The 57671-nt window shown below is 62.4% G+C and carries 50 protein-coding genes, 1 tRNA gene and 1 riboswitch (1 of these 52 running past the window's edge); of the genes, 20 read left to right on the top strand and 31 right to left on the bottom strand.

Annotation, left to right across the window (positions count from 1 at the left end; genetic code table 11):
• The first annotated feature begins 238 nt into the window (after positions 1-238).
• From ACFVTG_RS19285 to ACFVTG_RS19275, 3 genes are all read left to right on the top strand, one after another.
• On the top strand, positions 239-364 hold the full coding sequence (locus tag ACFVTG_RS19285; RefSeq protein ID WP_390282473.1) for a hypothetical protein: 126 nt from the start codon (positions 239-241) through the stop codon (positions 362-364).
• A gap of 184 nt (positions 365-548) precedes the next feature.
• Positions 549-1520, top strand: a complete 972-nt coding sequence (locus tag ACFVTG_RS19280; protein WP_390282472.1) for a tetratricopeptide repeat protein — start codon at positions 549-551, stop codon at positions 1518-1520.
• Between the two features lie 254 nt (positions 1521-1774).
• Positions 1775-3436: an ABC transporter substrate-binding protein gene (locus ACFVTG_RS19275; protein ID WP_390282471.1), complete on the top strand. Its 1662-nt coding sequence runs from the start codon at positions 1775-1777 to the stop codon at positions 3434-3436.
• Positions 3437-3877: 441 nt separating this feature from the next.
• On the opposite strand, the gene ACFVTG_RS19270 is transcribed toward ACFVTG_RS19275, so the two are convergent.
• A complete protein-coding gene (locus ACFVTG_RS19270) occupies positions 3878-4261 on the bottom strand; it encodes a hypothetical protein (protein WP_390282470.1) in 384 nt (127 codons plus the stop codon).
• A 26-nt stretch (positions 4262-4287) separates the two neighbouring features.
• On the opposite strand from ACFVTG_RS19270, the gene ACFVTG_RS19265 reads away from it, so the two are divergent.
• Positions 4288-5049: a DUF732 domain-containing protein gene (locus ACFVTG_RS19265; RefSeq protein WP_390282469.1), complete on the top strand. Its 762-nt coding sequence runs from the start codon at positions 4288-4290 to the stop codon at positions 5047-5049.
• 147 nt (positions 5050-5196) lie between these two features.
• On the opposite strand, the gene ACFVTG_RS19260 is transcribed toward ACFVTG_RS19265, so the two are convergent.
• The 5 genes from ACFVTG_RS19260 to ACFVTG_RS19240 form a co-directional block, all read right to left on the bottom strand.
• Complete coding sequence (locus ACFVTG_RS19260) at positions 5197-5859, bottom strand: hypothetical protein (RefSeq protein WP_390282468.1); 663 nt, start codon at positions 5857-5859, stop codon at positions 5197-5199.
• Between the two features lie 74 nt (positions 5860-5933).
• Complete coding sequence (locus ACFVTG_RS19255) at positions 5934-6752, bottom strand: DUF4839 domain-containing protein (RefSeq protein ID WP_390282466.1); 819 nt, start codon at positions 6750-6752, stop codon at positions 5934-5936.
• A gap of 580 nt (positions 6753-7332) precedes the next feature.
• Positions 7333-8082 (bottom strand): serine protease, encoded by a 750-nt coding sequence (locus tag ACFVTG_RS19250; RefSeq protein WP_390282465.1) that lies wholly within the window; start codon positions 8080-8082, stop codon positions 7333-7335.
• Complete coding sequence (locus ACFVTG_RS19245) at positions 8082-8618, bottom strand: hypothetical protein (RefSeq protein ID WP_390282464.1); 537 nt, start codon at positions 8616-8618, stop codon at positions 8082-8084. Before ACFVTG_RS19245 ends, ACFVTG_RS19250 begins: the two co-directional genes overlap by 1 nt.
• Positions 8619-8719: 101 nt before the next feature.
• Positions 8720-8998, bottom strand: coding sequence for a hypothetical protein (locus ACFVTG_RS19240; protein ID WP_390282463.1), 279 nt, complete (start codon positions 8996-8998; stop codon positions 8720-8722).
• 1526 nt (positions 8999-10524) lie between these two features.
• Here ACFVTG_RS19240 and ACFVTG_RS19235 point away from each other — a divergent pair.
• The gene (locus tag ACFVTG_RS19235; RefSeq protein ID WP_390282462.1) at positions 10525-10698 is read left to right on the top strand and encodes a hypothetical protein; all 174 of its coding nucleotides are present in this window, start codon (positions 10525-10527) and stop codon (positions 10696-10698) included.
• A gap of 498 nt (positions 10699-11196) precedes the next feature.
• On the opposite strand, the gene ACFVTG_RS19230 is transcribed toward ACFVTG_RS19235, so the two are convergent.
• Positions 11197-11301, bottom strand: coding sequence for a hypothetical protein (locus ACFVTG_RS19230; RefSeq protein WP_390282479.1), 105 nt, complete (start codon positions 11299-11301; stop codon positions 11197-11199).
• A gap of 389 nt (positions 11302-11690) precedes the next feature.
• Here ACFVTG_RS19230 and ACFVTG_RS19225 point away from each other — a divergent pair, with 389 nt between their 5' ends.
• Both ACFVTG_RS19225 and ACFVTG_RS19220 read left to right on the top strand, forming a co-directional pair.
• Entirely contained in the window at positions 11691-12500 is an 810-nt protein-coding gene (locus ACFVTG_RS19225) for a hypothetical protein (protein WP_390282461.1), read from the top strand.
• Positions 12497-13633 (top strand): cysteine desulfurase family protein, encoded by a 1137-nt coding sequence (locus ACFVTG_RS19220; RefSeq protein ID WP_390282460.1) that lies wholly within the window; start codon positions 12497-12499, stop codon positions 13631-13633. The genes ACFVTG_RS19225 and ACFVTG_RS19220 overlap by 4 nt, the downstream gene beginning before the upstream one ends.
• Before the next feature lie 999 nt (positions 13634-14632).
• Here ACFVTG_RS19220 and ACFVTG_RS19215 read toward each other — a convergent pair.
• On the bottom strand, positions 14633-15442 hold the full coding sequence (locus ACFVTG_RS19215; RefSeq protein ID WP_390282459.1) for a sugar phosphate nucleotidyltransferase: 810 nt from the start codon (positions 15440-15442) through the stop codon (positions 14633-14635).
• A 63-nt stretch (positions 15443-15505) separates the two neighbouring features.
• On the opposite strand from ACFVTG_RS19215, the gene ACFVTG_RS19210 reads away from it, so the two are divergent.
• Together ACFVTG_RS19210 and ACFVTG_RS19205 are read left to right on the top strand one after the other, a co-directional pair.
• Complete coding sequence (locus ACFVTG_RS19210) at positions 15506-16435, top strand: carbohydrate kinase family protein (protein WP_390282458.1); 930 nt, start codon at positions 15506-15508, stop codon at positions 16433-16435.
• Positions 16436-16508: 73 nt separating this feature from the next.
• Complete coding sequence (locus tag ACFVTG_RS19205; protein WP_390282457.1) at positions 16509-17033, top strand: NUDIX hydrolase; 525 nt, start codon at positions 16509-16511, stop codon at positions 17031-17033.
• Here ACFVTG_RS19205 and ACFVTG_RS19200 read toward each other — a convergent pair.
• Complete coding sequence (locus tag ACFVTG_RS19200) at positions 16991-17791, bottom strand: hypothetical protein (protein WP_390282456.1); 801 nt, start codon at positions 17789-17791, stop codon at positions 16991-16993. The genes ACFVTG_RS19205 and ACFVTG_RS19200 overlap by 43 nt on opposite strands.
• A gap of 826 nt (positions 17792-18617) precedes the next feature.
• Here ACFVTG_RS19200 and ACFVTG_RS19195 point away from each other — a divergent pair.
• The 9 genes from ACFVTG_RS19195 to ACFVTG_RS19155 all read left to right on the top strand — a co-directional run bounded on the left by ACFVTG_RS19195 (position 18618) and on the right by ACFVTG_RS19155 (position 31837).
• Positions 18618-19529, top strand: coding sequence for an NYN domain-containing protein (locus ACFVTG_RS19195; RefSeq protein ID WP_390282455.1), 912 nt, complete (start codon positions 18618-18620; stop codon positions 19527-19529).
• A gap of 19 nt (positions 19530-19548) precedes the next feature.
• Positions 19549-20466, top strand: coding sequence for a hypothetical protein (locus ACFVTG_RS19190; protein ID WP_390282454.1), 918 nt, complete (start codon positions 19549-19551; stop codon positions 20464-20466).
• Between the two features lie 5 nt (positions 20467-20471).
• Entirely contained in the window at positions 20472-21731 is a 1260-nt protein-coding gene (locus ACFVTG_RS19185) for a hypothetical protein (protein ID WP_390282453.1), read from the top strand.
• A 22-nt stretch (positions 21732-21753) separates the two neighbouring features.
• The gene (locus ACFVTG_RS19180; protein ID WP_390282452.1) at positions 21754-22503 is read left to right on the top strand and encodes a hypothetical protein; all 750 of its coding nucleotides are present in this window, start codon (positions 21754-21756) and stop codon (positions 22501-22503) included.
• Entirely contained in the window at positions 22500-24230 is a 1731-nt protein-coding gene (locus ACFVTG_RS19175) for an AAA family ATPase (protein WP_390282451.1), read from the top strand. Before ACFVTG_RS19180 ends, ACFVTG_RS19175 begins: the two co-directional genes overlap by 4 nt.
• Positions 24220-25245, top strand: coding sequence for a DegT/DnrJ/EryC1/StrS family aminotransferase (locus ACFVTG_RS19170; protein WP_390282449.1), 1026 nt, complete (start codon positions 24220-24222; stop codon positions 25243-25245). The genes ACFVTG_RS19175 and ACFVTG_RS19170 overlap by 11 nt, the downstream gene beginning before the upstream one ends.
• 374 nt (positions 25246-25619) lie before the next feature.
• Positions 25620-29510, top strand: a complete 3891-nt coding sequence (locus ACFVTG_RS19165; protein ID WP_390282448.1) for a hypothetical protein — start codon at positions 25620-25622, stop codon at positions 29508-29510.
• Positions 29485-30702, top strand: coding sequence for a hypothetical protein (locus ACFVTG_RS19160; protein WP_390282447.1), 1218 nt, complete (start codon positions 29485-29487; stop codon positions 30700-30702). The genes ACFVTG_RS19165 and ACFVTG_RS19160 overlap by 26 nt, the downstream gene beginning before the upstream one ends.
• A 643-nt stretch (positions 30703-31345) precedes the next feature.
• On the top strand, positions 31346-31837 hold the full coding sequence (locus ACFVTG_RS19155) for a hypothetical protein (RefSeq protein ID WP_390282446.1): 492 nt from the start codon (positions 31346-31348) through the stop codon (positions 31835-31837).
• Between the two features lie 922 nt (positions 31838-32759).
• Here the strand turns inward: ACFVTG_RS19155 and ACFVTG_RS19150 are convergent.
• Positions 32760-32841, bottom strand: a tRNA-Leu gene (locus ACFVTG_RS19150).
• Positions 32842-33037: 196 nt separating this feature from the next.
• Between ACFVTG_RS19150 and ACFVTG_RS19145 the strand changes: the two genes are divergently transcribed.
• Positions 33038-33643: an ANTAR domain-containing response regulator gene (locus ACFVTG_RS19145; RefSeq protein ID WP_028266834.1), complete on the top strand. Its 606-nt coding sequence runs from the start codon at positions 33038-33040 to the stop codon at positions 33641-33643.
• A gap of 227 nt (positions 33644-33870) precedes the next feature.
• Here the strand turns inward: ACFVTG_RS19145 and pyk are convergent, their stop codons facing one another.
• The 11 genes from pyk to hisI form a co-directional block, all read right to left on the bottom strand.
• Positions 33871-35373 carry a pyruvate kinase gene (gene pyk, locus ACFVTG_RS19140; protein WP_284752073.1) on the bottom strand — a complete coding sequence of 501 codons (1503 nt, stop codon included), beginning with the start codon at positions 35371-35373 and terminating at the stop codon, positions 33871-33873.
• A gap of 57 nt (positions 35374-35430) precedes the next feature.
• Entirely contained in the window at positions 35431-36888 is a 1458-nt protein-coding gene (locus tag ACFVTG_RS19135; RefSeq protein ID WP_284752072.1) for a glutamate synthase subunit beta, read from the bottom strand.
• Entirely contained in the window at positions 36881-41494 is a 4614-nt protein-coding gene (gene gltB, locus ACFVTG_RS19130; protein ID WP_284752071.1) for a glutamate synthase large subunit, read from the bottom strand. Before gltB ends, ACFVTG_RS19135 begins: the two co-directional genes overlap by 8 nt.
• Before the next feature lie 262 nt (positions 41495-41756).
• Positions 41757-42977 (bottom strand): prolipoprotein diacylglyceryl transferase, encoded by a 1221-nt coding sequence (gene lgt, locus ACFVTG_RS19125; protein ID WP_390282444.1) that lies wholly within the window; start codon positions 42975-42977, stop codon positions 41757-41759.
• A 19-nt stretch (positions 42978-42996) separates the two neighbouring features.
• On the bottom strand, positions 42997-43827 hold the full coding sequence (trpA, locus tag ACFVTG_RS19120; protein WP_390282443.1) for a tryptophan synthase subunit alpha: 831 nt from the start codon (positions 43825-43827) through the stop codon (positions 42997-42999).
• Positions 43827-45209: a tryptophan synthase subunit beta gene (gene trpB, locus ACFVTG_RS19115; protein WP_284752068.1), complete on the bottom strand. Its 1383-nt coding sequence runs from the start codon at positions 45207-45209 to the stop codon at positions 43827-43829. The genes trpA and trpB overlap by 1 nt, the downstream gene beginning before the upstream one ends.
• A gap of 111 nt (positions 45210-45320) precedes the next feature.
• Positions 45321-46139 carry an indole-3-glycerol phosphate synthase TrpC gene (gene trpC, locus ACFVTG_RS19110; RefSeq protein ID WP_390282442.1) on the bottom strand — a complete coding sequence of 273 codons (819 nt, stop codon included), beginning with the start codon at positions 46137-46139 and terminating at the stop codon, positions 45321-45323.
• A 2-nt stretch (positions 46140-46141) separates the two neighbouring features.
• Positions 46142-46414, bottom strand: a complete 273-nt coding sequence (locus ACFVTG_RS19105) for an HGxxPAAW family protein (RefSeq protein WP_284752067.1) — start codon at positions 46412-46414, stop codon at positions 46142-46144.
• 89 nt (positions 46415-46503) lie between these two features.
• Positions 46504-47109, bottom strand: coding sequence for a Trp biosynthesis-associated membrane protein (locus ACFVTG_RS19100; RefSeq protein ID WP_284752066.1), 606 nt, complete (start codon positions 47107-47109; stop codon positions 46504-46506).
• Positions 47106-48686, bottom strand: a complete 1581-nt coding sequence (locus tag ACFVTG_RS19095; RefSeq protein ID WP_284752065.1) for an anthranilate synthase component I — start codon at positions 48684-48686, stop codon at positions 47106-47108. Before ACFVTG_RS19095 ends, ACFVTG_RS19100 begins: the two co-directional genes overlap by 4 nt.
• A gap of 57 nt (positions 48687-48743) precedes the next feature.
• Positions 48744-49172: a phosphoribosyl-AMP cyclohydrolase gene (gene hisI, locus ACFVTG_RS19090; protein WP_390282441.1), complete on the bottom strand. Its 429-nt coding sequence runs from the start codon at positions 49170-49172 to the stop codon at positions 48744-48746.
• 89 nt (positions 49173-49261) lie between these two features.
• On the opposite strand from hisI, the gene ACFVTG_RS19085 reads away from it, so the two are divergent.
• Positions 49262-49906: a TIGR03085 family metal-binding protein gene (locus tag ACFVTG_RS19085; protein WP_269993474.1), complete on the top strand. Its 645-nt coding sequence runs from the start codon at positions 49262-49264 to the stop codon at positions 49904-49906.
• 234 nt (positions 49907-50140) lie between these two features.
• On the opposite strand, the gene hisF is transcribed toward ACFVTG_RS19085, so the two are convergent.
• The 10 genes from hisF to rpe all read right to left on the bottom strand — a co-directional run.
• A complete protein-coding gene (gene hisF / locus ACFVTG_RS19080) occupies positions 50141-50917 on the bottom strand; it encodes an imidazole glycerol phosphate synthase subunit HisF (protein ID WP_390282440.1) in 777 nt (258 codons plus the stop codon).
• Positions 50918-50941: 24 nt separating this feature from the next.
• Complete coding sequence (hisG, locus tag ACFVTG_RS19075) at positions 50942-51802, bottom strand: ATP phosphoribosyltransferase (protein ID WP_284752063.1); 861 nt, start codon at positions 51800-51802, stop codon at positions 50942-50944.
• A gap of 156 nt (positions 51803-51958) precedes the next feature.
• Complete coding sequence (locus ACFVTG_RS19070) at positions 51959-52222, bottom strand: phosphoribosyl-ATP diphosphatase (protein WP_078105460.1); 264 nt, start codon at positions 52220-52222, stop codon at positions 51959-51961.
• 118 nt (positions 52223-52340) lie between these two features.
• Entirely contained in the window at positions 52341-52826 is a 486-nt protein-coding gene (gene ribH, locus ACFVTG_RS19065; protein ID WP_390282439.1) for a 6,7-dimethyl-8-ribityllumazine synthase, read from the bottom strand.
• Positions 52827-52916: 90 nt separating this feature from the next.
• Positions 52917-53612: a GTP cyclohydrolase II gene (gene ribA, locus ACFVTG_RS19060; protein WP_284752061.1), complete on the bottom strand. Its 696-nt coding sequence runs from the start codon at positions 53610-53612 to the stop codon at positions 52917-52919.
• The gene (ribB, locus tag ACFVTG_RS19055) at positions 53609-54229 is read right to left on the bottom strand and encodes a 3,4-dihydroxy-2-butanone-4-phosphate synthase (RefSeq protein WP_390282478.1); all 621 of its coding nucleotides are present in this window, start codon (positions 54227-54229) and stop codon (positions 53609-53611) included. Before ribB ends, ribA begins: the two co-directional genes overlap by 4 nt.
• Before the next feature lie 71 nt (positions 54230-54300).
• Positions 54301-54939, bottom strand: coding sequence for a riboflavin synthase (locus ACFVTG_RS19050; protein ID WP_284752059.1), 639 nt, complete (start codon positions 54937-54939; stop codon positions 54301-54303).
• Positions 54939-56090 (bottom strand): bifunctional diaminohydroxyphosphoribosylaminopyrimidine deaminase/5-amino-6-(5-phosphoribosylamino)uracil reductase RibD, encoded by a 1152-nt coding sequence (gene ribD, locus ACFVTG_RS19045; RefSeq protein ID WP_390282438.1) that lies wholly within the window; start codon positions 56088-56090, stop codon positions 54939-54941. Before ribD ends, ACFVTG_RS19050 begins: the two co-directional genes overlap by 1 nt.
• Positions 56087-56785, bottom strand: a complete 699-nt coding sequence (gene pnuC / locus ACFVTG_RS19040; RefSeq protein WP_390282437.1) for a nicotinamide riboside transporter PnuC — start codon at positions 56783-56785, stop codon at positions 56087-56089. Before pnuC ends, ribD begins: the two co-directional genes overlap by 4 nt.
• An 85-nt stretch (positions 56786-56870) precedes the next feature.
• Positions 56871-57025, bottom strand: a riboswitch (FMN riboswitch).
• 79 nt (positions 57026-57104) lie between these two features.
• A protein-coding gene (rpe, locus tag ACFVTG_RS19035) for a ribulose-phosphate 3-epimerase (protein WP_284752056.1) crosses the window boundary here: on the bottom strand, positions 57105-57671 show its 3' portion. Its footprint extends 96 nt past the window's final position; only the last 567 of its 663 coding nucleotides appear in the window; its start codon lies beyond the right edge, outside the window; the stop codon is at positions 57105-57107.

The raw sequence follows: 57671 nt of genomic DNA, 5'->3' as shown, positions 1-57671 counted from the left end.
CCTCAGCCCCAGCAACAGCAGGAGTTATGTTCAATCATTGCGAACCGCTTATCCGGCGCTGACGCGCAAGATCCTCCACCTTCCACTGTTCAAAGGAGATTTCATGTTCCGCAGAATCTAAACCGCAGCCTTCGCGCTCGCCACCGCAGTTTCAATACGGGCGAACCGCTCAACCGCCGCCGAAGCGCGGCATCCTGTACCACCCAACCACCCGCACCATTGTCATCAGGAGATCATCATGTTCCGCAGAATCTGGACCGCCGCCGTCCTGCTCGCTACCGCCGTCGGCTTCGCCGCCTCCACCGCCGGCCCCGTCCTGGCCGGCGAAAGGCTCAACCACTGCGAACCGCTCGTCCGTCGCTGATCAAGTAATGCAGCGGCTCCCGGCCCGCACCGATCAGATTCGGGCCGGGAGATGCTCTGAAGGCAGGTTGCGGGTTCGCATGAGGAACTTCAAGGCACGGAGAATACACCGGAGAGCCCGGTCCCTGTGGCGAGACGGCCACACCGAGCATGCTGGGCGACTCGCGCTGCATGCACTAGAGCTGTTGCCCGCGGCCGAGAGGGTCAGTCTGGCCCAAGTCGCTGACCGAATCTCTGTTCTGGAGACACTTGCACAATTCGCATCTGACCTCGTCAACCAATCAGAAGCGCAGCGCCGCTGCGACGACGCGCTTGCCTTGCTGGCGGACGTTGAGTCTTGCGCCAGACGGGATGAGTGGTGCGTCTCCATTCTCGTCCACAAAGGAAACAGCCAACGTCTATCTGCCATGTATGACGAATCCGCGCTCACCCTTGCTCACGCCCTTGCTCTCTCAGAACGAATGCCGGATACCCCCCTCCCAGCCGGCCCGCTCAACGCCCTAGGGATTCTAGCCAAGGACCGCGGACGTTATGAAGAGGCGGGAATCTACTACAACAGGGCCCTTGAGTTGCTAGTCAGTCACGCCGGAACGGACGCACCGGAACTGGCGGGCGTTCACCACAATCTCGCGGGCCTGGCCCATGTTCAGGGGCAGTTTGCCCAGGCCGAGGAACCCGCCCGTCAGGCGGTCCGGTTGCGCCGGGCAGCCAGTCCACCGGACCTCGCCGGATTGGCTGCCGATCTGTCGGTTCTTGGGGCTGTCCTTGCCGGGCAGGAGCGTTTCGACGAAGCCGCAGCCATGCTGTCTGATTCTCTTGCGTTGTGGCGGTCCCGTTATGGCAACGCGCACTACGAGGTGGCCGTCCAGCTTCACAACCTCGCGGCAATCCAGCAGGCTCAAGGAGACTACTCGTCTGCTGAGTCCAAACTGGATGAAGCCCTAGCGATCAAACGCGGGATTCTCGGGGAGTCTCATCCTGAAATCGCCGCAATTCTTAACAACATCGCAACCGTATACGCAGACACTGGCCGGCACCCGGAAGCCAGGACCTGCTACGGCCGTGCAGTCGAAATATTCAAACAGACACTCGGTGACGACCATCCGAATACGGTGGCCTGCATTCAGAATCTCAACGACCTTGGAAACGCCCGCTGATCGCAGTCACATCCCAGAGCATGCCGATCACGCTCAGCGTGACAGGTATCCGGGCTGCTTGAGCAACCAAAGTGTTAAGGGCCTTGGCCCATTCATGCACGCTCCAGGTTCGAAAGCATCCACATTTGACATACCCGCGGTTAGGCTCATGTCGTATAGTCCGGCCAGAGCGTGAGGTTATTGGCAAACGATTCAAATGGGCCAATGGATTCACGGACCGCCTGGCTTATTTCCAACGACTCGTAGGAGGCGGAATGCGTTTACGCACCTCCAAGGTTTTGGGCGTCGTGGCCATCGCAGCGCTTGCCCTGACCGCATGCAACGGTGGCGGTAGCGTCGTCGCCACCCCTTCAAAGATCATCACTGCCTACGGCAATGAGCCTCAGAACCCCCTGTTGCCCGGGAACACCAACGAGTCTAACGGCCTCAGGGTAGTCGATCTGCTCTTCGAGGGCCTGCGCGCGTACGACGCAAACGGCAAGCCCATAAATGCCCTGGCCGAATCCATCGAAACCACGGACTCCCAGAACTGGTCCATCAAGGTCAAGTCGGGTGCAAAGTTCACCAATGGTGAAGCCATCACGGCCAAGACGTTCGTTGATTCCTGGAACTTCGCTGCACTAAGCACCAACCTCCAGAACAACAGCTTCTTCTTCGAATCCATCGACGGATACGCTGATGTCAGCGCCGTCACCGAGACCACGGGCGCGGATGGCAAGAAATCCTTCACCCCCGCGCCGACAGCCCAGACCATGTCCGGTCTAGCCGCCGGGGACGACCAGACCATCACGGTGAAGCTATCACAGCCCGAAGCCGACTGGTCCCTGCGCTTAGGGTACTCCGCCTTCTATCCCCTGCCTTTTGAGGCACTAAAGGATCCGAAGAAGTTCGGCGAGAACCCGGTCGGCAACGGCCCATACAAGTTCGAAAAAGAGGGCGCCTGGCTACACGACCAATCCATCTCCCTGGTCAAGAACACTGACTACACCGGACCCCGTGCCGCCAAGAACGGCGGCGTGACCTTCAAGTTCTACACGGATCCGGGCCCCGCATACACCGACCTGCAGGCTAACAACCTGGATGTCACCGACATTCTGCCATCCAACGCACTCAAAACCTACAAGACCGACTTCCCCGACCGGAACGCGGCAAAACCCATTGCCTTGAACGAAGCCTTGATCATCCCGCCCTACAACCCGAACTTCCAGGGTGAAAGCGGCAAGCTGCGCCGCCAGGCTCTTTCCTACGCGATCAACCGCGGGGAAATCTGCACAGTCATCTTCAACGGCACACGCACCCCCGCCAACGAATTCACCGCCCCGGTGCTCGACGGCTACTCTGCCTCCATCCCCGGCAACGACGTCCTCAAATTCGATCCCGCCAAGGCCAAAGAACTCTGGGCACAGGCTGAAAAGATCAAGCCGTACGACGCTTCCAAGCCGTTGCAGATCGCCTCGAATACCGATGGTGGCAACAGAGAGTGGATCGACGCCGTAGCCAACGGCTTCAAGAACAACCTCGGCATCCAGGCAGAGATCCAGTCCTTCGCCAGGTTCGCTGATGTGCTGAACCTGCGCCAGTCCCGCTCTCTCCCCGGCCTTACCCGCACCGCCTGGCAGGGCGACTATCCGTCACTGTACAATTTCCTGGGCCCGGTCTGGAAAACAGGAGCATCCGCCAATTTCGAAAAGTTCTCCTACCCCGAATTCGACAAACTACTTGAGGAAGGTCTCCGAGCAAAGGACACCAGAGAGGCAAACGACAAGTTCAACAAGGCCCAAGAAGTCCTGTTCAAAGAACTGCCCGGATTGCCGTTGTGGTACAACAACCACCCGATCGTGTGGAGCAACAACGTCCTCTCGGCCGAAACCGGTTGGAACGGGGCCATCCTCTACTACAACATCACGGCCAAGTAGACTACCGGGCCTCAGCCATCTGGAGCGACCTCGGTCAACTTCACCAACGAACCCGAGAACCAAGGCTGAGGGCTCGGTCCATTCAATCGCATGGGTCAATCACCTGTGCGATGAACACTTGGACCAGGCAAGCCCTGAGCGCGTCTACGAGAGCGCCAACAGTCTGGAAGGACCATGGCGTCTTCGATACCAGCGTAGCCGAGACAATCCATGACCGAGCAAACAATGGCACAGGCTGGACGTCAACATCCTCGGCGCACACGATGCGTCAGTCGCGGCCACTTGGCGAAAGACGAACGGAACCGCGATCAGCCGTGTTGTCGCCAAGACCGGCCCTCTTGAATTCGTTGCCACCGCTTTGCATAGTATTTCAGCGACACCATTGGAGTGCTGGAGCCGCCCACGGCCCGAGCGGGCTCTTGGTGCGGGGGCGGGGACGATTTACCGTGTCGTCGGTTCCAGCCCGTAGAGCCGGGAAAGTTGGCAGACCTTGGGTGTGTAGTACATCCAGTATTCGCCGGGGTCGTGTCGTCTGATCCGTTGGGTTTCGTCGACAGTTCCGGGCCAGTCGGTCTTCGCCACGAGGTCTTCAAAGAGAAGGACGGATTCGTCGAGAAGATCGTTGATGAGCGGCACTGGCTTCAGGCGCAGGCCGTACTCGTCCGATTCGCCGGCTGTCCATCGGTCCGCACCAGACCGCGAAACATATCGTCCGAGCTCGGTTAAAAGCACCAAAGTCGCCGGCGTCTTTCGAGCCGGCTTGAACTGAGTACCGATCCTGAAGCACACGGCGCGGGCTTGAAGAGACGAGTAGTGGATACGCACGACACTCCTCGACGCACGATGCGACAGTGGCGCTGACGCTAATCGACTCAAAAGGGGGCACCAACATGAATGGCGATGAGAGCAACAAAGCCAAACGGAAACACTGGACACTAAGCGCACTATCGGTCGGGGCGGTGACTTTCATCATGCCGTTCATGGCCGCCTGCTCGGGTCCCATTACGACAACCGCACCACCAACAGCGACGACCACGACCAGTGCGACACCAACGGTCACCAGCACGAGCACTGCCACCGCATCCCCAACCCCGTCTGCGACCGAGCCCCTCACAGGCGATGCACTCTGGGTCGATTATGTTCGGCAACATACGGTAAGCGCAACCGTGAAGGGCGAAACGGACGAAGAACTCATTTCAAGCGCAAAGAAGACGTGCGACCAGCTACGAGACGGAGAACTCTTCGAAGAGGCGGAATACAAGCTGGTTTCAGCCGGTCTGCCGAAAACTTACCAGGACGACATGTCCGTCATCCTTGGGACTGGAACCGCTAAGTTTTGTTTTGAGTTCGTCCCGAATAGTGGCACAGGCGACAATGTAGTTCTCGAGAGGCTGCGAGCCGTCGCCCCGATTATCGCGGGGAATCCAGATGATGCGATATTGAGTCAAGCGCGTTCCGCGTGCCCTGCGGTTGCCAAAGGCCTCGCTGGGGGCGCGGCGACGGTTCAAGAGGCGCGCCGCGCTTGGGGTCACGACCAAGGATACAAATTCATCGTCGTAGCCGTCTTCAACTATTGCCCTACGCACCTGAATAACGTCATCGAAAACAAGTGAGTGGCTTCGAGATGGTCCGGACAACTTGACTCCAAGCCTGCTCTCGAACTTGCTAACTGCCCCGTGAAGCTAGGCGAGCAAGGAACCTGGATTGCGCGGCCGGCCATTCCGCCGAGGCTTCGTTCGCCCCACAACATCTGGACGTCCCTATAGGCGTTGCCGGCGTGTCTCGAATTCGATCCGGAGGTATCCGAGAGCATTGCGCGGCAGCACGGCAGTCACTACCCCGTTATCTCCGAGGGACGCCCCGACCGCGTACACGAGGGGGTCCGTGTCGATGGCCAGGCCACGTACGTCGACTTCGTCAACCCGTACGGTGACCTCAGCGGCGTGGCCGGTCCAGGCCTTACGTCCGGGCCATTCGCGCCGGTAGCGGTTGATGAGGACGTGGTTCAGGTGGTCCGATAGCACCCGACCCACCGACAGTTCGGATGCATCGCGGCGCCACGTGGTCCGCACGGCCTCCCAGAGCTGCGGGTACCTGAGACGCTCAGCCTGCTCAACCAGCCACCGCGGCCGCGGCCACGGCGGAATGCCCTCGACCATCTGTCTCCCCTGTCCGTCGAGTTCAGCCAGGTTGACCGGGTCGGACCGGTCAGCCGGGTTCCGCCACAGCGTGTAGCTTATGCTCGCCGACATCTCGCTGTATCCGCGGGTGTCCTGCCCGTACTGAAAGCCGACCATATCCACGTCTTCCAGCGAAGGCTGCGGCACCAAACCGATGATGGGAATCGGCATCAGTTCCAGACGCCTGGCGTGTCCGATGCGCGGGTCGGGCGCATCCTCGGGCAAGACCCCTTCAAATCTCATGTGCCGATTGTGACCGACACGCGTTCTGGTTTGAAGTCACCAGTCCAAGCAAAAGTGCTAAATCCAAGGCGTGGTTAAGGATGTCCTGAGACGTGTTCGATGCAATTAGGTCTACCGGACTGCGGTGGAGGGTTGAGGAAGAACAGGCACTGCTTGGGATTGTAGGAGCCGACTTTAGCGGTGAACCGGAATTTGTCGCCTTCGGTGACGTTGGACGGAATGTTTTTGCCGGTGAGGTTGAGGTCGAACATATTCACGTTCTCGAACTTGAACGCGGGGCCTACGCCGGTGTTCGGCCCTGCGTTTCCGGGCGCGAGAAGGATGTCGTATCGAGTGTTGTACATCTCGTGGTGTTGCATGTTCGCGATGGAGCCGTCGAACTCGATTTTCCGCCCCTGGTACTTGGCCGCGAATGTCGCCAGGGCAGGGTCGCAGTCGTCGCCGACGTTCAAGAGTGCCGCGAGTTCATTGTTATTCTCGGCGGTGATGACCTGATCTGTTGGTTCAGATGGGGTCGGAGTGGGCGACGGTGTAGGCGTCTGTTTCGCGTGCTCCGGCTTGCTCGACTTGGTGGCGGTGTTCTCGGCGCTGGTATCTCCCTTGTTCTGTGCGGCGGCGATTCCGATGCCGACAGCAGCGAAGACCAGCACAACGGCTGCCGCTACGGCAAGGGCTCGTTGCTTCACAGGGGCAAGGCCCCGGAAGGCGTCCCACGCCTTAGACAGCAACGTTTCGGACTTCACCCGACGGAAGTACAGCGTGGTCCGCAGCGTACCCTGGGTCTGGTCTACGAGTTCCCAGCCGCCCTCTTTCTGCGCCTTGGCAATCGAACGGTTTTCCAGGCCGCGCACGGCTTGAACGGACTTGTACTCGTACTTGACGTCATCCGGCATCCGGCTGCTCTCCCCCTGGCTGAAGCGTTCTGGAGTCTAATGGCGACTCAGGCCATTTGGTTCCTGCTCCAGATCGCCGTTGGCTTGATCAGCACGACCGGAGGGACTCGCCGAGGTAGCTGTGCAGCCGTAAGGAGCTATAGATCGGCTGCCAGGGACAGAATCATGATCGCGAACCCGATAACAATCCAAAAAGTCTGCCAGGACGCGGACCTGAGTGGTACCGCGCGGTGTCCACCACAGGAGATCGGCACTTGCCGAAAACCACCTCCGAATCTTCGCAGCGCGACGCGCCAGTGGCACTGCGATCGCCCAGCTAAGGAAGCCCATGCCGACCATCACGAGTCCGAACAGAACACTAGTAGCCATCGGATCACCACTCCAAGGCCGCCACTCGGCGGTCCGCCTAGGCACAGCGTAACTGTTCTCGAGCTATCGACCAGATATTCGTCCCTCGGCCTTTGACCGAGCGCGCCAAAAAGCAGCAGTACCCGCACTCGCCTGCCGCAGGATTTTCTCTTGCGAACAAACGCCGGAGCCGTCCACATCTACCTGCGCCCCGAGTGGCCGCAGTCGGTTTTCAGAGGGCACCGTCACAGGCGGCGCTGCGTGAGTAGCTGCTAGGGTTGCTCAGCACCTGGCGCAGAATCTCGACGGGTACGGCATATTTGCTTCCATCGATCGCGTAGGCGACCCCCACGAGCTGGCCGCTGTCGTTGATGACCGGGCTGCCGGAGCTGCCGTGTTCGATCGGGGCGTCGTTGACCAGCATGGGCAGAACTGACCATCCGACAGGATCGGGAGCGTAGCCAAGGACCTTTCCGTGCGTGGTTGTCAGCGGCCCACCAAGCGGGAAGCCAACAACTGTGACGTTTGTGCCTACGCCAGGGTTCTCTCGTGCCAGCGGGATGGTGGCCGGAAGTGCTTCCTTCGTCCACACCAATGCCAGGTCGGCGATGACAACCGCCCCGGTGGCGGCGACCTCGATGTCGTGCCCGTCATAGGTGCTGACCTGAAGGAGTGCTGCGCCTCCGATCACGTGCCGGTTTGTCACGAAGACGTGATCCGAGATGGCAAAGCCGGACCCGCTCGAGACTTGCCCGCATCCGACATTGCGCACCCGCAATGCTGCCCGTTCATAGTCGGTGAATCCGGCTGGCGCCACGGCCTCGGTGGTGCGCGCCGGCAGAGCATTGCCCGCCTCGTTTCCCGGCGAGCTGCTTGAAACTGCATCCGGGACGGGCGGAGGGGTTAGCCCGCATCCGGATAATCCGAGGCAAGCGAACACTACACATCCGATCGCGAGAGCCCTAGTCGTCCGCGACGGCATCAGCCGCTCAACTTCCTGGAAAGCGCATCGCTGTCCGCGCGGGCCCTATTGCAGTCGGTGTCTGCCTGGCGGGCAGAGTTCAACGCTGCACCGTATTCACTTGGCCGGTAGTTGGCCAGATAAGACGCGAAGATCTGCTGGTCCCTGATACAAGTGTCCATTTCCCGCGTGACCTGCTGCGCCATAGCGAGGAACGTGGCAAAGACTGCAGCCTGGTCTCCGGCTTGGGCCTTCTCGTTAGACAAGGACCTTATTCGATCCGATGCTGAGTTGTATTGGGAGGTCACGTCGTCGAGCTTGGTTTGCAGATCTCCGGCCTGTGTTTTGAGGTCGTCGCGCTCCTTCGTCATCGCTGCCAGATCTTGGGCGGACTTGTTGGCGCTACTACGCCACTCCTGCGCGGAGTAGTTGGAATAAGCGAAGCCCGCACCGAGAACTGCGGCGACAAGAGCCAGAACGATAGCAAGGACGACGAAAGGCCAAATCCGGACGGGCCTATGGAAATCCGGTGCCGAACGGATCGACAATTCATGCATCTCGTCCAATGTATGACCCTCTTCGTCCTGCTGTTTCTGGGCACAGGGTACACCCGGTGGGGCTGCAAGCCGACCATCCGGCTCTGGCTAGATGATGCGATTCACCGGCCCCGCGCCTCGCGGGCGAGACCGATGCCCATGACGATGAATATGGGCAAGGCAAACATGAACGTAAAGAGGAACTGGCCGAATGAAGTGAAAGAGACGATGACGGAGGCTCCGGCAACACTGAGCATCGTAATGGGTGCTCCCCGCCCCGGGCCGCGCTGCTTCGCAATGAGTACGATGCCGGAGGCTATCGATCCGAGACAAGCAAAAAGAGTCAGGATGAGTATCGCGCCTTGACCCAGAGAGACGCCGATGAGGAAGGAGAAGAACAACCAGACACCTAGGGCGATCCCTACGATGCCTGACGTAAGCCGGTAGCCTGACGACTTCGAGATAGCCGGGTAGGGCTGCTGATATGCCTGATAAGAGTAAGGATTCGGGCCGAAGACCGGCTGTCCCGGGTAGGGCTGCGAATACGGCGGCTGCCCGTAGGGCGGCTGCCCGTAGGGCGGTTGTCCGTAACCCGAAGGATATGGTGGCTGTCCGTAGGAAGGTTGCCCGGCGTAACCCTGGGGATGCGGCGGTTGGCCATAAGGAGGCTGTCCGGCGTACCCCGGCGGATATACGGGAGGCACGAATGCTGGGGCGCCCTGGCTGTTCTCCTGCGGAGGCTGAGCAGGGGTTGGCGGAGGGATAGGCGGGATATTTTGGTCGTTCATTAGTCCCCCAGTGAGTGCGTGCGGTATGTGGCGGAGTCAGGTTATCCGACTTAAAGTCCGGCGGGAAGATCAGGTGTCGGCAAGACACCGATTTACCTTCAGTCCAGCAATCGTGCAGCAATCGGCGGTCTTCATGTACCGGTTGGGCCCTCCCCCAGCTCCAGTCGGCAGCCTCGCCCAAGACGATGTCGTCGCTTCACCGCGAGTTCGCGACCGTGCCCCGTTAGAGTGTGTGCATGACTGCTGGGGGTGCCGCTGTTGAGTGTTACACGGGACAATGCCGAGGGGGCGATACCTCTGAGGGACCTGAGCGAAAAATACCCACTAGTTTCAAAAAGGTAGTGGCGAGCGGAGGGCCTCCGCTCACCGCCAGCGTCGATAAAGCAGACGTAAGTGTTGACAGTGTCCACACCCGCTTTGACAGGACCAACTCACCCACACAGTCCCCCCGGTTGGCCACGAGCAGCCTTCCAGAACCGTTCCCCAACAAACTCGGTTTCATCATGTCGTACCGGCACCCCCGGCCCATGGATAGGTGTAGGCCACCCCGGGCCCACCCGACCAAACCGGAACGAGGAACCGCATAACCCCACTTCAGCAGGCGGAAGGCCACCAGCCAGGGCGTTGAACCCGCCACCCACACACCTGAATAGGCCCCGCGGCGGTCAGGCCGAAGCCCGCACCACCAGCGTCAGAGGCGCGCCAGCGCAAGCTTTGTACACACGTTAAAGCAAAAACCCCTCTGACGAGGGGGAATGCTGTGCCCGAGGTGGGACTCGAACCGCATTCCAGGGCCCGGAAACACAAGGAACTCCCGAAAACATGCCGAGTACGGGCCAGTCCGGCCGATATACGGCCCAGTCCGAAGCCCAAAGTGTGTATGTTGCACACACCCAAATATCGCCATACAGACTCCCCCAACTGCATGCAAAGAACTCCGACAAACAGCTTGGGGACCCCTCCCACTGGACTTACCGTCGAATCCAGTGTTGCTCGATCAGAATCGCGCTGCGCGCGATTCAATGTCACTGCCGGCCACACCGACCACCGGGAGTGTCAGAATAACGGTGGATCCGGGGTTGGCCTGACACGCCGGGCTTTGACTGGCGGAGAGGACTGATCATGAGCGAGAGCACCTGGTGAGCGCTGGGGTTCCCGAGCAGGCCGTGAAGGCACGCATGCAGGCAGAGAAGATCCAGAAGTACCCGATCACCCACGCCGCCGCCGGCAAAGGAGCGAAGGCCGGCAAAACCCGCGGGGCGGCCGCCACCCAGACCCAGGCGCAGAGAAAGAACCGCACACGCGGCCGCTGACCCCGGCACGGCGAAGAGGAGCCACGCACACCGTTAGTGTGCGGGCTCCCCTTTCGCTAAAGGCTCGAGTACTTGCCGGAAGGTATGTCCCCGCGATTCATTGCCGCGCGGGTACGCGGCCGATGTGGTCTCGCAGACTCGAAGTCATGAGATGTGGATTGCGGAAGGCCCGTGTGCTGTCTCTGTCACCCGATTTGGGCGGGCACCGGCAAGTCCACAATAGTGACCTCAATTGTTATGACCCCAGCCACGTACTGTCCCGCCTGTCGTCACCGCGCGAAGACAGTGCGGTCACTGCCGATGGTAGTGAGTGTTTGGACCCTGGCGAGACCAGTGACGTTCACTGGCATGGCGGAGCTGGAGAATGTGCCGTTTCCAGCTGGCCAACGTCATTGTTTCCCCACGACCTGACTGTGCCATCCGCTTCGGGGGCAAAGCCTGAGCTTCCAGTAGCCGTTACGGATCGAGCACCTGTCAAGCCTGTCACTTGAACTGCTACTAGGAATCGGAAAAGGTGCCATTTCTGAGCTGGCCAAAATTATTGAATCCCCAGGCCCAGACTTTCCCGTCGCCCCATCCGCCGTCCGGCTGCTGGTTAGCCAGAAGAGTTCTGACCGCGGCGTCAAGGCTTCGATTGTCGGGTCGATCGGACCCATGGACCGATGATGGTCGGTTGTGCGGCTGGCCAATCGAGCTGCCTCAAATTGGCGCATCGCGCCGTAACGACTCTGTTCGTTCTCCTGCCCTAAATGCCTCGTGACGTCTGTCAGCGGATAGGTCTGACGTAGTCAGACCACTGACTACGTCAGATTCCCGGCACGATAAGGAGACGTCATAAGCAGTCCGCTAGCCAAGCACAGGAGATCAAATGACCCCCATGATCCTCCCCGACACGGAGCCCACCACCGCCTTCCACCCCTCCCGCCGCTCGCGCGGTCGCATAAAGACCGCCAACGGGTTGACTCGTTGTGCTGCCCTGGCAGTCCGGGCTAATGTCCGTACCCACACAAGTATCGAATTGGAATCTGAAGATCGAGGAGCAGAAGTTGAGAGCGAACAAATTGTTGTCTGAACTGGATTTGCCGTTTCCCCTCCGACGTGACACCCAGGTTCTGATTGCTTGCGGATACTTCGATACTTCAACTGGTATCGATGAATTCGCAGTGGAATCCATGAGAGCAGGGCTCCTGCTGGGGGACGAACTCCGGGGGACCTATGCTTTGGCGCGCAAACCAGTCTATTCCGTCATCGTCAACGATCTGGGGATGGATTGTTCCCAAGATGTATGCGAACTGAAACCTGTCGCTCCGGCGGACATCGACACCTCGGTTCTGCAGGAAATCTGCGCACCTTTTGAAGCCACGTTTGAAGTTGTGAGGGAGAGGACGATGAGGAACCGCGCCGCGAGGTTTCTCAAGCGGTGGCAGAAGGACACGGGAGCTGACGGAACGGTCCGGCTCCAGGGAAACGAAATCCTTTTCGATTCAAGCCTTTACCCAAAGGTCATTGCCGGCGCCGTGAACCGGGACGGTGTGGGGATCCCACGATGCCCACTCATCGTTAGTGAATACCTTGAGTTGTCTTTCAAGCGGTTGAGCGCGTCAAAGCAGCGGTCTTGCCGTGTTGTTTTTGATTTCAACAGGGTCGCGGACAAGGACAAGGTCATCAAGGGGACAGAGATGTACCTTGTGCGCAAAGCCGAAGGACAGGAAGCCGTGGTCCAGGTATTTTTCGACGCGGAGACACATGATTTCGTGTCCATCCCGTATAACTCCGAGGATCTGGGAAGGAGTGCAGCATGATCTACCTGGACTATCAGGCAACGACCCCAATTGACGATGAAGTTGCCGACGTCGTTGATGACGCAGGGCGCCGATTTTGGGCCAATCCGTCCAGTCCCCACATGGCTGGTATGAAAAGCCAGGAGGCCATCAACAGTGCACGGCGGAAGATGGCGCGTCTGTTGGCCTGCAAGCCGCGTGAGCTGATTTTCACGTCGGGCGCCACGGAAGCGAACAATTGGGTCATATCCATGGTTGAGCCCTCTCCCGGCAATCACGTCGTTACAACCGCAATCGAGCACAAGTCGGTGCTTGACGCCGCCCGGTCGTTCGAGCGCCGCGGAGGAGACCTGACGATCTTGCCGGTCAGCGGCGAAGGATTCGTTGATCCCAATGACGTGGAGAATGCCATCAAGCCAACGACACGGCTTGTATCGGTTATGGCAGCCAACAACGAAATCGGGTCGCTCCAGCCCATCGCGGAGATCGCCTCCGTGCTGAAGGAGGCCGGCATCCCGCTGCATTCCGACGCCACTCAGGCCATGGGATACGTCCTGGAGGATCTCACTCGATTTCCCGCGGATCTGATCAGTTTCTCTAGCCATAAAATCTACGGGCCAAAGGGAGTAGGTGCCCTCTACATCAGTGACAGATTCCAAGCGTCCGACAACGGGGTTCCTTCGCTGCTTCACGGCGGAGGCCAGGAAGGAGGCAAACGCCCCGGCACCGAGAACCTTCCTGCCATTGTAGGTTTCGCTAAAGCCCTCGAAATATCCCGCAAGGCACTGGCCAGTGAACGGGCAAGGGTTCATGGCCTCAAGTCCACGTTTATGGACATGTTACTGACCCGGCATCCCGACATCACATCCAATTCCCCGGCAAACGATTGTCTCCCTAACTGTCTTAACGTCAGGATCCCCGGCGTGGACGCAGGAGACTTGATGGCCGCCGTCCCAAAGGTAGCCGTCTCGGCCGGGTCTGCTTGCAACAGCAATGACCAGAAACCATCCCACGTGCTGATGGCCATTGGTCTGAGCCCCGACGACGCCCGTTCCAGTATTCGAATAGGTTTCGGACGGACGACAACCGCTGAAGAAGCCGCCGAGGCTGCCCTTGCAATATCTGCATCAGTGTCACGGCTCAAAGCCCGATGAGGCCACGGATAGCAGAGGACCCGGCAGTATTTCCCTATTTCAGTTCCATGGTCAGCCACGACTGGGAAGCGCTGGGCTACCCCAGCGAAAGGACCGCCCGGTTCTGGGACACCAGATCATGCGGGGTCGCTTGCCTGCGCATGGTCTACGCACGCTTGGTTCCTGAATCGGTAATGCTTCCAGCAGCCATTACCGAAGAGCTCCTGAGGGACGGCGCCTATAGCGAACAGACCGGATGGAACCATGCTGGCCTTGCTCGCCATGCGCACCGGAACGGACTAGAAGCCGAGCGGGCACAGGTGGCCAGCCCGGATGAGCTCACCGTCATGGTCAAGGGGGCCGGGGTGCTTGTCGTTTCCATTGGGCACTCTTTCGAAGCTCCCGTCCGATCCGGACACCTCGCCGTGCTAGCCGGGATAACGGACGCCGGACAGGCCCATCTCCACCGACCATCAAGCCAACACCTAACGGAAGGAAGGAACCTCCGCGTTGACCTGGAAAAGTTCTGGGATCACTTTTCCGGCAGGGCAATCAGCTTTCGGGCAACCACCTCTGCGGCCCGCAGGGCCAGGCCTGTGCCTAAGCAGGCAAATTGACCGCATCTCCCAGATCAATGTCGATGAGTTTCTCCGAGCGGACGGTAACGCTGCTGGGCAGTGTCGTCTTCACCGGTCTCAAAGCCCAGAACCAGGCACGTTCCGGAAGCCGCGACAGTGTTGACGTCGGTGCCCTTCCACACCGAGCAGCGCGTCCGCGCGCGTGCATCCGCGGCCAAGGCAACACTTGGGTATGTGAGGGTCTCTTTTGAACTTGGAAGCTTGGTTGCTACCAATTCAAAGAGGCCTTGACCTCTCTCCGGCGCCACACCGAAGCGTCATCAGGCCAAGCTCATGCACCGCGTCAAAGCCGTAACCATGCTCATCTGCGAAGGGCAGATTTGTCCTCGTTCAAAAACCGACAACTCAGCGAAGCCCCGGCCTGCTGCATTGGGTGAAGCGTTCATTCTGCTAACCTATTTGCCAAAAGCGTGAACTTACGCTCTACATCGCTAGAATCAACATGCACTTCATTGGAATTTTTCGTCCTTACAGTGAAGCTCAAACGCCCTCCTTGTTTCCCCGGTTCAGGTGGCAAAACAACGCATTCAGCCGCCCTGTCCTCTTGGGACCCGTCGGCATTAATTAAGCTCTGGCTGCGGCGGGCCAGGAGGTTGGCAACCACGTAGTCCACCGGTGTCCCGCAATCGAGCGCAACGCCCTCAAACGGAAAAATTTCAATCGAATCATTTGACCATTCCTTTTGCCAAACAGCTTCATATAATCCATTCACTGAAAACGGAATCTGTCTAACCGAACGGTTTGGCATCAAAGCGGCACCTATATAGCGGTTTTTGCCAAAGTCTGATTCGGACTGCGTCGCTACAACGAGAAGACGCGTGCGAAGGCCATCCCAACCCTCCAGGAAAGCAGAAATGTTGGTGCTCAACCACATGTCAGAGTTGACGACAAGTACGTTTCGGCCGTCTAGCCAAGGATATATTTTGGCGACCGCGCCCGCAGTTCCCAAAAGTTCTGATGATTCGTCGGATATGTGTATATCCCTAGAGTATAAATGACGGCGAATTTGCTCATTGTGGTGATGAACATTAACAGCGATATCGGGATCTTCCATCTGGGTTCTCTCCAAGGCCCAGTTAAGCAGAGGCTTGTTGCTGACCGGCAAAAGCGCCTTCGGCAGGTCCAGCGTCAAGGGACGCATTCTGGTTCCCAGCCCAGCAGCCAAGACGAGGGAAGCAAGATTATCTGTCATGATCAGCCTTGGTCCTTACGGTAGATCGTCATCGAGGTTGCGGGTGCTGGTAGCTTAGCTAACATGCGAACTGAACCAGCCAAGCCCATGCTCAGGGATCTGGCGAACAGGCGGCTTAGGTTCACCCTGGTGGGAGACCTAGTTCAGGATATAGTCGCAGTCCTCTCCCAGCCCCTCCATCTGGGCGGACAAGCCGAGGCAGACATTACCCATCATCGAGGCGGCAGTGCAGCGAACATTGCCTATCATCTGGCCCAACTTAACGCTACAGCTAGGTTTGTCGGCCGAGTCGGGACAGATGACACCGGTGATTGGCTGATTCAAGCACTCCACTCGGCTGACGTGGAAGTGTGCGTGACACGGTCTGGAAAGTCCAACACTGTCGTATGCGTTGTGGACGACAGTGGTCAGAGATCATTTATTGCGGATACAGCCGCCGCAGCAGGCGCCGGCAGCGGGCAGGAACTTCGCGTTGAGCATGTCGCCGACACCGACGTCCTGCATTTGAGCGGCTACTGGTTGTGCTCGCAGTCGGAGACTGAAACTTTACAGACCATAGTACAAGCTGCAAAAAATGCTGGTGTGCTTATTACGGTGGACGCCGGTAACTTCGATCGTTTACGACTTTATGGCAATGAAGCATTTCTTCAGCTGCTGGGTCGTTTATCGCCGGACATATTATTTCTCAATCAAGAGGAATGGAATGAGCTTCACTCAGCATGCGAACGTCTGCCGGTCCCAATTGTGGTTTGCACGAGGGGAGAACGACCAACTCAGGTCTATCGAGACGGTGTGATTCTACTTGAGCACGCCGTATCCCCGGTGAAGAACATTGTTGACACCACGGGTGCGGGAGATGGGTTTGTCGCCGCCTTCTTATACAAGTTTTGTCGGGGCGAAAACCTTACTACATCGATTGAACATGGTCACGCATTGGCTAGGCAAGTTATATTGACGGCTGGCGCCGTTCCAAGGACCTATGAGATCGAATAATGGAAGTGTTCCAGGGGGTAATGGTCGATTTCCCGATCCTGTCGCTAAACAACTAGAAGGGCATGGTAACTAAATGATCGATCCAATTCAAATAACGCGCGATAACGTGACACGCGGATTTGGATATTCCCTTATTTGTTCTGGTTATCTGATTGAAAATGACCGCGTCCTGCTCGTGCATCACAACGGTTTTGATAAATGGGTTCCACCCGGAGGCCATGTGGAGCCAGGCGAAACCTTTGACATGACGGTGCGGAGGGAATTTAAGGAAGAAACGGGACTCACCGTTGACGTCGTAAGTGCGACTCCGTCACTGTTGTCCGATTCAAACGCCACGCCCCTCCCCGGACCCTTCTATGTTGATCTCGAGCGCGAAGGATTCGAATTCCCCGCGATAGTGCAATTTTTCTATGTTCGTCGCATTGCTGGTGATCGGGAAGAGATTAGGCCGCAACTGGATGAGGTCTATGATGCTGCATGGTTTACTTTGAAGGATCTTGCAGAACTAAAGACGTTTGACCAGGTGCGACGCGTTGCTGCGTACGCTTTGCAAAGCTATTCATCATTGTCCGGATCGAATAACACGGATAAGCAATAACCGTAGTAGGTTCTTCCGCCGTCGGTAATTCTTGTTGCTTGAATAAGCTTTTCTACCGCGCCGTTCGTGATCTGCAGGAATCTACTATTAACTTCCAGTATGTTTTTTGTGATGGAGTTAGGTTTTTTGCGTGTGAGCTGCGCCAATTCCGCCGCGCTCATTGGTCGACCGGCGGAAGCGATTATCCGCAGAATGTTCTGTGCTTCAGGAGGCATCACTACGCGAGGCAGCCGCTCTCCGTGTGTGCCAGCAACTGTGTATCCACCGTTTACATTGACAAGTCTGAACTCGGGTGGCGTGGGGCGAAGTTCCGGCTGTGAATCTGGAAGTCCGGGCGATGACAAGTTTCGCGGCAGCAACAGATTTGATCTTGGTTTGGCCGACTCGAACGCCATAACTGTGTGATATGCGGCTCGAATAGTAGCAGGAGAACCGTGACCAGTGGCCTCCGTCCACAGCCCCTTATCGATTGACCAAGCCTTATTCAAAAATCTCCAGCTCGCCGATAGGCCGGCACCATTTCCGTCACTGCCTGTGAGAACGCCGCGGATACATTCTGCGTATGCGAGATGAAGCCATGTCGTCCCTCCCACCTGCGGGTCATGCTCCACGAGGGTTTTCCATGTTCCATAATTTGCTACGAGCCACTTGGATGTTTCTCCGCGGAGATTATTTTGGATTGACAAATTATTCAAATGAGCAAAATACCCGAGGGCCGTGTTGGCGAGTGCGGTGATGCTGAAACTGGGACCGGACATTGTGTCAAGGGAAGCAGGCCAAACTCCAGATCCTCGGCGATGTCGTAGAAGCATATCAATACCGTCAGCTGCCATTTTTGCTGCGCGCGGGGCGACTCTTTGGAGCGCCGGCGTGTTCGTGGCTGCACGTGTAATCAGGCTTAACTTGCAAAGCGAGGCTACGGCGAGAGCTGTCTGGTGGATGGACGGGGAAGCATCACCCCTTTCCTCGGGCCACCCGGATCCCACTTGATTCCGCTCGTACCAGTCCAGACACCAATTTATCGTCGCGACTGAGGCCTTATCCAAGTGGGAGGGGAAGAGTAACAAGCCGTCGAGCCCGAAGGAGACGAAGCGGGTCCGCTCCCCACGGCCTTTGACTCCGTCAGTAGATACCGTGGGAGGCTGGCAATGCTTCGAAATGCTGGATGCCAAATATTGGACGGCTCCTGCAACTTCGTCTCCATCGAATCCCGCTGCCCTCAGCACTGTTAGGGCCTCCGCCGTGTTCACGATGCTGGAGACGGAAGTCAAGGTCAGACCCCATCCGCCGTCCGTCTGCCGGTTAGCCAGAAGAGTTCTGACCGCGGCGTCAAGGCTTCGATTGTAAATGTCGATCGGACCCATGGACCGATAATAGTCGGTTTTGCTGCTGGTCATTCGAGCTGCCTGAAATTCGCGTATCGCGCCGCGAAAGGATTCAGTGCGGTCTCCTGCAAGTTCCTGGATGACTCGTGACATTTATTCGCGGGCCAGGTCTGACGTAGTCAGACCACTTACTACGTCTCCTTCCCGGCACGATAAGGAGACGTCATAAGCAGTCCGCTAGCCAAGCACAGGAGATCAAATGACCCCCATGATCCTCCCCGACACGGAGCCCACCACCGCCTTCCACCCCTCCCGCCGCTCGCGCGGTCGCATAAAGACCGCCAACCGGATCGATTCGGAACTCACTCCCCGGTCCCGCGGCGGGGGCGGACAGGTGCGCAAGCACAAGCTCCCGATCTGCGAGGCAACCGGACTCGCCCGATACCGTGACCGTCATCAGGCCCGGCAGGGCGCCGAAGCGGTGTGCGCTGGCTGGCACGACTTCGAGGTCGCCACGTTCGCGTGCCCGGCCTGCCACGGATTCCACCTCGAGCAAATATTCCGTTGCGAACCGGTCGTGGTGGGTACGCTTTCGGAGCCGACCGAGGTGTTCACCGCATCGCTCGCATCGCGCAAGAGCCGCTACGTCATCTTCGACGTCGAGAACCCGACGCGCGGCGCAGCGGCCACTTGCAGGCAGGTCGCCTCCTTGTGGAACGTCATAAGGCAGGAGGCACCGGGTATCGCACCGAACGACCACGTTGTCGTCGGTGCGGCCCGTTACGTTGTTCGCAAATACCGCGCCGCTATCACCGGCGACAACGTGAATTGGGTCGTGGGAGCCGACGCTCCGGACGGTGCCGATCGCGCCCTCCTCGCCGCGATCGATGTCCGTCGTGTCGCTCGCGACTTCGACGAACTGGTAATCATCTCCGGCGACCACGCATTCGTGGATGTGGCGCGTAGGGCAAGGGCACTCGGGCTCACCGTTCACGTCGTGACAGTCGAGGACCCGAGGCAGGGCTCGATGCTCTCCCGAGAGCTCGCCGCCATCGCGAATACCCGGTCTTTCGTCCACCTTGAATCGCGGAAGCAGAAGCAGGGAAACCTCGCCAAGATCCACCAGGTCGCCCGTCGGGTGCACCATCACATCGAGACCGCGGCAGCCTGAGCAGGAAGGGAGCACTACCGTGAGAAGGTTACTTGCCATCATCACTGCGATCGCGGTACTCGTCGGAGTTCTGGCCGGGATGAACTGGGACAAGCTCGCGCCGGCCATCGGCCCGGTCCTCGGCCTCCAGTCGACCGCCGCTCCAACTGCGGGCACCGGCCCGATGCCTGTTGGCAGCCAGATATCCGGCGTTCAACCGACCGCCGCTCCAACAGCAATCGTCGTTCCAACTCCGCAGCAGCACTTCCGCTACGCTCTGATCGACCCGACGACCTCCACTGATAAGTCGTTCCGCGAGTCGATGAAGGCGGACATCATCGCCGCCGTCCGGAGCTACGTGCCGCCGAAGCCGCCCGACCCGAAGGTCGGCGTGCCGTCCGTCACCGGTCTGCAACTGACGGTGCGCCTCGTAGCGACGAACAGTCTCGCCTATGGACAGCAGAGCGTCGCAGTCTCGATCCCGAGCGTTCCCGGACTCCCGGAACGGCCAGACATGACCGTGACAGGCGCGCTCGATCCGGGCGGACCCTATGACACCTGGAAGAAGTCGAACGCGGAATGGTCCACTGCTTACGACGCAGCGACTGCTGCAGCTGCCAGCGCAACCCAGACCCTCGGGGCGCTCAACCTCAACGTGGACGAATGGAGTGGGATCACCGCTGGCGCCGCCGCACTCACGCTCCTTGCCCCCGCTCAAGGCGATGTTCAGTTCGCGGTCCTCTCGGACCTTGATGAGAATCGTCCGCCACAACCAGCGAACTTCAACGGACACCCTATTCTCGTCGTCCAGCCGGATCCGGTCGGTGACATTGGTCGCTGGGACTCGCTGTTCAACCAGTTCTCCTCGTGGGCTTCCAAAAGCGGGTCGGGGACGATCACCCGCGTCCGCCCCGAGAATGCCATGCCCGCCATTGCCACCTTCATCACCGGGAAGTGACTGACATGCTCATCCCCATTCTGACCACGATCGGCCTCGCCGCCGCGACAATTTGGCTTTCCTATGTCGCGGCCAAGTACCTGTTCCCACGCTTCCCCAGTTTGTCTGCCCTCCGACAGGCAAGGCGGGATCGCATCGCGCAAGACCCCGGCGACTACGTGCGGGCCTGGGTGGCCCGCATCAACCCCTCACGCCTTCGAGTCGCACAGCAGGCCGCCGCGGCCGAGCGTCACATCGAGCGGACGCAAGAGCGGGAGACACATATCCTGACTGCCTTCAAGGACGGCAAAGCACCGACGTTGGCGTTCAAGATCACGGCGATCACGATGTTCACGCTGTGGTTCGTCATGGTCACGACGGCCTTCATCTTCGATCTGCCGATTATCAACTCGGTGTCCGGCGGCAACGTGTTCTACGCCTTCCTCGGCGCGCTTCTGATCCTGGGCGTCCCGATCATCGGATCAGTCCTGCTCGGCCACTTTTTCCTGAAATGGCGCAGGGGTGAGCTGAGCGAGATCCTCTTCAGCCTGGTTGCCACGCTCATCCTCGCGGCGGTCGTCGTAGTGGTCGCTCTCCTCACAACCCTCGCACCGATCCGCGCTGAGGTGGAGTACGCCGACAAGATCCGTACCGCTGAGCAGCAGAAAACGATGTACACGGAGGACGGCGACCAGAACGCGATGCACTTCGCCGAGCAGAACCTCGCAGAGCTTCAGGCCCAGCAGCATCGCTCAGCCGAGTGGAACACCGCGCTCGTCCCGACCGCATCCGTCGGGGAGTTCGCCACCGGGTTCTTCGTGCCGCTCGCGGTCCCGGTCCTGATGCTTGGCGCGTCCCGCGCGTCCCGCCACAAGGCTCAGCGAGTAGTCGATACCAGCCAAAACCGAGTGAACAACCACGACGCGCGCCAGTATCGACGCCTGTCCCGCACCTTCCGGCGAGTCGGCCTCACTCAAGCTGCGTTGCGGCAGCACTTCGCGACCGTGGCAGCGGAGAACCAGACCGGGCAAGAAGCTGCGGGCACCGCCGAAGGCGCCCGCGTCGCGGTCGCGGACGAACTCCAAGCGCAAACGCCGACGTCCTCCGACCAGACGGTCACGACCGCGAACACCCCGACAACAGCAGAACCGGCCACCACGACCGCTCAGAGCGAGGCTAACCCCAAAAGAGCCGCCGCAGCCGCAAGGCCGACACCCACACCACCACCGGCTTCGACGCCCGAGCGCGACTTCGACGTGCCCGACGAGTCCTTCGACCTCTCCTGAAAGCGATTACGAAAGGCACCCCATGTCCACCTACCGTTACTCTGCAACGGCATTCAACGTGAACGTCGCCGGCGCCTACGACCTCGCCGTAGGCGAATACGACGCCCTGCGCCACGGGATGTGCTCGGCCAACATCGCCGCGCTATCGCACGACGTCTCAATCACCCCGCTCCCCCGCATGCCCCATGCCTCGGAATGGTCGCGCGTGAACGCTGTGATGCCGAACTGGCAGGCCCACCTGCCGGAAACATCGCTCGGCGCAATGGCCGCCGCCCGTACAGGCGACATCCCACTCCCGACAGCACTTGCCACCGTCGCCCAGGAAATCGGCTCACTTGAGCGGCTAGCACTGACAGGCATGTCGATGGCGGTGCTTGCCGATATGGGCGTCGCCTCCCCAGAACGAGTCGACGGCAGCCGTACGAGCGCGATTGAGGCAGGCATCGGGCACGCGACCATCCTCATCCGCGTTGGTGACCAAGGGGCCCTCGAGACCGAGTACATCGGCCTCGCCGACGGTTCCTGCAATGACATCCAGCAGGAGTTCATCGAGCGTATGCGGAACCGAGGCGCCCTGTTCGACGAACAAGTAAATGTGCAGCACCATGACCCGCGCGGCGGCACGCTCGCACAGGACGCCGCCCGCGTGGGCGGTCGATCCCGAGCGGCTGCGTTGGTGGTCGACGGCGACTCCAAACCGAGTGCGCTGACGGCAGCGCTGTTCGCACCAGCCACCACGACCCGCCAACGAGCAGCGGAAGGCGGTCGATGATGGGCGCGATAACCACGACGAAAATCTACTTGCGCGCAGCGGACTTGATCGAAGCCTTCGACCGGTCGACGAAGGACGGCACCCTCATCGCGGTCAACGACCAGACCGGCGACGTTCTCGTCCACAACGGGGCCCTGCGCGACGCTCGACGCGTGCTCGCTGCACACGCCGCGTTAGAAAAAATGCCAACGATCTCGTACTGTCTCTCGACCGGGGCCCAAGCACTCAATGCACCCGGAGGGCCGAAGGCATCCCTGCCCAGCGGCATCGGCGACCGGACCCCCCCGACGGTGGCTATCGATATCATCCGTGACCACTGCCTCGGAAGTGGAACCCCGCACCACATCCAGCTCGACTGGGTCGACCACGAACTCCCCGCAGACCAGCTCTCCACAGCAAACGGGGACACCGCCCGGATCATCGAGCAGCTTGCAGATCTGGCGACAAACCCGGCGGTCCGCAAGGGCGGCCACGTCGTTGCCATCTTTAGCCGAGGCGGCCTGCTCGGGCAGCAGGTCGCGCAGCTTCCTGGGTTCGCCGTGCACAACATCGGTCTCCCGGGCCAGGCCGAGCGCCGTGCTGCCCTTGAGCAGATGCAGCAAAGTGAGCGCCGGCCGCTCGTGCTAGCGCCGGACTTCGACGCCGACGCCGCCGCCCGGGCGACCGGAGCCCTGCGCCTCTACGACATCAGCGTGATGCGCGAGCACACGTCACCGGAGTCCCCGCTTACCCTAGGGATAATTCGCGAGCGGGCGCAGGTCGAATTCGAGCGGGCATTGCAGGGCATCGCCCGAGTCGACACCACTCAGGTAGTCATCGGACGAGACCTTGTCGGCCTCGCCCAGCTACGCCTGATCCTCGAAGACCACGCGCTCGACCCGGCCATCCCCATCAGGGTCGCTTTCCTAGGATCCCCTGGAACCGGCAAGTCGTTCGCAGCGCGCGGTCTCGCGACGCATCTCGGGGTGCCGTTGATCCTGCCCGAGACACTCAAGGAACAGTGGGTCGGCGCGAGCGAACGGAACGGCGCCCGATTCCTCGCCACACTCGAGTCCCTGGAGCCGGCCGTGACGCTGATTGACGACCAGAACGAATCCCTCTCGGCTGACCGCGAACGCTCATCGCACGGCGACACGAACGGTATTTCGGGATCACTCACCGGACTCTTCCTGGACCGCTTCGGCGACCCGACGGGGATGGCCGGCGTGCACCTCGTCATCGCGTCAAACTACGCCCGGCGTCTCGATCCAGCCATGAAGAGCCGAGTCAAGTGCGTTGCGTTCCTCCCTCCCGACGTCGATGATCTGGCCGCCCAGATGGAAGCCACCGCACGCTCTCGATCCTGGGACCTTGAGCCCGGCAGCGCGCTACGAGCGCTGCTGGAGCACCCGCGGCGGTTGACAAGCCGGGACGCAGTCACAGTGCTCGCCGAAGCCCGTACCCGGGCATTTCGCGCCCACCGCCAGCTCATCGCCGAATCCGACGTCGTGGAGTCGCTGACCGACTACAACCCGGGAGTCGACATCGCAGTCGAGCGTCAGACTCTGGAAGCGCTCGAAGCTTGCACGTTCACGAGCCACCTCCCGTGGATGGCGGCCCGCCATTTCGGGGAGGCCGCCACCCACCCGCCGACGTACCTTCAGGACTTCGTGCATGCCGACGGTTCTCTCGATCGGGACCGGATCACCGAGCGCATCGACGAACTGGAGTTCCAACGTGTCCGGTGAGCAGCATCCCGATGGTGCGCTCCTTCAGCGTAGCCAGCGCGCCATCAGAGCTTGGCTTGAGAAGCCAGCCTCAACCGCGACAAGTCCACTGACCGGGGGCGGGGCTATCGCCCGCAGCGAGGCCCGTCTCGCTGAACTCCACGAAGGCCGCCCAGCGCTGCTGATGCCAAGCGCGACCTACGCGCTGTGGGTCGCGCTTAGGACGCTCGGGATCGGGCCAGGTGATGAGGTGCTCATTCCGAAGTATGACTGGGTTTCGAGCCTAGCAGTGGTCCGCGAACTAAGGGCCACACCGATCCCCGTTCCCGTGGTCCCGGCCACGCTCACGATCGATCCTGTCTTGGCAGCAGCTCGGCGCACCGCCCGAACTCGTGCCATTATCGCCACCCACCTTTTTGGGATCCCCACGGACGTGCCAGAACTCCGGCGTGTCCTTCCCGGGGTGCCGATCGTCGAGGACTGCGCGGCCGCATTTGGCTCGACGCTGGACGGCCGCCCGGTCGGGGTCTTTGGGGATGCTGCGATTATGGGATTTGGACCGGGCAAGCGCATAGATGTCGGAGAGCTTGGCGCGCTTGTGCTTTGTGACGATGGAATGCGAAAGCGGGCGCTTCAGCTCAGCGCACATCCGGTTCGTCAAAAGGTCAGTGGGATCGCATTCCCGGAACTGACGAGCATGTCCATCCGTCCTCACCCGTTAGCCGCCATGCTTCTCCTCGACGCACTCGACGAGGACGACGCTGGACCAATGATCCAGGAGCGCCTTCGGCTAGCCAACAGCCTGCTCGTGGCTAGCGGCATTGATGTCCTGGGTCTCGACGCGCGCCGGGGGGTCGCCAGCAGGTCCGTCTCGGTGTTAGCCGAGCAGGTCCTAACCGCTGAACTCCCCGCCGCTACGAAGATCGCTTATGGCGAAGTGCAGGACATCGACGCATTGGCGCGCGGAACTTCCCGGAGTCGACGGATTGTATTCATCACGACGGCTGCACAGCCGCTGGGGGTGCACCGACTATGACACTCCACGGACCATACTGCGGATATGGGAAGTCTCATCGCCGGGTGAAACCAGCCCGTGCACCCGGAGAACCGCGTCACACAAGCACGACTATGGCGAAGGGAGGTGAACCATGCACAAGTTCTTGAAGATCCGCCGCCGAATGGCGATGTATGTCTGCCGCGGCTGCGGCACCGAGTGCGCCTACCCATCGCGTTTCAAAAAGTGCCCGGTCTGCGGAATTAACTGGGATTAGTCTCTCAATTGTCTGCCCTGAGAAGCCGCAGCGTCACCCGATCCGCAAGGACCTGCTGCCGGGGAGTCTGCGCACGTCGCCAGCCACAGGTGAATCCTCGGAGCATCGGTGATACGGCGGCGTGTGCAGACCGTCAGGCGTGATCATCATCGATGGCCTCGACCACATCCCCCGAGAGCAGAACCCGAGTCGGTCCATGCTCGAGGAGCTTCCTGCGCCGGCGGGCCTCGGCGACGGCGTGTTCATTGTTCTTGGCTCTCAAACGACGTCCGTCGTGTCGGCTGATATTCGCGACGCGTTAAGCCGACCGGGCCGCACCATCACTTTGCCGCCACTGGCGAACGACGAGCTCCGAGAGCTCGCGGATCAGGCAGGTCTTGGGGACTGGTTGCGGCCAGGCCAGGTCGACACATTCCTCGAGGTGACCGAGGGACATCCACTTGCCGCGACCTACTTGCTTGGCGAGCTCAGTGCCTTGTCGGCAGCCACTAATGACGAGGACCAGCGACACGTCCAAGCGGATCGCATTTTGGCGGACGCGTCAAACTACGGCGGAGACATCGAGCTGCGCTACCGGGGATACCTTCAGGCGGTCCGAACGGACGACGACGTCTTCGTTCTCCTCGGCAGTGTCGCCCGCCTTCGCACCTCGCTCAATTTGAGGTGGCTGTCCTCTTGGGCGTCCGCCGACGTGGTCACCCGATTCGTGGCAGGCGCGAAGACCTTCTTCCGTGTCGAGGGCGAAGAGTGGCAGTTCGTGCACAACAGCTTTCGTCGTTTCCTCGCCGACGAGACTGCCCGAATCGACGGCGCCGTCAGCGAGAGCCGGGACAGAGTCCTCCACCTCGGGCTGGCGGATAGGTGCGCCGAGTCGGGCGACGCCTGGCCCACGTACCGCGACGAGGAGATCGCGCACCGCTACCTGGCTGGAGACGACCATCGAGTGCTCGTGTTGGTCACCCCCGCCGCCATGCGCGCCAAACTCCGCGCGCTCCAAGCCACACCGGTGATCCAGGACCATACCAACCTCGGTCTGAGGTCCGCTTCGAGATGTGGCGACGAGACCGCCTTCGTGAGGCTCGCACTCTTCGCTGCGGAGCTGGCCCAACGTGAGCAGGCTTTCGGCGCCGAGCAGCTAGCGACGGCGCTTGCAAACCTGATTCCAGCCACAATCGCGATCGACTATGTCGTCCGAGGTTCACAGGTTCGTATCGCGGCGAACACCGCGGCCGCAATCGCGGCCAACTGGGCAGCACACGGTCACAGCGCGGCCGCAGCTGCGGTCCTCAACGCCTTGGGCAGCATCACCGCCCTCGCCGATTCACGCGTCAATCGCAGTGGCGAAGCTGACGGGATGGCCGACTGGGCCATCGCAACATTCCACGTCTCCGGCTTAGACGCCGTTCTCGCGCAACTGGAGCGCCATCTCCCCCTCCCGGACCCGGAACCACCAACGTTCCAAGAAAGCCCGGACAATGCGCAGCACTGGCGTTTCAAACGAGAGCAGGACGACCGGCGCCACCAACGGCTCGAGGTGCTAACGGCCTGCTTCGATCAACTCCTCGAGATCCGCGACTTCGCCAACCTCGATCGCATCGGCGAAAAGATTGATGCCGAAGGCAGCCTGAGCTGGCAGGCGCGGGGTCGCCTCATGCGCGCCCTCGCTGCAATGGCGGACGGAGACGCCGAAGAAACCGTCGCGCAGATCGGTCGGATGGTCGAGCTTGAACGATCACCGCAGTCCCACGACCAAGACGATGACACACGAGTGCCTCTGGGATTCCGGTTACGGGCCGCAGTTGCTCTGCTGTCACTAGGCCTTAGCGGCAGTGAGGTGTTCCGAGCACTGATCAGGGACGAAGAACGACCGACTCTCAACGACAATCCCGGCCACGAACCAGAATCGTCGTACCGACAAGTTCTGGATCTTGAAACAGTCCGTCACTACCTCGCCATTGCCACCCCCGGAAGCGCGCGCATGCGACTTTCGCTTGCCGAGTCCGCCTACTCTGAGGAGTCGGAGACGGCCGGGGCAACGGGAGCGGCCGGCGGGCGCCCCCACAACGCTGCGCGCCAGCGCTTTCTGGGCGCGGTGCTAGCCCTAGCTCGCTTCCGTGCCGAGGCCATAGCGGCGCGAGAGGGCGTGGTTGACCCGCCAGTGGTAGCTGGCCGGGCAGCTGAGATTCTTCAAGTCATCGAGATACCCCGGCAGACAACGAACGAATGGTCTGGGTGGTATGGCGTCCGAGCAGCCTTCCCGAGCTTGATGTCCCACTTGATCCACATCGCCCACCGCGTCGGCGGATCCGCTGAGCTTGCGAGCCTGAGCCGAATCCTTGACCGGACATGGAGTGGAGAGCGTGCGGCCTATTGGTCCATCGAGTACCGACACGCCGCACTTGAACAGTTCGCTGCCCTCGACCGGTCCTCGCACAGCTGGATCCATCAGAAGCTTGACGACATCGGACCGCTGATCAGCGAGCGGTCCTACGACCCGCACGCGCACGTCGAAGCTTGGTTGAAGCACGCCGAGATCCGATCGTCGCTCGACCAGCGCACCCAAGCACTCGACGCAGTCGCCGCCGCGGTCGATGCGTCGTTGGGCCTCGGAATGACCGACGATAACGAGCAGCTCGCCCAGTGGATGGGCTGGTTCACGACGGCAAGGAACTGCAACGCCATCTCGGAACCCGAATATCTCGCCGCCATCGACCGCTTCGCTGCAAGGCTACCGGGGGCCTCGCGAACCGACGAGCACGCAGCGGCAAGGGCCGCCGAGCGACTCGTCCGAGAATGCTGGCAAGTCTCGCCTATGCACGCTTATCGAGTCGGCATCGCGCTGTCCGACGTCGGTGCGCTCCCAGAGATCGATCTCATCACCAGCGCCCTTCTAGCTTCTCTCGATGTTGAAGACAGATCTGCCACCTGGCTCTCTATGCTTGTCGCCACCGAGATGCTCCTGCCCGTCACCGGCAGCGATCGCGACGGCGTGATCGAACGGATCCGAACAGCTGCGGCGGGTACAGACCGAGACACTATCGACCTAGCGATGCAGACCTGGGGGCTCGTCGACGAGGCCGAGCCAACCACTGCGACACCAGGGTCGGAGCAGACTCACTCCCCGCCGGATGGCTTCGCGGACCAGACCAGCCCACAGGCCGCCGGCCCAGCAGGGGACGCTGAGAGGCCCACCACGGCCGCGGCCCTTCTCGCATTACTGCGGAGACTTCCCGACGGCTCGAAGATGTCTGAGAGCTGGTGGAGCACGGCCTCGAACGTTGCCTTCCGCGACCCGATCCCGTTCAACGTCGCACGAGCGCTGGTCCAAGAGTTCGGCCGCCTACAGCCAACTGAGGACGCATTAGGCCATGTGTGCGGTGCCCTCGCGGCCGCCGGAGACCCCGAAGCAGCCCGCCAAGCTCTTCAGATCCGGTTGAGCACGCTGCCAAGCAATGGATGGTTCCGTCACTACGATGGGGGTACTCGGCGGAAGCTGTTCGCTGGCGCACTGCGCGGGCGTGTGCCGGCCATCGTCCGACTGGCGCTTTCAGACCTAGCTGATACCTTCGCCGGTGGTAGCTTCGCCTGGACGGGGTTTGCTGACGAGATCCGCCAGATCCTCGAACTGGTGGTCGGCCCCGCGGCCGTCGCTGCAGCACTGCCCGATGCCGACGCCTACCTGGAGATCATCGCGCCCGTCGACCCCTCGTTTCAGGCGGCGAGCCTCGGGCTCCGGATGGGCGCCGTCGCCAACACCAGCGCTGCGGCAATCGCGGCGATGGTCGGCGACTATCTGGGTCATCCCGCGAAGGCTCCCGAGGAAGGCGCACGGCGGGCCCTCGTAAGGCTCCTGACGAGCAGCTCGCCCGAAGTCTCGTCCCGGACAGCCGTCCTCGCCGCACTCGAGGACGCCGTAGAACGTGGGGGCTGGTCGGCCGAGTCCGCCTTGTCAGTGCTGTTGCTTTCGGCACCGGAACACCCCCCCGGCCACGCTGATCACAGCGGTGGAGAGAACAACTGCCGGAGATGATCAGATACTGCGGGATCTCGCCCGCCGGTTGTGCGTTCAGTGGGGACGAACACCGGCCAGACCAGCGAAGCGTGGTCTGTCACCCATTTATGGAATCGAGCTTCCTCCGCTGCCTGTACATCACCCTCCGGAGATCGACGCCGAGGGGATCCCCTTCATCGACCTCAGCGATCCCCAACAGGTGGTTGCGCCCTTCAATAGTCTCTTGGAGGTCCTCGCCGACGTAGCGGAACTATCAGAGCCAGCGATCATGTACCGGGCCGCACAGCTCGCGCTGACAGGGACGGGAGGAGACCCCTGGACCGGCGGCGGACACCGCGTGATGGCCGATCGGTTGAAGCGCCGAGGGCAGAGGCACACCTACCGACCTTGGGCCTATCTGGTCGGCAGACGCGCGGCCGGTCGGGTGCTGGCGGAGCTCACGGACGCGGACCTGATGCGCGACCCCTATCCGGCGTTCGCGTATGACCTATTGGCTCCGGACCTCCTGATGCCCGAACCCGGCCCGCTACCTGATTCGATTCCGCGACCGTGGCGTCCCGCGTCAGTCTCGTCGTACGACACGCGAGGCTGGTGTGAGGAAGCACAGGACGCCCTGGAGAACTACTGCACCCGTCTGACCTCCGAGCCTGACTTCGTACTCGGAGAAGTCTCAGACTGGGGCAGCCTTGAGTGGGGGCTCCCGCGAGAGGAACGGAGACTGTATCCCCTGCATCTGCGGGGAACCAATGCCTTCGGGCTGCCAGTCCGGGCGGCGTCTCTAGAGGGTGGCGGAAGCGCCTACTTGTATCCCAACCGTGCCGGAACGACATGGCGCCACGGCGAGCTCATCGTCCGGGGGTTCGAGATGCATAATAATGCCCCGTTTCTTGAGTGGATCGCGTTTCATCCGGGAGCAGCGGAGGCCCTTGGCTGGGAACCAGTCGAGCGGCAGCGATTCGCGTGGCGAGGCTCTGACGGTACCTGGCGGGCTCGTACGGACTACTCGGTGCGAGGGCTACTCAGCCACGATCCCCCCGCCCATAGCTACGTCGCCGAAGTCTGGCGTGTGGTCCTGAGCCAACGCGGTCGTGAAGACGTGGAGCGAAGGTTCGGGCCGCTGGTCCGACGACTCACCGTGACTCGAATTCAGCCTGCAAGCCGACGAGAGGGGACGCCGGAACAACAAACGACCGTTCGCGGCGACGTCTAAAGGGTTGGCCCAAGCCTCAGGGAGACGGACCGTCCCATCGTCTGTCCCTTCGGTGGAGCTAAGGAGATTCGAACTCCCGTGACCCTCTTTCTCGGGACGGCACATTTAGTTGACTTCCAAGGACTTCCGCTGTCTCACCGGTCCGCGGAATCTAGGGGTTTTCCGTTCCATGGAGGGTGCATGACATGTGAGAGTTTCATCGTTTCCCTAGGGTAATGCGTAGCGGACTTGGACCAACTTGGACCGCTGCAGGAGTCCTGCAAAACGGCGTTGCCCGACCGACTGAACGTATCCATCGCGATACGGCCACCCCCCCTTATCGAAGACTCACCGTCCCCAAGGGAAGATATGTGTCCGTGACCGACAGCTCGTTCGAGGATGCACGGGGCGCCCACTAGCTCCGTGCAGGCCATTGGATCCACTAATCGATCAGCTGAGGCCAATTGTGGCAAAGGCCTCGGTGAGCGCGGGACACTACAAGGGCCAGGCACAGCTTCAGCGTGAGCCGGAGAACCCCGTAGATCCGCAAGCCGCTGCCGTGCTGATCGACGGTGAGCGGGTCGGCTGTCTCCCGTCATAAGCCGCCAAAGGTCTCCCGCTGCTCGCCGTTGGCAGCGAGCCGGTGCGTTACCAGCTGCACGTCGTGCGGGATCAAAGACTGCTGGCCAAGGCTTACGCGTGGCTGGGTGACGGACTCCCGGAATGGAAGTTCACAGCGGAAAACCCGCCAGCGCTTAAATCTAAGGAACAGATTAACGGGTCCCACGCGGAGAAGTCCTCGATGGTCAGGGAAGCCCTGCAGGGCGGTGGTGAACGGGCGCAGCAATGCAAGCGCGACATGGGCGACGGGGTCCCTTACCTTGAGCTGGTTGAACCGATCAAGCAGATCAAGCGTGAGGGCCGGCTCGAAGAAGCACTGGTCCTCTGCTACAAGGCCATTGAGGCCGCCGAAAGGGATGCGAAGGGCGTCATGCCAGCACCGTGGTACACGGATCAGGCCGCCATCGCCCACCGCAAGCTTGGCCAGTGGGCCGAGGAGATTGCCGTCCTCAAACGGTGGCTGGCGCGCTGCCCCGGGGCCTACCGAGCCGGCAGCAGTATCGCCGAACGCCTCGGTAAACTCGAGGGGAAGTGATACCAGGCGCGTCGAACGAGTTAGCCGGTATGGAGTCCAGTCCCTGGAGTGAGCTCCTCGTGTCCCCGAAGCGCAGGACGCCATCGCGAAAACCTTCGGGGAGAGCCTGCGGGCCGGTACAGTCGCCGGCTGACCAGGGACGAACACGCATTTGTGAACAAGAGGAACTCGACTCTACCGCCCCGGGAGTACTGCACAGACGTCGAGTGGGACGCCGACGCTTGGGTTCGAAGACGAGGGTCACACTCTCTTCACGGATGAGTACTGCGCCATATACCGCGAAGCAGCACTGGAGAACTTCGACCTGAAACATGGACTTCTTCAAGAAGCTACTGCCCCCGGAAGAAGTTCCGGATCCCACACACCTGAACCCAGTCGAGGCATCGAACCCAAGAGCCGAAAGACGCTTCCGCTGACCGACAGGAACGTCCAACAACACCGAGGATCCAGGCAGCGACGTCATGTCGCCTGCAACAGATAACTGCGTGAAGCGGTGTCGGAGGACCCGTAGGAAGGATCAAATGCGGGTCGAAAAGCCGTCCGTGCACAAAGGTGTGCACAATGTGCACACCACCTTTGGCCGGACAAACACACGATGAACCCCATTGCCTGGTTCGCAGAGGGCAGTTACCCGAGGAAGGTCCTCTGAAAGGATTCGGCTTCGTCATGTCGTCGCTACAACTCTGGCGATAAATGAGTGACGGCCAATAACTGGCTGCCGGAAACAGCAGAAAAGGACGACACATAACCCAAGATTCCATCAGGCGCAGGGGGCCAACAGCCAGAACCCTGACCCAGCCACCCACACAACCGACCAGGCCACCGCGGCGCCAGGCACAGACCGCGGACAGCATCAGAGGGACCCGCAGAGGGTCAATGTCCACACATTAAAGCAAAAACCCCTCTGACGAGGGGTCATGCGTGCCCGAGGTGGGACTCGAACCCACACACCTTTCGATACCGCATTTTGAGTGCGGCGCGTCTGCCAATTCCGCCACTCGGGCGCGGAAACACCGAAACAAGACTAACCGACGTCGAGCTCTTCACAGAACTCAACGCTCCCTGTTGCAGTGCGCGAAACTACTCTACATGCAGATAGGCTAATTTTCAGAACCGGCGCGGCCGAGCAATAAATCATACGCAGCGACCGGGTGCAACTAAGATGGTTGAGAACCCGCCGTACGTCTTGAAGGAGATCCCGTGTCAGAACAGACGGAGTCCAAGCCCGCATCCCAGCCGGCACGCCGAGTAGTTGTCGCAGAAGATGAAACCCTCATCCGCCTGGACATCATCGAGATCTTGAAGGGCGAAGGCTACGACGTTGTCGGTGAGGCCGACAACGGTGAGAAGGCCGTTCAGCTGGCCGAGGAACTGAAGCCGGATCTGGTCCTCATGGACGTCAAGATGCCGGTCATGGACGGCATCTCCGCCGCGGAGAAGATCGTCAAGGCGAGGATCGCCCCCGTTGTCCTGCTGACAGCGTTCAGCCAGAAGGAACTCGTGGAGCGCGCCCGCGACGCCGGGGCCATGGCCTACGTCGTCAAGCCTTTCACTCCAGCCGACTTGATCCCGGCTATCGAGATCGCACTGTCCCGCCACGAGGAGATCAAGGCCCTCGAGAACGAGGTGTCCGACCTCCAGGAGCAGTTCGCCACGCGGAAGCTTGTGGAGCGGGCAAAGAGCCTCCTGACCACGAAGATGGGCCTCACGGAGCCGGAAGCATTCCGCTGGATCCAGAAGACCTCTATGGACCGTCGCCTCAGCATGCGCGAGGTCGCCGAGACCATCATCAACCAGGTCAACTAGCACTACCCGCGAAGGGCGCCGCTCCCACGGGAAGCGGCGCCCTTTCGTCGTCTCCGGACACGCCTGGGCGTCCTTCGTGCCCCCAGAACCCGACGCCGCCACTCGCCCCCGGGACAGCGCCCGCGGCCCGCCGCCCGAACCAGCTCGCCCCCGCAAACCACCCAGCCGCAAAACAAGACAAAGGAGGCCCCGCCAAACGGCGGAGCCTCCTGAACAGCGCGGAAAGATCAGGCCTTGGACTTGGCCTTCTTCTTCTTTTCCGGCCACGGTCCCAGCTTTTCCTTGCGGGCTGCGGCTTCTTCCACACGGGACGTGTCCGCGAGGTCTCCTACCCTGTGCACCTTGAGCGAGTTCGTGGAACCAGCCTGTCCGGGAGGGGAACCGGCAGCGATGACCACGAGGTCGCCGTTCTCGACGATCTTCATCTCGAGGAGGCTGCGGTCCACCTGGGCCGTCATGGCATCGGTGTGGCCCACCATGGGGACCAGGACGGGCTGGATGCCCCAGGTCAGAGCCAGCTGGTTCCAGACGTGCTCCACGGGGGTGAAGGCGAATACCGGCTTGACGGGACGCAGGCGGGACAGTCGGCGGGCCGAGTCACCGGACTGGGTGAACGTACAGATGTACTTTGCGTCCAGCTGGTCGGCGATTTCGACGGCGGCACGCGTGATGGCGCCTCCGCGGGTCTTGGGCTTGGTACCCAGCGGGGGAACGCGCTCAAGTCCGTGTTCTTCGGTGGACTCGATGATCCGGGCCATGGTCTTGACCGTCTCGATCGGGTACTTGCCCACGCTGGTCTCGCCGGAGAGCATGACTGCGTCGGCGCCGTCCAGCACTGCGTTCGCGCAGTCCGAAGCCTCGGCGCGGGTCGGGCGCGGGTTGTCGATCATCGATTCGAGAACCTGGGTGGCCACGATGACCGGCTTGGCCCAGCGGCGCGCCAGTTCGATGGCGCGCTTCTGGACGATCGGCACTTCCTCGAGCGGGAGTTCCACGCCGAGGTCGCCACGGGCAACCATGATGGCGTCGAAGGCGTCGATGATTTCGTGGAGCTGGTCCACTGCCTGCGGCTTCTCGATCTTGGCGATGACCGGCACGCGACGGCCTTCTTCATCCATGATTTCGTGCACGCGCTTGATGTCGGAGGCATCGCGGACGAAGGACAGTGCGACCATGTCGACACCGCGCTTCATGGCCCAGCGGAGATCGTCCTCGTCCTTTTCGCTCAGTGCGGGGACGTTGACGGCGACGCCGGGCAGGTTGATGCCCTTGTTGTTGGAGACCCAGCCACCGACGGTCACAGTGGCGACCACCTTGACGTCGTCAACCTCGATGGCGCGCAAGGCAACCTTGCCGTCGTCGATCAGCAGTGCGTCGCCGACGTTGACGTCTTCGGTCAGGCTCTTGAGCGTGGTGGAGCAGATGTCCTTGGTACCGGGGACGTCCTCGGTGGTGATGGTGAAAGTGTCACCGACGGCGAGCTCGTGGGGGCCGTCGACAAATCGACCCAGGCGGATCTTCGGGCCCTGCAAGTCGGCCATGATGGCAACGGGCTTGTGGAGCTGGGCGGAAGCCTTGCGGACGTTCTCGTACGTGTTGTCGTGTACTGAGTAGTCGCCGTGGCTCATGTTCATGCGGGCGACGTCGACGCCGGCCTCCAGCACCGCGAGGGTGTTGTCAAAGCTGGAAATTGCCGGTCCGAACGTTGCCACGATTTTTGCGCGTCTCATATACCTACCCTAGTAGTGTGCTGCAGTTGGAGTTGGGAAAGCGTCGTGCGCCGGTCCTTAGAGGACCGATATAGCCCGGTCGGTGGGAGCCACCGGCGCGGGGAGAATGGTGCTGCCCATGAGGTACTTGTCGACGGCGGCAGCGCAGGCGCGGCCTTCGGCGATCGCCCAGACAATCAAGGACTGCCCGCGGCCTGCATCGCCTGCCACGAAAACGCCCTCGGTGTTGGTCATGTAGTACCCATCTCGGGCCACGTTGCCGCGGCCGTCGAATTCTGCGCTGACCTGTTCGGTGATACCGGCAGGTTCCGCGCCCGTGAAGCCGAGCGACAGGAAGACCAGATCGGCCGGAATCACGCGCTCTGTACCGGCCTTCGGCAGGCGCTTGCCGTCCACGAACTCGGTCTCGGCGACCTTGACGCCAGTGAGCTTGCCGTTTTCGCCGACAAATTCAACGGTCGAGGCAAGGTAGGTGCGTTCGCCGCCCTCTTCGTGTGCGCTGGCAACCTCGAAGAGCGTGGGGAACGTCGGCCACGGCTGGTGCGAGGCGCGCTCGAGCGGCGGCTGCTTGCCGATAGCGAGGGTGGTGACCGAGGCGGCGCCGTGGCGGTGTGCCGTGCCGAGGCAGTCGGCGCCGGTGTCGCCGCCGCCGAGGATGATCACGTGCTTGCCCTTGGCATCGATCTGGCCCTCCACGGTTTCACCGGCAACCACGCGGTTGGCGGGCACCAGGTAGTCCATGGCGAAGTGGATGCCTTCAAGCTCGCGGCCCGGGATGGGAAGGTCGCGCGGAACGGTAGCACCGGTGGCGATCACCACGGAGTCGTACCGGCGGCGCAACTGCTCCCAGGTCACGTCGCTTCCGACCGCGACACCCGTGCGGAAGCGGGTGCCCTCGGCCTTCATTTGCTCGACGCGGCGGTCGACCTGTTCCTTCTCCATCTTGAAGTCGGGGATGCCATAGCGCAGCAGTCCCCCGATCTTGTCGTCGCGCTCGTAGACGGCCACGGTGTGTCCGACGCGCGTCAGCTGCTGTGCGACTGCAAGCCCCGCGGGGCCGGAGCCGACGACGGCGACCGTCTTCCCGGAGAGACGCGTCGGCGGAAGGGGTTGTACCCAGCCGTTTTCGAAGGCGTCGTCGATGATCGAAACTTCAACCTGCTTGATGGTCACAGCGGGCTGGTTGATGCCCAGGACGCAGGATGCTTCACACGGCGCGGGACACAAGCGGCCCGTGAACTCCGGGAAGTTGTTGGTCGCGTGCAAGCGCTCAATCGCTTCCTCGCCCTTTCCGCGCCAGGTAAGGTCGTTCCACTCCGGGATGAGGTTCCCCAGCGGGCAGCCTTGGTGGCAGAACGGCACGCCGCAGTCCATGCAGCGGCCGGCCTGGCTCTTGAGCACGCCCTTGTCCTGGGCTTCGTAGACTTCTTTCCAGTCCATGATGCGGACGGGAACGGGACGGCGTGGCTGCGTCTCGCGCTGCCGGACTTTCAGAAATCCGCGTGGATCAGCCACCGGTTACCTCCAGGATTCGAGACCATACTTCTTCGCCATCGGGATCAAGGCCCTCTTCGATGGCGTCGAGACGGGTTTGCAGGACTGCGGCGTAGTCGCGCGGCAGAACTTTGGTGATGCGGGCGGCTGTGTCATCGAAGTTTTCGAGCAAGCGGCCTGCGAGGACGGATTCGGTTTCTTCCACATGCTTGACCAGGAGGCCGTGGACGATGGTGCGGTCCTCGTCGTCGAGCTCAAGCAGCTGCAGTTCGCCGGAATCCAAGGCCTGCTTGTTCACGCGGGCAGGCTGGAGGTCCAGCACGTACGCGGTACCACCGGACATGCCGGCACCGAAGTTGCGTCCGGTGCGGCCGATGATGAGCGTCTGGCCGCCGGTCATGTACTCGCAGCCATGGTCACCGATGCCTTCGACGACGGCGGTGGCCCCCGAGTTGCGCACCAGGAAGCGTTCGCCCACCTGGCCACGAAGGAACATTTCGCCGCTCGTAGCCCCGTAACCGATCACGTTGCCGGCGATGACGTTGCGTTCCGCCTGGAAAACGTTGGTGCGGTCCGGCCGGACGATGATCCGTCCACCGGAGAGGCCCTTGCCGACGTAGTCGTTGGAGTCACCGAACATGCGCAGGGTGATGCCCGCCGGAAGGAAGGCGCCCAGCGACTGCCCGGCGGTGCCCTTCAGCGTGATGTCGATAGTGTCGGTGGCGAGGACATCGATGCCGAACGTCTTGGTCACGACGTGCCCCAGCATGGTGCCCACGGAACGGTCCGTGTTGATGACGTCGACGGCGATCTTCACCGGCGTGCGGTCGCTCAAGGCCTCGGCGGCCATGCCGATGAGGCGCTGGTCGAAGTGCTTGTCGAGCTCGTGGTTCTGGCCGGTGAGGTTCCGCAAGGGAACGTCGTCGTCGAACTCGAGTCCGTGCAGGATCGGGTCCAGGTCCAGTCCGTCGGCCTTCCAGTGGTCGACCGCTTCGCGGGTGTCAAGGACCTCGGCGTGGCCGATGGCTTCTTCGAGGCTGCGGAAACCGAGTTCGGCAAGCAGCTCGCGGACTTCCTCGGCAAGGAATTCGAAGAAGTTGACCACGAATTCGGGCTTGCCTGTGAAGCGCGAACGAAGCTCCGGGTTCTGGGTTGCGACGCCGACCGGGCAGGTATCGAGGTGGCAGACGCGCATCATGATGCAGCCGGAAACCACGAGGGGCGCGGTCGCGAAACCGTACTCCTCGGCACCCAGCAAGGCGGCGATGACGACGTCGCGGCCAGTCTTGAGCTGGCCGTCCACCTGGACCACGACGCGGTCGCGGAGCCCGTTGAGCATGAGCGTCTGCTGGGTCTCGGCAAGGCCGAGCTCCCACGGGACACCCGCATGCTTGAGCGAGTTCAGCGGCGAGGCGCCGGTTCCGCCGTCGTGCCCTGAAACAAGCACGACGTCGGCCTTCGCCTTGGTGACGCCGGACGCCACCGTGCCGATCCCGACTTCGGACACAAGCTTCACGTGCACTCGCGCCGAGGGGTTGGCCCGCTTGGCGTCGTAGATGAGCTGCGCGAGGTCCTCGATCGAGTAGATGTCGTGGTGGGGAGGCGGGGAAATGAGCCCGACGCCGGGGGTTGAGTGGCGGGTCCGGGCTACCCAGGGGTAGACCTTCTGCGCCATCAGCTGGCCACCCTCACCGGGCTTGGCGCCCTGGGCCATCTTGATCTGGATGTCTTCGGCGTTGGTCAGGTACAGGCTGGTCACGCCGAAACGGCCGGAGGCAATCTGCTTGATCGCGGAGCGGCGCTCCGGGTCCAGCAGGCGGTCCACGTCTTCGCCGCCTTCGCCGGTGTTGGACTTGGCGCCCAGCCGGTTCATGGCGATTGCGAGCGTTTCGTGGGCTTCCTTGGAGATCGAGCCGTAGCTCATCGCTCCGGTGGAGAAGCGCTTCACGATGCTGGAAACCGGTTCGACTTCCTCAAGCGGCACTGCGGGGCGCAGGGTGTCCTTGAACTTCAAGAGCCCGCGCAGGGTCATGAGGTTCTCGGACTGGTCGTCAATTCCCTTGGTGTAGGACTTGAAGATGTCGTAGCGGCGTTCGCGCGTGGCGTGCTGCAGGCGGAAGACGGTCTCCGGGTTGAACAAGTGCGGTTCGCCGTCGCGGCGCCACTGGTATTCGCCGCCACCGAGCAACGGACGGTGCGGCAGCTCGATGCCGCCTTCCGGGTACGCCATCTGGTGGCGCGCGGAAACCTCGGCGGCGATGACGTCCAGGCCGACGCCACCCAACTGCGAGTGCGTGCCGGAGAAGAATTCGTCCACGAGGTCCTGGGACAGGCCCAAGGCTTCGAAAGTCTGGGCACCGGTGTAGGAGGCCACCGTTGAAATACCCATCTTGGACATGATCTTCAGGACACCCTTGCCGAGGCCCTTGATGAGGTTGTAGACGCCGTCTTCGGCAGTCACACCAACGACTTCGCCAGTGCTGATGAGCTGCTCCACGGATTCCATTGCCAGGTACGGGTTCACGGCGGAAGCGCCGAAGCCCACCAGCACAGCCACGTGGTGCGTTTCGCGGACGTCGCCGGCCTCGACCACCAGGGCGGTCTTGGTGCGGTTGGCGCTGCGGAGCAAGTGGTGGTGTACCGCGCTGACAAGCAGCAGGGACGGGATCGGAGCCCACTGCGCGTTGGAGTCGCGGTCGGACAGCACGATGTACTGCACACCACGGTTGATCGCGCCGGAAACCTGCTCGCAGATTTCCGTCAGGCGGCTCCGCAGGGCCGCTTCGCCGCCCTCCGGACGGTACAGTCCGCGGACCTTCATGGCGACTTTGTCGCCGTCGGCGTTCTCGATGTTGGCGATCTTAGCGAGTTGATCGTTGTTGATCACCGGGAACGGCAGGGAGATCTGCGGCTGGCGCACTTGCCCGACGTCGAGAAGGTTGCCATTGGGACCGATGGCACACTTCAGCGAGGTGACAAGCTCTTCGCGGATCGCGTCCAGGGGCGGGTTGGTGACCTGGGCGAAGGACTGCACGAAGTAGTCGAACAGCAAACGCGGACGCTTGGACAGCACGGCAACCGGAGTGTCGGAGCCCATGGCGCCGAGAGGTTCGGCCCCGGTGCGGGCCATCGGCCCAAGGAGGATCTTCAATTCCTCGGTGGTGTACCCGAAAGTCCGCTGGCGGATGTTCACGGACGCAGCCGTGTGCAGAACGTGTTCGCGCTCGGGAAGGTCGTTGAGGTCGATCAAGTTGTCCTTGACCCATTCAGCCCACGGGTTGGCCGCGGCCACCTCGGCCTTGACCTCGGCGTCGTCGATGATGCGACCGGCTTCGGTGTCCACCAGGAACATCTTGCCCGGCGAAACACGGCCCTTCTTGACCACCTTGGCGGCCTCGACATCTATCACGCCGACCTCGGAGGCGAAGACGATCAGGCCATCTTCGGTGATCCAGTAACGGCCGGGGCGCAAGCCATTGCGGTCAAGGGTCGCACCAACAAGGTTGCCGTCGGTGAAGGACACTGCTGCCGGACCGTCCCACGGTTCCATGAGCAGCGAGTGGTACTCGTAGAAAGCGCGGCGGGCCGGATCCATCGTGGCGTGGTTTTCCCACGCCTCGGGGATCATCATCATGATCGAGTGCGTGATGGGCCGCCCGGAAAGCCAGAGCAGCTCGGCAACCTCGTCGAACGACGCGGAGTCCGATGCGCCCGGGGTGCAGATGGGGTACAGCTCCTCCGGGGAATCGCCCAGCAGCGGGTTCGCGAGCTGGGACTGGCGCGCACGCATCCAGTTCCGGTTGCCCTTCACGGTGTTGATTTCACCGTTGTGGGCGATGGTGCGGAAGGGCTGGGCAAGCGGCCACGACGGGAAGGTGTTCGTCGAGAAGCGCGAGTGCACGATGGCCAGCTTGGTCTTGAAGCGCTTGTCCGAGAGATCCGGGTAGAACGGCTCCAGCTGGGCGGTTGTCAACATGCCCTTGTACACGATGGTGCGCGAGGACAGCGACGGGAAGTAGACGCCGAACTTGTTCTGCGCACGCTTGCGGACACGCCAGGCCCGGGAGTCGAGTTCATTCCTGTCGAGCACTTCGCCCGTGGCGGAAGCGAGGAAGGGCTGGGCGAAGTAGGGCATGCAGGCTCGGGCCATGGCACCGACCAGGTCCCCGACGACCGGCACTTCACGCCAGCCAAGAACCGTCAGGCCCTCATCGGCTGCAAGCGCCTCGATGCCGGCCTTGGCGGTCTCTGCTTCGCGGGTTTCAGCCGGCAGGAAGGCGGTACCAACCACGTACTGGCCGGGTGCGGGGAGCTCGAACTCAGTGATGGCCCGGAAGAACTCGTCCGGGACCTGCATGAGGAGCCCGGCACCGTCGCCCGTGCCTTCGTCGGCGCCAACGGCGCCCCGGTGCTCAAGATTGCGCAGGGCAGTCAGGGCCGCTTCCACGATGTCATAGCCGGGTTCACCACGCAGCGTGGCAATAATGGCCAGGCCACAAGCGTCCTTCTCCTGCTCAGGGTTGTAGAGTCCCTGGGCTTCCGGGAGCGCAGCGAAACGCTTGAAGGGCGAGATGGCCCCCTGCGGTTCGACTGATTCGGACCAGCTTGGGTTATGAAGACGGGTCATTGAAGACGTCCTTCCTCGAGATCGTGCGAATGGAAGGGACAACGTTGGCCCCACCTTGCCTGCCGTGTGACGGGCATAACAAAGCGCTAGTTACTTGAAATTGTAGGTCAGCGGGCAAGACGCAACGAACAGTTACGCATGTCCCTGACCCAAGCTTGACCGCGGAGCCTCTGTGTGCTGCCGGGCGACTGCCAAGGGTGCCACGACGCTGTGGCCGGGGGCCTCTGGGCGGTAGCCCGGTTCCCCTGTGCCGTAGCGCTGGCTACTTGGTGCTGCCAGCTTCCGGCCCGGATCCGGGGGCGCTGCTGGCGGTGGTTTCGGTGGACGCGGAGCCGGAATCCGACGTGACGCCGGCATGTGACTCCTCGGCCGTTTCCGTAGGCTCAGCAGTATGGCCCAGATCGCTTTGGTTATTCCGGAGATTACCATGAGCACCGGTATCTGAGACAGATCCGTCCGTATCATGGCCCTTCGCACCGGTCACAATTGTGCTGTTCGTCTCACCGGCAGCAGTCGTCTCATCGTCCCCGGCACTTGAGACATCGGTGGCGGACTCCTCCGCTTCGGCGGTCACCGCAGCGGGTTCCTTGCCGGGAAGGTACGCCGTGTCCGGCTCGGGCCTGCCGCGCAGGCTCAGTGCGATGAAAATGATGAGCGCCGCGACGAAGACGAAGATGCTGGTCCATACATTGAGACGTGTAGTGATGCCGAAGAGGTTGATCTGTTCGGCATCGTCAATACGCAACGCTTCGATCCAGACCCGACCAAGTGTGTAATAGATGGCGTATAGCCAGAAGAGTCTGCCTCGGCGGAAATGGAAGCGGCGGTCCAGGACAAGGAGGACCACGACGCCGATGATGTTCCAGAGGGATTCGTAGAGGAACGTCGGGTGGAACAGCGTGTCACTAGGCATGCCGGCCGGAAAATTGGGGCTGTTGGGGTCTATTTGGAGGCCCCATGGCAACGTGGTGGGTCCACCGAAGAGTTCCTGGTTGAACCAGTTTCCCCAACGTCCGATCGCTTGTGCCAGCAAGAGCCCGGGGGCTGCAGCGTCGAGGAAGGCTGTGAGCTTGACGCCGGAGCGGCGGCAGCCGAGCCACGCACCGATAACGCCGAGAACCACGGCACCCCAGATGCCCAGGCCACCCCGCCAGATCTGCGGGATCAGGGAGAGGTCGCCGGTGCCGTTGAAGCCCGGGCCGAAGTACGCGTCCGGTGAGGAGATCACGTGGTAAAGGCGGCCGCCCACAATGCCGAAGGGAATAGCCCAGATGGCGATGTCCCACAGGCTGCCTTCGGGTGTGCCGCGACGCTTCCAGCGCACGGCGGTGAGCCACAAGCCCACGATGATGCCCAGAAGGATGCACAGGGCGTACGCATGGATGCGGAGAGTGCCCCACGGAAGCGGAATATCAAATCCGGACCATGAGGGGCTCGGAATGCTCATGGGAGCCATTGCCGCGACGTGGAGGAGACTCTGCATTGTCTACGCGTTTCCTTTTCTAGGCCTGCGCTGTGTTGTGGGCTTGCGCTGTTGCCCGGCCGAGGCCGGCGCTGAGGTTCTTGGTGAGTTGCGCGACGGCGTCAACGCCGCCGTCGCGGATGGCCGCAACCAAGGCGGTACCGACGATCACGCCGTCGGCGTATGCCGCAATCTCGCGGACATGGTCCGCGGTGGAGACGCCGAGCCCGACGCACACCCGCTCGGCGCCAGCCGCATGGGTGTCTGCCACAACTTTTTCCGCGGCGCTGCTGACGGACTGGCGGGCTCCCGTGACGCCCATGATGGATACAGCGTAGACGAAGCCGCGGCTCGCCTCCACGGTCATGGCCAAACGTTCCGGCGTAGACGAGGGCGCCACGAGGAACACCCGGTCCAGTCCGTATTTGTCGGATGCGGCAAACCATTCGGCTGCCTCGTCCGGAATGAGGTCCGGCGTGATGAGTCCGGCTCCTCCGGCCTCGGCCAGCCTGCGTGAGAACTCGTCGACCCCCATGCGCATGACGGGGTTCCAGTAGGTCATGACCAGCACGGCGGCGTCGGTGGCTGCGGTGATGCCCGCTACCACGTCGAAGACGCTGGCGACGCGGAACCCGTTGGCGATTGCCTCTGTGGTTGCAGCCTGGATGACAGCGCCGTCCATGACGGGGTCCGAATACGGGATGCCGATTTCAATGAGGTCCGCACCGTTGCGGGCCATGGCAATGCCGGCGTCGATGCTTGACTGAACGTCCGGGTAGCCTGCTGGCAGGTATCCGATCAACGCTGCCCGGCCTTGCGCCTTCGCCCGGTCGATCGCGGCTGCGGACTTGCTGCTCATCTGTTCAGTCATCAGTTCTGGTCCTCGCTTGCTTCTTCAGTGCTGATCTCAAGGTTGCTGCGTTCGGACGGTCCCTTGGGCTTGCGCGTGGAGAGGGTGGTGCCCTTGACGTTGCCGTTTTCATCCAGCATGTCGAACCATGCCGCGGCCGTTTCCACGTCCTTGTCACCGCGCCCGGAAAGGTTCACGATGATGATCGTGTCGGCCGGGTTTTCCTTGCCTTCAGTGAGCTGCTTGCCCACCTTGATGGCACCGGCGAGGGCGTGCGAGGACTCGATGGCGGGGATGATGCCTTCGGTCCGGCAGAGCAGGCGGAACGCGTCCATGGCCTCGGTGTCCGTGATGGGCTCGTACGTGACGCGGCCGATGTCCGCGAGGTAGGAGTGCTCCGGACCGACGCTCGGGTAGTCCAGACCTGCGGAAATCGAGTGGGACTCGATGGTCTGGCCGTCTTCGTCTTGCATGAGGTATGACCGTGCACCGTGCAGCACGCCGGGACGTCCGAGGGTGATCGCGGCCGCATGGCGTCCGGTTTCGACACCGTCGCCGCCGGCTTCAAAGCCGTAGATCTTCACGGAGGGGTCATCCAGGAAGCTGTGGAAGATGCCGATGGCATTGGAACCGCCGCCGATGCAGGCACAGACGGCGTCCGGAAGTTTGCCGGTCTGTTCCAGGATCTGGGCGCGGGCTTCCTCCCCGATCACCTCGTGGAAGAAACGCACCATCGCCGGGAACGGGTGCGCCCCTGCCGCGGTGCCCAGCAGGTAGTGGGTGTTGTCCACATTGGAAACCCAGTCGCGGAGGGCGTCGTTGATGGCGTCCTTGAGCGTCTGTGATCCGTTGGTCACGGGAACCACGGTGGCGCCCAGGAGCTGCATGCGGGCCACGTTGAGTGCCTGGCGGCGGCAATCCTCTGCGCCCATGTAGACAACGCATTCAAGGCCGAGCAAGGCTGCAGCGGTGGCGCTGGCAACTCCGTGCTGGCCGGCGCCGGTCTCGGCGATGACACGGGTCTTGCCCATGCGCTTCGCGAGCAAGGCCTGGCCGAGGACGTTGTTGATCTTGTGGGATCCGGTGTGGTTCAGGTCTTCGCGCTTGAGGAAGATGCGCGCCCCGCCGGCGTGCTGGGAGAAACGCTTGGCTTCGGTGAGTAGCGACGGACGGCCCGAGTAGTTCTTGTTGAGGTCCTTCAACTGGGCAAGGAACTCAGGATCGGCTTTGGCCTTCTCGAACGTGTCCTCGACTTCGTCCAGGGCGGCGATGAGGGACTCGGGCATCCAGCGTCCGCCGTATGAGCCGAAGTACGGCCCCGGGGCGTTGCGGAGCGAAGCTCCGCCCTGTAGGAATGCGTCGGCCACATTCTCTTCCGAGTTGGCTGTTGATGCGTCCACCATCAGTCTCACCGTCCTGTTCAGTTGGTAGTTGGGTTTTCCAGGAGCCACAGGACAGCAAGCAGCCGCGTTGTCTGCTGCTGTCCCGGTCCACGCCGTGGATTCAGGCCTGTCTCAGGTCCTGACGGCGATGGCGGCAGCTCCGGCCGCCTTGAATTCACTGATCCGCTCACGCGGGGTGGAGTCGCTCACAAGGGCTTCGCCCACAAGGATTGCGTGGGCACCGTTCCCGGCATAATGCGCGACGTCGTCGGCGTTCCGCACGCCGGACTCAGCCACCACAACCGCTCCCGCCGGAATGCTTCCGGCGAGCGAGGCGAACAAGGAGCGGTCGACGTCGAGCGTCTTGAGGTTGCGGACGTTCACCCCGATGATCCGTGCCTGGGCTGCGGCCGCACGCTCGATTTCCTCGGGAGTGTGGGTTTCCACCAGGACGTTCATGCCGAGCTCGTGGCTCAACGCGCTGAATTCCCGCAGCTGTGCATCGGAAAGCGCCGCGACGATCAGCAGGATCAGGTCCGCGCCATGGGCACGGGCTTCCCAGATCTGGTACTCGTCAATTGTGAAGTCCTTGCGCAGCAACGGAATGTCGACGGCGGCACGCACCGCGTCGAGGTCCGCCAGGGACCCGTTGAAGCGCCGCTGTTCGGTGAGGACGCTGATCACGGAGGCGCCGCCGTCGGCGTACTGCACCGCAAGTGCCGCAGGGTCGACGATGCTCGCGAGATCGCCTTTGGAGGGGCTGCGGCGCTTGATTTCCGCGATGACCTTCAGTTCGTCGCGGCTGGCTGACGGACCGCCCAAGGCGGCCCACGCGTCCAGCGCTGGCGCTGTGGCCGCAGCGCGCTCTTTCAGCTCGTCAAGGCCAACAAGGCGGCGCCGAGCCTCCATGTCCTCCCTGACGCCGACGATGATGTCATCAAGAACGGTCACAGTCAGTGGCCGGCGTTCTTCAGCTTGCTGCCGTCGACGCCGTAGCCCGCCTTGCGCATGGCCCAGCCGGCAATCAGGCCGGCGAACATGACGACGATGCCGGCGATGAAAATGGGGGTGCTGGCGATAACAAAGGCGATGGAGGACACCAAGGCCCCTACCAGCATGACAATCACGCAGGTCCACGCGGCCGGGCTGTTGCCGTGGCCGATGGCGTCGCTGTGGCTCGCAGCGGTCACAGGGGCCTTGCTCGCGGACACTGTGGTTTTGCTCATGTGAAAATCTCCTCAGGATGAATACTGCTTACATTCTGCCATTTATTGACCGCACCCGGGACATCGTCCGACGTCCGGACAGTCGGGTCCTACGTGGGGTCTTCTCCGCGCGAGAGGCTGTCCCAGCTATCGATCTCATCGACGGGACCGGACCCCGCGAGGGCCGCCCGGCTGGCGACGTCGTACTTGGTGCGCGCCTTCCAGTGCCGGCCCGCGAGCGGCAGCAGGGCACCGCACAAAGCCAGCAAGCCTGCAGCCACGACGGCGAGTACCGGAAACACGGTGGACGACGCAGCTGCCTGACCACCCGAAATGCCGGTGGTCGCCGCAATGGTTCCTTGCGCCGCACCGAGGGGGTCCGCCAGGACCGTCACCGCGGCAATGATGATGCCTGCCGAGGCAAGCACGATGATCGTTGCGATGATCCAGCGCGAAACCTTGCCCGCAATGGATGATGCCAGTCCCCCGGCAAGGGCGACGAGCGCGAGTGCGGTCACCGCCGTTGCCGCCTTGCTCCCTTGAACGTGGAGATCGGCATTCGCCGCGGCAGCGGGATCGAGCCGGACGTTGATCCAGGTCTGTGTCGTGGTCCCGAAAACGGCGAGGGCAAAAATTGCCATGGCTAGCACAACGTTGCCCTTCCGTGCCCACACGGGAGGCTTTCTGGTGGCCGTCTGGGGGTGGGCAGCGCTCACGGGGTGGGGGTCCCGTCGTCGACCGTCTCCGCGGAAACCGCGTCCGGGGAAATGTTGTGAAGCGATCCTGCGGTGTGCACGGCACGCAAGGGGGCGGCCGCCTTGTTGACAGTCTCGAGCGCTTCGGAAGGTTTATGGGAATCGGCCACGATGCCGCCGCCGGCCTGGACGTAGGCCCGGCCCTCACGCAACAGTGCCGAACGGATGGCGATCGCCATGTCCATATCTCCTGCGAAGTCCAGGTAACCCACCACACCGCCGTAGATGCCACGCCGGTGCGGCTCGAGTTCGTCCAGGAGGCGCAGCGCGCGCGGCTTGGGGGCACCGGACAGCGTGCCTGCAGGGAAGGTCGCCTTGAGCACGTCGTATGCCTTCGCCCCGGGCGCCAACTCTCCAACCACTGTGGACACGAGGTGCATGATGTGGCTGAAGCGTTCCACCTCCATGAACTGCGTGACGTCCACGGTTCCTGCCACGCAGACCTTGGAGAGGTCGTTGCGGGACAAATCCACGAGCATGAGGTGCTCGGCGCGTTCCTTCTGGTCCGCGAGCAACTCGGTGGCCAGCGCCTTGTCGGCTTCAACGGTCTTGCCGCGCGGCCGCGATCCGGCAATCGGGTGGGTGATGACCTCATTGCCCGTGACCGTCACGAGGGCCTCGGGAGAGGAACCGACAATCGTGTATTCGCGGCCGTCGGGGTCTTCGAGGCTGAAGAGGTACATGTACGGGCTCGGGTTCGTGTTGCGCAGCACGCGGTAGACATCCAGCGGGTCCGCCGCACACTCCATTTCGAAGCGCCGCGAAATGACCACCTGGAAGACCTCGCCGTCGACGATCGCTTCCTTGCCGCGATCGATCGCGTCTAGGTACTCCTGCTCGTTCCAGCGCTCCTGGACACTGGACGCGAAGTCGAGTGCTTCAGACTGCAACACCGATACGGGCTGCTTCACGGGCGTGCTGATCTGATCCAGCAGTCGCTTCACCCGGGCGACGGCGTCGTGCCAGGCTTCGTCGACGCGTTCGGAACTGTTGTCGAAATTGATGGCGTTGGCAATCAATAGGACGGTGCCGTCCATGTTGTCGTGGACAGCCATGTCCGTCACGAGGTTCAGGGCGAGTTCCGGCAGGTGGAGATCATCCTCCGGGGGGCTGGTCAGCTTCTCCCAGTGCCGGACGGTTTCCCATCCGAGGAAGCCTACAAGGCCGGAGGTGAAGGGAGGAAGGTCCGGGAAGCGGTCGGTTTGCAGGGCCGCAATGGTGTCGCGGACGGCGTCGACGGGGCTGCCGTCTACCGGCACGCCAACGGGAGGCTCGCCGATCCAATGGGCCTGGCCGTCCTTGCTGGTCAGGGTGGCACGCGAACGGGAGCCAATGAAGGAATAGCGTGACCATGCTCCGCCGACGGCTGCCGATTCCAGGAGGAAGGTGCCGGGCTGGCCTTGGGCCAGCTTGCGGTAGAGCCCGATGGGAGTTTCGGCGTCGGCCAGTACCCTGAGCCGGACCGGGATGACCCGGCTGTGTGCGGCGAGTTCGCGGAACTCCTCCAGGCCCGGGCTGATGATTCCAAGGTCCTGCATGGTTTGTGTTCTCCGCCTCTTCTTGTGTGCTTGCCTCAGTGGATGGGGTGGGGTGGGCTAGTCCCGCGCGCCTGTCACGGCGGCGAGGCTCCGGTCATCGAAGCATGTGCGTGTACCGGTGTGGCAGGCGGCGCCTACTTGGTCGACGCGGACCAGGAGGGTATCGCCGTCGCAGTCCAGGGCGACCGATTTCACGAATTGGACGTGCCCGGAAGTGTCTCCCTTGCGCCAGTATTCCTGGCGGGAGCGGGAGAAGAACGTCACGCGTCCGGTGGTCAGGGTGCGGTGCAACGCCTCGTCGTCCATCCAGCCGAGCATCAGTACTTCGTCGGTGTCGAATTGCTGGATGATCGCTGCCACCAGGCCGGCGGAATCGCGCTTCAGCGCGGCGGCCAACTCGTGCGGGAGCGGACTTGCGGGCACGACGGCGGCTTCCGCGGCGAAAGCGGCAGCGGGCGTGGCTGGGGGTGTTGACTGCTCAGACATCAGATCAAGTCTAGTGCCTCGCGTGGAGCCGAAATTCAGCGGCGGTTCCACTGCGCAACAGAGCGCGTCTCGTGCTAGTTTCACAAGTGATGCATTTCGTCGATCCCTCCCGCGAAGTACTGGCCGAAACACTCCTGGCGGCCGGACCTGACTCCCCCACGCTCTGCGAAGGGTGGCTGACTAGGGACCTCGCGGCGCACTTGTACTTGCGGGAGCGCAAAGCGGCTGTTGGTATCGGCTTGCTCGTCAAGAGCCTCGCCCGGGCCTCGGACAAAGCCACGGCCAAACTGGCCTCCAAGCTCAAGACCACGGAAGATTACGCCGAGCTGGTGAATACCTTCCGTTCAGGGCCGCCCGCCTTGTCTCCCCTGAAGATCAAGGCCCTCGACGAGTCCTCCAACCTCATTGAATATTTCGTGCACACGGAAGACATCCGCCGGGCGGGAGACCGCTGGGCTCCACGAGCCCTGGACGAGGAATACTCGGACGCCTTGTGGGATGAATTGATCAAGCGCGCTGCCATTCTCTACCGCGGCGTGGATCTCGGGATCGTGTTGGTGCGCCCCACCGGACCCCGCCATGTTGCCAAGCGCGCTCCCGTATCCGTCGCCATTGTGGGTGAGCCCGGTGAACTCCTGATGCACGCCCACGGCCGCACGCATCACGCGCTGGTCACCTTCGAAGGCCAGCCGGACGCCGTCGCGCTTCTCCAGTCAGCCGAAGTCGGCCTCTAAGCTTCCCCCGCGTCAACCCCAACGCCTCCCGTTAACCCAACTAGTCCCCACCGCCGCCCTCGCCTCGCAAGTCCCCACCGGCTCCCAGCCTTCGCAAGCTCAGGCCGGGGCCCTCGCCGGTGTGGCCCCTCGGCCAGGGAACCCTGGCGGTGTGGGCCCACGCAGTTGTTGTCGTTATGAAGGCTCAAAACGACAACAACTGCAAGTTAGTTGGGTCGGACGGGGTTGGGCCCGTTAGCGGACCAGGAAGCCTGCTTCACGGATCGCTGTTTTGACCCGGGCGATCATGTCGTCCGGGCCGAAGTGGAACACCGAAGCTGCCAACACTGCGTCGGCACCTGCCTCCACTGCTGGCGGGAAATGCGCCGGTTTTCCAGCGCCGCCGGAAGCGATGATCGGGATGTGGACGGCCGCGCGGACCAGGCGGATGAGTTCGAGGTCGAAGCCGTCCTTGGTGCCGTCGGCGTCAATGGAGTTCAGGAGGATCTCCCCCACACCGCGGTCCGCGGCTTCCTTGGCCCAGGCAATGGCGTCGATGCCGGTGCCCTGGCGTCCACCGTGGGTGGTCACCTCGAAGCCGGAAGCCGTGGGCTCCGAGCCGGGCCTGGTCCGCCGCGCGTCGACCGACAGGACCAGCACCTGAGATCCGAAGTGCCGGGTGATCTCGTCGATGACGTCCGGGCGCGCGACGGCGGCCGTGTTGATGGAGGCCTTGTCCGCGCCGAAACGCAGGAGCTTGTCCACTTCGGCCACGCCGCGGACGCCACCGCCGACGGTCAACGGGATGAAGACTTCCTCGGCGGTGCGGCGAACGACGTCGAACGTGGTTTCCCGGTTGCCGGAGGACGCCGTGACGTCGAGGAACGTGAGTTCGTCCGCCCCGGCGTTGTCGTAGCGATGAGCCAGCTCGACGGGGTCTCCGGCGTCGCGAAGACCCTCGAAGTTGATGCCCTTCACCACACGGCCGGCGTCGACATCTAGGCAAGGGATGACCCGTACTGCTACAGCCATAGCTACTCCTGGAATTGTCTCGTGTCAGATGCGGCAGGCGTGGATGCTGCTGACCAGGATGGCGCGGGCGCCGAGGTCGTACAGCTCGTCCATGATCCGGTTGGTTTCCTTTTTCGGAACCATGGAGCGGACGGCAACCCAGTCCGAGTCTCGCAGCGGCGACACTGTGGGCGATTCGAGGCCTGGGGTGAGGGTGGCGGCTTCTTCCACGAGGTCCTTGCGGATGTCGTAGTCCATGAGGACGTACTGACGGGCCACGAGCACGCCCTGCAGGCGGCGGATGAGGACCTCGATCTCCTTCGCGGTGCCGTTTGCGGCACCACCCTCGCCGGTGCGGCGGATCAGGACGGCTTCGGACTTGAGGATGGGCTCGCCGAAGATCTCCATTCCGGCAGCTTTGAGCGTGTTGCCGGTCTCGACGACGTCGGCGATCGCGTCGGCGACGCCGAGACGCACGGAAGACTCAACGGCGCCGTCGAGACGGACCACCTTGGCTTTGACGCCGCGCTCGGCGAGGTAATCGCGCAGGAGGCCGTCGTAGCTCGTGGCGAGGCGCTTGCCTTCAAGCTGCTCGACGCCGGAGAAGTCGCCGACGGGGCCGGCGAAACGGAAGGTGGACGCGGCGAAGCCGAGGGGAAGCAGCTCTTCCGCTTCGACCTGCGCATCCAGCAGGAGGTCGCGGCCGGTGATGCCGACGTCGAGCGTTCCCTGACCGACATACACGGCGATGTCGCGGGGGCGGAGGAAGAAGAACTCAATGTCGTTGTCGGGATCGACCATGACCAGTTCGCGGGTATCGCGGCGCTGGCGGTATCCCGCCTCGGACAACATCGCGGAGGCGGCTTCGGACAAAGATCCCTTGTTGGGGACGGCTACTCGCAGCATTTGGGACTTTCTTGGGGTGGAAGGTAATTGTTTCAGGCATTGTGCTCACGGCGCTGTTCCCAGAGGCGACTTTTCTCGGAGGGAACGTGCAGTGAGCGCGGGGGCCACGCTGGGGCAGCGCCAAGACCTCTTCAGGTCCGGGCGCAGCGGACGTGGCTAGAGATGCTTGTAAACGTCTTCCAGGCCCAGACCCTTGGCGAGCATCAGGACCTGCAGGTGGTAGAGCAACTGGGAGATTTCCTCTGCCGCGGCTTCATCGGATTCATACTCTGCAGCCATCCAGACTTCGGCGGCTTCCTCCACGACTTTCTTGCCGATGCCGTGGATTCCGGAGTCCAATTCGGCGACGGTGCGGGAGCCTGCCGGACGGGTCGCTGCCTTTTCGCTCAGTTCTGCGAACAGCGTCTCGAAATTCTTCACGCCCTACAGCCTACTTGCTCGGGGCCGGTGACCGCCTGTCGGGTCATTGCATGACGGAAGGGATGTGAGCGAACGCACAAGGTGCGCGTGCCCGCCCACATCCCATTTCGTCTATTTGCTAGGTGTACTGCTTGAGAGTCAGTGCCGTGGCGAGCGCGGCGGTCACGGCTTCGTGGCCTTTGTCCTCGGAAGAGCCTTCCAGTCCGGCGCGGTCCAGGCCCTGCTGCTCGGTGTCGCACGTGAGCACGCCGAAGCCCACCGGCACGCCTGTGCGGACGCTGACTTCAGTGAGTCCCGACGTCGCCGCCTGGCACACGTACTCAAAGTGCGGCGTGCCTCCGCGGATGACGACGCCGAGGGCGACGACGGCGTCGAAATGGGGCGCGAGCCTGGCCGCCGCGACGGGAAGCTCAAAGGATCCCGGGACGCGCAGCACGGTGGGCTCGGCGATTCCGGCTTCCTTTGCGGCACGGAGCGCTCCGTCGAGGAGCCCATCCATGATCTGGGTGTGCCAGCTGGCAGCCACGATGGCGAGTTTCAGCTGGTGGGTTTCCTCCGTGTTGAGGGTGGTGAGGTCGATGGTGGGGGCGCCGTGTCCGCTCATGGGTGTGTGGTAATCCGTTCTTGTTGGTGCAGTTCAGTCGACATAGTGCAGTTCAGTCGACATGGTGCAGTTCAGTCGACATGGTGCAGTTCAGTCTTGTTCGAGGTCGAAAGTGCCGGCATGGGTACCGGCAGGTTCGGTGTCACCGAGGGTCAGCCGGTGGTCCATGCGGTCCTTCTTGGTCTGAAGGTACCGAAGGTTTTCTTCACGGGACGGAACCTCGGTGGGCACCATCTCGACAACCTTCACGCCAGCCGCGGCGAGCCGGTTCTGCTTGTCCGGGTTGTTGCTCAGGAGGCGGATTTCGTGAAGGCCCATTTCGGCAAGGATCTGGGCAGCCGCCTTGTAGCAGCGGGCATCCACCGGCAGCCCGAGTTGCTCGTTGGCCTCGACCGTGTCGAATCCGGCCTCTTGCAGTGCGTAGGCCTTGATCTTGTTTGCCAGGCCGATGCCGCGGCCTTCCTGTCCGCGCAGGTAGAGCAGGGTACCGCCCTCTTCACGGATCAGCTCAAGGGCGTAGGCCAGCTGTTCGCCGCAATCGCAGCGGTACGAACCGAAAACGTCCCCCGTGAGGCACTCCGAGTGCAGGCGCACCAGCGGGGCCTTGCCTGCGAGCGGCGCCTTGGGCGAACTCACCGCCAGGTGCTCCGCGCCGGTCGCAAGGTCGGTCCACGCCTGTGCCACGAACTCACCGAAGGCGGTGGGTAGCTGGACAATCGGGCCGCCGCTCACGGGATGCACTGCGCGCGCGGCCGTGCCGCCGTCGTGCGTTGTCGCTGTGGTCATCGCTGCTCCTCGTTTCCTGCCGGAATTGCAACCTGGTGCCCAGCCTCCGACGCTGCAACATAAGCCACGAGATCCTCGATCGAAATCAGAGGACATCCATGCTCGGCAGCGAACTCCCGGAGGCTGTCCAGGCGCATCATTTCACCATCGTCATGTACCAACTCGGCGATCACGCCCACCGGGGCGAGCCCCGCAAGCCGGCAGAGATCAACTGCCGCTTCCGTGTGTCCCGGACGTTCACGCACTCCCCCCTTAACGGCCCGGAGCGGAAAAATATGCCCGGGCCGGGTGATCGAGGACGGCGTGCTGCTCGAATCAGCCAGAATCCGGGCCGTCAGGGCCCTGTCCGTGGCGGAAATACCGGTGCTTACGCCCAACGCGGCATCACAGGACACCGTGTAGGCAGTGCCTTTGGCATCTTCATTGACCAGGACCATGGGCGGGAGCGCCAGGGCATCGGCCCGCGACCCTTCGAGGGGAACGCAAATGACGCCCGAGCTGTAGCGGATGGTCCAGCCCATGAGGGCAGGCGTCGCGTGTTCGGCGGCGAAGATGATGTCGCCTTCGTTTTCGCGGTCTTCATTGTCTACAACAATCACGGGACGGCCGGCTGCCATGGCCTGCACAGCGTTCTCAACGGGGTCCAGCCCCTGGCGTACCACCGTGGTACTGCCGTTATGTGCGGCGCTCACTGGGCAGCCCCGCCGGAAGTCGCTGGAGCGCGGAAGGACAACAGTCGCTCGGTATATTTCGCGAGAACATCCACCTCAAGGTTGACACGCCCGCCCGTGGCCTTGGCGCCGAGCCCGGTTTCGTCCAGCGTGGTGGGAATGAGCCCCACTTCAAACCAGGGGTTCTCTTCTTCGGCCGGGCTGACGGCGGTGACGGTGAGTGAAACGCCGTCGACGGCGATCGAGCCCTTTTCGGCGATGTACCGTGCCAGCGGGGCCGGCACGCCGAAGCGGAGGCGGTCCCAGTTGCCCAGCGACTCGCGCTCCAGAAGCTGCCCGACGCCGTCGACGTGGCCCTGCACGACGTGGCCGTCCAAGCGGCCGCCCGCCTGGACGCAACGCTCGAGGTTCACGGTGTCACCCGCGCTCAGTTCGCCGATGGTGGTCCGGACGAGGGTTTCGCCCATGACGTCAACGCTGAATTCCCGGCCGTCGATGTCCGTTGCGGTGAGGCACACGCCGTTGACGGCGATGGAGCCCCCCAAGCCAAGCCCCTCAGTGGTGCTGGGGGCCATGAGGCGCAGCGTGGCGCTGGCCTCGCCGTCGTGCTCGACGGACAGGACCGTGCCTTGTTCGGCAACGATTCCGGTAAACATCAGTGTCCTCCTGTGGTGGTATCCGAGGCGTCCTTGCCCGGAAATGGTTCATGGTGTTCGGTGTGTGACTTTGTCCAAGCCGGTTTGTTTCCGTCCGATGGTCCGGACCTCAAATGCAGGCGGAGGTCGCGGCCCAGTGCATGGACTGCACCGCCGCCGGCGTCGTCCCAGTTCCAGTGCTGGGCCTCGGCGAGCGTGGAGATGCCAAGATCCGTCAGGGCAGGTGTACCGGCACCCAACAGGGTGGGCGCAAGATAGACGATCAATTCATCCACAAGACCCGCAGCAAGGAAGGCGCTCAGGATGCGGGAGCCGCCTTCCACCATGACGTGCCGGACGCCTTCGGCGAACAACAATTCCAAAGCCTCGGAAGGCTCGCGGGTTGGCAGGTGGATGAACTTGCCGTCAGTCCCCCGCACCGCCGCATCCGCTGGGACCTCCCGCAGCCCCATGACGGCCCGGAGTGGCTGGCTTTGCGATTCATCGCCGTTCTCTTCCCGCGCCGTCAGCCGCGGGTTGTCCACCAGGACGGTTTCGGTACCCACCAGAATGGCGTCTATCAAGCGGCGCAGTCCGTGGTTGTCGGCCAGCGATTCCGGACTGGAGATCCATTGGCTGGTCCCGTCGGTCGCCGCGATCCTGCTGTCCAGGGTCTGGGCAATATGAAGCGTGACGAACGGGCGCCTCGCCTCCACGGCATTGAACCACTCGCGGTTCAGCTTCAAGGCCTCGGCGGCGGCCAGCCCGGACCGCACGTCCACACCGGCAGCACGGAGTGTGCCGGCACCTCCCGCGGCCGGATCGTGGGGATCATCGACGGCATAAACCACGCGGGATATGCCAGCGTCGATGATCGCCTTGGTGCACGGTCCCGTGCGCCCTATGTGGTTGCAAGGCTCCAGGGTCACCACCATGGTTGTCCCTGCGAGGTCCAAGCCCTTTGCCTTCGCCTTCGCGATCGCATCCGCCTCTGCGTGTGGCGTGCCGGCGCCGCGGTGGTAGCCGGTGATGAGCTGCTCTCCGTTGGGCCCGAGCACAACCGCTCCCACCAAGGGATTGGCGCCACGGTGTCCCCGGAGGGCCACGTGCAGGGCAGTCTCCATGGCCGCCGACTCAGCGTCCGAGAAATCCGGGTTAATGGCGTCGCTCATGGGAGGGCTCCTGCAGGTTCCGGCTCGGCAGTTGGCCTGAGCGGCCGGCTTTCACGTCGGTCTGCGCGCCACCAGACGAAGAATCCGGCGAGCGTGAAGAATCCGTAAAAGAGGTACATGAAGGCGCTGGCAAAGTAGCCTGCGCTGAAAAGCAGCGGGACTCCCACGATGTCGACGGCAACCCAGATCAACCAGAATTCTGTCCAGCCGCGTGCCATCCCATACGTCGCCAGGAGTGAGCCCATGAAGGTCCAGGCGTCTGCCCACACGGGCGGGTAGGAACCCATGGAATCGAAGACGGGAGTCAGGGCGGCGGTTCCCGCAATCATGGCGGCCACCATTCCGATCCGTACTCTGGGGCTTGCCCAGCCGGGCACAATGGCGCGGCCGTGGGTCCCTGCTTGGAGGCCCTGGCGCCAGCGGTACCAGCCGTAGACGGCGACGCTGATGAACATGATCTGGCGTCCGGCCTGGCCCCAAAGGGTTGCAGGCGAGGCGGCACCGAAGACGTTGCCAAGGAAGACCGTCAACAGGAGCAGGTTGCCTGCGATCCCGACGGGCCATGCCCAGACTTTGCGGCGCATGCCGCCCAGGGCGCTGGCGAGCCCGAAAATATTGCCTAGCACTTCGCGAAGAACAAGCACAGATCCGCCTACGGGAATCTGTGCTTCGAAGAGCCATCGCAGAAAGTCCATGTCGTTCCTTCCCTCGAATGCCGCGATGGCTCCGGGGGGTGTACGACAGCGCGATGCCGGGCGCACGGAGCGCCCAAGCATGACTGTACGTGCTTCTCCCATCCAGACTTTAACTGTCGGTACTGGAATTCCACCAGTTCAACCGTCCGCCGTCGTGATTCCGGTGAAGGAAACGCGATGGCTCGCGGGTCGCGGACTATAACCGCCGGTTCGGAATTACACCGACCCCGGAGCACGTATGTGTGTTGCTATTCTGACACAACTGGGGCAATGGCCGATGTATTCCCGGAGCAATATGTAGGCAATTGCGTCATTCTTGTCACATTGCCGCGAGGCCGGCAGCGCGCAGCCGCTCAATAGCGGCAGCAGGGTCCTCATGGCCGTATACGGCGGAGCCGGCAACGAACACATTTGCGCCGGCTTCGGCTGCCCGGACAATGGTCTCCTCCGTCACGCCGCCGTCAACCTGGATTGCGACGCCGATACCGGATCCGTCGATCGCGGCACGCGCCCGACGGATCTTGGGCAGCGTGACGTCCAGGAAGGATTGCCCGCCGAAGCCCGGTTCCACAGTCATGATGAGGAGCATGTCCAGCTCGCTGAGCATGTCCAGGTATGGTTCCACCGGCGTGGCCGGACGAAGGGCCATCCCTGCCTTCGAACCGCGGGCCCGGAGCTCACGGGCGAGCTTGATGGGAGCCATCGCCGCTTCGGCATGGAAGGTCACGGAAGCCACGCCGGCGTCGGCGTAGGCCGGCGCCCAGCGGTCGGCGTCGGCGATCATCAGGTGGGCGTCGAGCGGGACCGGGCTCACAGCCTGGATCCGCTCCACGACCGGCAGCCCGAGCGTCAGGTTCGGGACAAAATGATTGTCCATGACATCGAC

The sequence above is a fragment of the Arthrobacter sp. NPDC058127 genome (assembly GCF_042884555.1).
Taxonomy (GTDB): Bacteria; Actinomycetota; Actinomycetes; order Actinomycetales; family Micrococcaceae; genus Arthrobacter.
The sequence above is the reverse complement of the archived record's forward strand: the minus strand, read 5'-3'. Positions and strand labels throughout refer to the sequence as shown.

What these genes read in the sequence shown, in the direction of transcription:
- ACFVTG_RS19175 (WP_390282451.1), top strand. Translation starts at nt 22,500, where the DNA reads ATGATGGGCGCGATAACCACGACGAAAATCTACTTGCGCGCAGCGGAC.
- ACFVTG_RS19275 (WP_390282471.1), top strand. Translation starts at nt 1,775, where the DNA reads ATGCGTTTACGCACCTCCAAGGTTTTGGGCGTCGTGGCCATCGCAGCG.
- ACFVTG_RS19185 (WP_390282453.1), top strand. Translation starts at nt 20,472, where the DNA reads ATGCTCATCCCCATTCTGACCACGATCGGCCTCGCCGCCGCGACAATT.
- ACFVTG_RS19050 (WP_284752059.1), bottom strand. Translation starts at nt 54,939, where the DNA reads ATGTTTACCGGAATCGTTGCCGAACAAGGCACGGTCCTGTCCGTCGAG.
- ACFVTG_RS19215 (WP_390282459.1), bottom strand. Translation starts at nt 15,442, where the DNA reads ATGACAGATAATCTTGCTTCCCTCGTCTTGGCTGCTGGGCTGGGAACC.
- ribH (WP_390282439.1), bottom strand. Translation starts at nt 52,826, where the DNA reads ATGAGCGGACACGGCGCCCCCACCATCGACCTCACCACCCTCAACACG.
- ACFVTG_RS19220 (WP_390282460.1), top strand. Translation starts at nt 12,497, where the DNA reads ATGATCTACCTGGACTATCAGGCAACGACCCCAATTGACGATGAAGTT.
- ACFVTG_RS19250 (WP_390282465.1), bottom strand. Translation starts at nt 8,082, where the DNA reads ATGCCGTCGCGGACGACTAGGGCTCTCGCGATCGGATGTGTAGTGTTC.
- ACFVTG_RS19245 (WP_390282464.1), bottom strand. Translation starts at nt 8,618, where the DNA reads ATGCATGAATTGTCGATCCGTTCGGCACCGGATTTCCATAGGCCCGTC.
- pyk (WP_284752073.1), bottom strand. Translation starts at nt 35,373, where the DNA reads ATGAGACGCGCAAAAATCGTGGCAACGTTCGGACCGGCAATTTCCAGC.
- ACFVTG_RS19210 (WP_390282458.1), top strand. Translation starts at nt 15,506, where the DNA reads ATGCGAACTGAACCAGCCAAGCCCATGCTCAGGGATCTGGCGAACAGG.
- ACFVTG_RS19200 (WP_390282456.1), bottom strand. Translation starts at nt 17,791, where the DNA reads ATGTCCGGTCCCAGTTTCAGCATCACCGCACTCGCCAACACGGCCCTC.
- ACFVTG_RS19195 (WP_390282455.1), top strand. Translation starts at nt 18,618, where the DNA reads ATGACCCCCATGATCCTCCCCGACACGGAGCCCACCACCGCCTTCCAC.
- trpB (WP_284752068.1), bottom strand. Translation starts at nt 45,209, where the DNA reads ATGGTGGACGCATCAACAGCCAACTCGGAAGAGAATGTGGCCGACGCA.
- ACFVTG_RS19085 (WP_269993474.1), top strand. Translation starts at nt 49,262, where the DNA reads ATGCATTTCGTCGATCCCTCCCGCGAAGTACTGGCCGAAACACTCCTG.
- ACFVTG_RS19180 (WP_390282452.1), top strand. Translation starts at nt 21,754, where the DNA reads ATGTCCACCTACCGTTACTCTGCAACGGCATTCAACGTGAACGTCGCC.
- hisF (WP_390282440.1), bottom strand. Translation starts at nt 50,917, where the DNA reads ATGGCTGTAGCAGTACGGGTCATCCCTTGCCTAGATGTCGACGCCGGC.
- trpA (WP_390282443.1), bottom strand. Translation starts at nt 43,827, where the DNA reads ATGACTGAACAGATGAGCAGCAAGTCCGCAGCCGCGATCGACCGGGCG.
- ribD (WP_390282438.1), bottom strand. Translation starts at nt 56,090, where the DNA reads ATGAGCGACGCCATTAACCCGGATTTCTCGGACGCTGAGTCGGCGGCC.
- ACFVTG_RS19260 (WP_390282468.1), bottom strand. Translation starts at nt 5,859, where the DNA reads ATGAGATTTGAAGGGGTCTTGCCCGAGGATGCGCCCGACCCGCGCATC.
- ACFVTG_RS19285 (WP_390282473.1), top strand. Translation starts at nt 239, where the DNA reads ATGTTCCGCAGAATCTGGACCGCCGCCGTCCTGCTCGCTACCGCCGTC.
- hisI (WP_390282441.1), bottom strand. Translation starts at nt 49,172, where the DNA reads ATGTCTGAGCAGTCAACACCCCCAGCCACGCCCGCTGCCGCTTTCGCC.
- lgt (WP_390282444.1), bottom strand. Translation starts at nt 42,977, where the DNA reads ATGCAGAGTCTCCTCCACGTCGCGGCAATGGCTCCCATGAGCATTCCG.
- ACFVTG_RS19105 (WP_284752067.1), bottom strand. Translation starts at nt 46,414, where the DNA reads ATGAGCAAAACCACAGTGTCCGCGAGCAAGGCCCCTGTGACCGCTGCG.
- pnuC (WP_390282437.1), bottom strand. Translation starts at nt 56,785, where the DNA reads ATGGACTTTCTGCGATGGCTCTTCGAAGCACAGATTCCCGTAGGCGGA.
- ACFVTG_RS19205 (WP_390282457.1), top strand. Translation starts at nt 16,509, where the DNA reads ATGATCGATCCAATTCAAATAACGCGCGATAACGTGACACGCGGATTT.
- ACFVTG_RS19095 (WP_284752065.1), bottom strand. Translation starts at nt 48,686, where the DNA reads ATGCAGGACCTTGGAATCATCAGCCCGGGCCTGGAGGAGTTCCGCGAA.
- ACFVTG_RS19255 (WP_390282466.1), bottom strand. Translation starts at nt 6,752, where the DNA reads ATGCCGGATGACGTCAAGTACGAGTACAAGTCCGTTCAAGCCGTGCGC.
- ribB (WP_390282478.1), bottom strand. Translation starts at nt 54,229, where the DNA reads ATGGCAGCCGGCCGTCCCGTGATTGTTGTAGACAATGAAGACCGCGAA.
- gltB (WP_284752071.1), bottom strand. Translation starts at nt 41,494, where the DNA reads ATGACCCGTCTTCATAACCCAAGCTGGTCCGAATCAGTCGAACCGCAG.
- ACFVTG_RS19225 (WP_390282461.1), top strand. Translation starts at nt 11,691, where the DNA reads ATGTCCGTACCCACACAAGTATCGAATTGGAATCTGAAGATCGAGGAG.
- ribA (WP_284752061.1), bottom strand. Translation starts at nt 53,612, where the DNA reads ATGACCACAGCGACAACGCACGACGGCGGCACGGCCGCGCGCGCAGTG.
- hisG (WP_284752063.1), bottom strand. Translation starts at nt 51,802, where the DNA reads ATGCTGCGAGTAGCCGTCCCCAACAAGGGATCTTTGTCCGAAGCCGCC.